Source organism: Pseudomonas tehranensis (genome assembly GCF_014268615.1).
GTDB lineage: Bacteria > Pseudomonadota > Gammaproteobacteria > Pseudomonadales > Pseudomonadaceae > Aquipseudomonas > Aquipseudomonas tehranensis.
The window spans coordinates 1-52,841 of record NZ_JABWQV010000013.1; the positions used below are offsets into that span (position 1 = coordinate 1).

47 protein-coding genes and 2 pseudogenes are annotated in these 52,841 nt (G+C 59.6%); 27 read left to right on the top strand and 22 right to left on the bottom strand.

All coding sequences use genetic code 11. The features are described from left to right. Positions 1-676, bottom strand: a pseudogene (locus HU811_RS04850) (hypothetical protein); the annotation flags it as partial. Between the two features lie 238 nt (positions 677-914). On the opposite strand from HU811_RS04850, the gene HU811_RS04855 reads away from it, so the two are divergent. From HU811_RS04855 to HU811_RS04910, 12 genes are all read left to right on the top strand, one after another. Further along, a complete protein-coding gene (locus tag HU811_RS04855; RefSeq protein WP_186654370.1) occupies positions 915-1,307 on the top strand; it encodes a DUF6152 family protein in 393 nt (130 codons plus the stop codon). A 65-nt stretch (positions 1,308-1,372) separates the two neighbouring features. Continuing rightward, positions 1,373-2,152 (top strand): hypothetical protein, encoded by a 780-nt coding sequence (locus HU811_RS04860; RefSeq protein ID WP_186654371.1) that lies wholly within the window; start codon positions 1,373-1,375, stop codon positions 2,150-2,152. A 34-nt stretch (positions 2,153-2,186) separates the two neighbouring features. After that, positions 2,187-3,695: an alpha/beta hydrolase domain-containing protein gene (locus tag HU811_RS04865; protein WP_186654372.1), complete on the top strand. Its 1,509-nt coding sequence runs from the start codon at positions 2,187-2,189 to the stop codon at positions 3,693-3,695. 21 nt (positions 3,696-3,716) lie between these two features. Then, on the top strand, positions 3,717-4,199 hold the full coding sequence (locus HU811_RS04870; protein ID WP_186654375.1) for a DUF6644 family protein: 483 nt from the start codon (positions 3,717-3,719) through the stop codon (positions 4,197-4,199). Positions 4,200-4,239: 40 nt separating this feature from the next. Then, on the top strand, positions 4,240-4,728 hold the full coding sequence (locus HU811_RS04875; protein ID WP_186654376.1) for a DUF6644 family protein: 489 nt from the start codon (positions 4,240-4,242) through the stop codon (positions 4,726-4,728). Next, positions 4,689-5,459, top strand: coding sequence for a DUF6162 family protein (locus HU811_RS04880; RefSeq protein ID WP_186654378.1), 771 nt, complete (start codon positions 4,689-4,691; stop codon positions 5,457-5,459). Before HU811_RS04875 ends, HU811_RS04880 begins: the two co-directional genes overlap by 40 nt. After that, positions 5,456-6,388 carry a metal ABC transporter solute-binding protein, Zn/Mn family gene (locus HU811_RS04885; RefSeq protein ID WP_186654380.1) on the top strand — a complete coding sequence of 311 codons (933 nt, stop codon included), beginning with the start codon at positions 5,456-5,458 and terminating at the stop codon, positions 6,386-6,388. The genes HU811_RS04880 and HU811_RS04885 overlap by 4 nt, the downstream gene beginning before the upstream one ends. A 14-nt stretch (positions 6,389-6,402) precedes the next feature. Continuing rightward, complete coding sequence (locus HU811_RS04890) at positions 6,403-7,083, top strand: metal ABC transporter ATP-binding protein (RefSeq protein ID WP_225248385.1); 681 nt, start codon at positions 6,403-6,405, stop codon at positions 7,081-7,083. Continuing rightward, a complete protein-coding gene (locus tag HU811_RS04895; protein WP_186654385.1) occupies positions 7,080-7,985 on the top strand; it encodes a metal ABC transporter permease in 906 nt (301 codons plus the stop codon). The genes HU811_RS04890 and HU811_RS04895 overlap by 4 nt, the downstream gene beginning before the upstream one ends. Continuing rightward, positions 7,982-8,974 carry a metal ABC transporter solute-binding protein, Zn/Mn family gene (locus HU811_RS04900; protein WP_225248386.1) on the top strand — a complete coding sequence of 331 codons (993 nt, stop codon included), beginning with the start codon at positions 7,982-7,984 and terminating at the stop codon, positions 8,972-8,974. The genes HU811_RS04895 and HU811_RS04900 overlap by 4 nt, the downstream gene beginning before the upstream one ends. A 12-nt stretch (positions 8,975-8,986) precedes the next feature. Continuing rightward, positions 8,987-9,328: a hypothetical protein gene (locus HU811_RS04905; protein WP_367616228.1), complete on the top strand. Its 342-nt coding sequence runs from the start codon at positions 8,987-8,989 to the stop codon at positions 9,326-9,328. An 8-nt stretch (positions 9,329-9,336) separates the two neighbouring features. Beyond that, a complete protein-coding gene (locus tag HU811_RS04910) occupies positions 9,337-10,161 on the top strand; it encodes a DUF4198 domain-containing protein (protein ID WP_186654386.1) in 825 nt (274 codons plus the stop codon). A gap of 129 nt (positions 10,162-10,290) precedes the next feature. On the opposite strand, the gene HU811_RS04915 is transcribed toward HU811_RS04910, so the two are convergent. Further along, positions 10,291-11,673, bottom strand: a complete 1,383-nt coding sequence (locus HU811_RS04915; protein ID WP_186654389.1) for an MFS transporter — start codon at positions 11,671-11,673, stop codon at positions 10,291-10,293. A gap of 114 nt (positions 11,674-11,787) precedes the next feature. Beyond that, positions 11,788-12,747, bottom strand: coding sequence for a LysR family transcriptional regulator (locus HU811_RS04920; protein WP_186654391.1), 960 nt, complete (start codon positions 12,745-12,747; stop codon positions 11,788-11,790). Between the two features lie 118 nt (positions 12,748-12,865). Here HU811_RS04920 and HU811_RS04925 point away from each other — a divergent pair, with 118 nt between their 5' ends. Together HU811_RS04925 and HU811_RS04930 are read left to right on the top strand one after the other, a co-directional pair. Further along, entirely contained in the window at positions 12,866-14,047 is a 1,182-nt protein-coding gene (locus tag HU811_RS04925; RefSeq protein WP_186654393.1) for a fumarylacetoacetate hydrolase family protein, read from the top strand. A 47-nt stretch (positions 14,048-14,094) separates the two neighbouring features. Further along, entirely contained in the window at positions 14,095-15,879 is a 1,785-nt protein-coding gene (locus HU811_RS04930; RefSeq protein ID WP_186654395.1) for an IlvD/Edd family dehydratase, read from the top strand. A gap of 44 nt (positions 15,880-15,923) precedes the next feature. Here the strand turns inward: HU811_RS04930 and HU811_RS04935 are convergent, their stop codons facing one another. The 5 genes from HU811_RS04935 to HU811_RS04955 form a co-directional block, all read right to left on the bottom strand. Beyond that, a complete protein-coding gene (locus HU811_RS04935; RefSeq protein WP_186654397.1) occupies positions 15,924-17,270 on the bottom strand; it encodes an MmgE/PrpD family protein in 1,347 nt (448 codons plus the stop codon). 17 nt (positions 17,271-17,287) lie between these two features. Beyond that, positions 17,288-18,481, bottom strand: coding sequence for a CaiB/BaiF CoA transferase family protein (locus tag HU811_RS04940; protein WP_186654399.1), 1,194 nt, complete (start codon positions 18,479-18,481; stop codon positions 17,288-17,290). Positions 18,482-18,532: 51 nt separating this feature from the next. Continuing rightward, a complete protein-coding gene (locus HU811_RS04945; RefSeq protein ID WP_092454761.1) occupies positions 18,533-19,531 on the bottom strand; it encodes a tripartite tricarboxylate transporter substrate binding protein in 999 nt (332 codons plus the stop codon). 210 nt (positions 19,532-19,741) lie between these two features. After that, positions 19,742-20,629 carry a LysR substrate-binding domain-containing protein gene (locus HU811_RS04950; RefSeq protein WP_186654401.1) on the bottom strand — a complete coding sequence of 296 codons (888 nt, stop codon included), beginning with the start codon at positions 20,627-20,629 and terminating at the stop codon, positions 19,742-19,744. Positions 20,630-20,782: 153 nt separating this feature from the next. Then, on the bottom strand, positions 20,783-22,033 hold the full coding sequence (locus tag HU811_RS04955) for an OprD family porin (RefSeq protein ID WP_186654403.1): 1,251 nt from the start codon (positions 22,031-22,033) through the stop codon (positions 20,783-20,785). Positions 22,034-22,792: 759 nt separating this feature from the next. Here HU811_RS04955 and HU811_RS04960 point away from each other — a divergent pair. Beyond that, positions 22,793-23,635 carry an IclR family transcriptional regulator gene (locus HU811_RS04960; protein WP_367616229.1) on the top strand — a complete coding sequence of 281 codons (843 nt, stop codon included), beginning with the start codon at positions 22,793-22,795 and terminating at the stop codon, positions 23,633-23,635. Positions 23,636-23,678: 43 nt separating this feature from the next. Here the strand turns inward: HU811_RS04960 and HU811_RS04965 are convergent, their stop codons facing one another. From HU811_RS04965 to HU811_RS04975, 3 genes are all read right to left on the bottom strand, one after another. After that, positions 23,679-24,845, bottom strand: a complete 1,167-nt coding sequence (locus tag HU811_RS04965) for an AbrB family transcriptional regulator (RefSeq protein ID WP_367616230.1) — start codon at positions 24,843-24,845, stop codon at positions 23,679-23,681. Between the two features lie 168 nt (positions 24,846-25,013). After that, positions 25,014-26,507: a tripartite tricarboxylate transporter permease gene (locus HU811_RS04970; protein ID WP_092454767.1), complete on the bottom strand. Its 1,494-nt coding sequence runs from the start codon at positions 26,505-26,507 to the stop codon at positions 25,014-25,016. A 9-nt stretch (positions 26,508-26,516) separates the two neighbouring features. Further along, positions 26,517-27,047 carry a tripartite tricarboxylate transporter TctB family protein gene (locus tag HU811_RS04975; protein ID WP_177193318.1) on the bottom strand — a complete coding sequence of 177 codons (531 nt, stop codon included), beginning with the start codon at positions 27,045-27,047 and terminating at the stop codon, positions 26,517-26,519. 557 nt (positions 27,048-27,604) lie between these two features. Between HU811_RS04975 and HU811_RS04980 the strand changes: the two genes are divergently transcribed. From HU811_RS04980 to HU811_RS04990, 3 genes are read left to right on the top strand one after another with little or no spacing between them, the layout of a single operon-like run. Further along, entirely contained in the window at positions 27,605-28,402 is a 798-nt protein-coding gene (locus tag HU811_RS04980) for an enoyl-CoA hydratase/isomerase family protein (protein WP_186654404.1), read from the top strand. Continuing rightward, entirely contained in the window at positions 28,399-30,528 is a 2,130-nt protein-coding gene (locus HU811_RS04985; protein WP_186654405.1) for an acetate--CoA ligase family protein, read from the top strand. Before HU811_RS04980 ends, HU811_RS04985 begins: the two co-directional genes overlap by 4 nt. Continuing rightward, complete coding sequence (locus HU811_RS04990) at positions 30,521-32,602, top strand: 3-hydroxyacyl-CoA dehydrogenase NAD-binding domain-containing protein (RefSeq protein WP_186654407.1); 2,082 nt, start codon at positions 30,521-30,523, stop codon at positions 32,600-32,602. Before HU811_RS04985 ends, HU811_RS04990 begins: the two co-directional genes overlap by 8 nt. 306 nt (positions 32,603-32,908) lie before the next feature. Here HU811_RS04990 and HU811_RS05000 read toward each other — a convergent pair whose 3' ends face one another. The 3 genes from HU811_RS05000 to HU811_RS05010 form a co-directional block, all read right to left on the bottom strand. After that, entirely contained in the window at positions 32,909-33,316 is a 408-nt protein-coding gene (locus tag HU811_RS05000; RefSeq protein ID WP_186654408.1) for a VOC family protein, read from the bottom strand. 23 nt (positions 33,317-33,339) lie between these two features. Then, positions 33,340-33,765, bottom strand: coding sequence for a YciI family protein (locus HU811_RS05005; protein WP_186654410.1), 426 nt, complete (start codon positions 33,763-33,765; stop codon positions 33,340-33,342). Between the two features lie 167 nt (positions 33,766-33,932). Then, entirely contained in the window at positions 33,933-34,802 is an 870-nt protein-coding gene (locus HU811_RS05010) for a helix-turn-helix domain-containing protein (protein WP_186654439.1), read from the bottom strand. Between the two features lie 341 nt (positions 34,803-35,143). On the opposite strand from HU811_RS05010, the gene HU811_RS05015 reads away from it, so the two are divergent. Further along, on the top strand, positions 35,144-35,908 hold the full coding sequence (locus tag HU811_RS05015; protein WP_186654413.1) for an SDR family NAD(P)-dependent oxidoreductase: 765 nt from the start codon (positions 35,144-35,146) through the stop codon (positions 35,906-35,908). Between the two features lie 326 nt (positions 35,909-36,234). Further along, positions 36,235-36,492: an Atu4866 domain-containing protein gene (locus HU811_RS05020; RefSeq protein ID WP_202883609.1), complete on the top strand. Its 258-nt coding sequence runs from the start codon at positions 36,235-36,237 to the stop codon at positions 36,490-36,492. A 117-nt stretch (positions 36,493-36,609) separates the two neighbouring features. Here the strand turns inward: HU811_RS05020 and HU811_RS05025 are convergent, their stop codons facing one another. After that, on the bottom strand, positions 36,610-38,601 hold the full coding sequence (locus tag HU811_RS05025) for a sigma-54 interaction domain-containing protein (RefSeq protein WP_186654417.1): 1,992 nt from the start codon (positions 38,599-38,601) through the stop codon (positions 36,610-36,612). 194 nt (positions 38,602-38,795) lie between these two features. Between HU811_RS05025 and HU811_RS05030 the strand changes: the two genes are divergently transcribed. From HU811_RS05030 to HU811_RS27730, 5 genes and pseudogenes are all read left to right on the top strand, one after another. Further along, positions 38,796-39,818 (top strand): Gfo/Idh/MocA family oxidoreductase, encoded by a 1,023-nt coding sequence (locus HU811_RS05030; protein WP_186654420.1) that lies wholly within the window; start codon positions 38,796-38,798, stop codon positions 39,816-39,818. Then, entirely contained in the window at positions 39,815-40,606 is a 792-nt protein-coding gene (locus HU811_RS05035) for a TIM barrel protein (RefSeq protein WP_186654422.1), read from the top strand. The genes HU811_RS05030 and HU811_RS05035 overlap by 4 nt, the downstream gene beginning before the upstream one ends. A gap of 84 nt (positions 40,607-40,690) precedes the next feature. Then, positions 40,691-41,617, top strand: coding sequence for a sugar ABC transporter substrate-binding protein (locus HU811_RS05040; RefSeq protein WP_186654424.1), 927 nt, complete (start codon positions 40,691-40,693; stop codon positions 41,615-41,617). Positions 41,618-42,037: 420 nt separating this feature from the next. After that, positions 42,038-43,192: pseudogene (locus tag HU811_RS27725) on the top strand (FIST signal transduction protein); the annotation flags it as partial. Between the two features lie 372 nt (positions 43,193-43,564). Next, on the top strand, positions 43,565-44,065 hold the full coding sequence (locus HU811_RS27730) for a methyl-accepting chemotaxis protein (protein ID WP_371264115.1): 501 nt from the start codon (positions 43,565-43,567) through the stop codon (positions 44,063-44,065). A 160-nt stretch (positions 44,066-44,225) separates the two neighbouring features. Here HU811_RS27730 and HU811_RS05050 read toward each other — a convergent pair whose 3' ends face one another. The 7 genes from HU811_RS05050 to nrdR form a co-directional block, all read right to left on the bottom strand. Further along, positions 44,226-45,953, bottom strand: coding sequence for an ABC transporter ATP-binding protein/permease (locus HU811_RS05050; protein WP_186654429.1), 1,728 nt, complete (start codon positions 45,951-45,953; stop codon positions 44,226-44,228). 91 nt (positions 45,954-46,044) lie between these two features. Continuing rightward, positions 46,045-46,605 carry a response regulator transcription factor gene (locus HU811_RS05055; RefSeq protein WP_047229017.1) on the bottom strand — a complete coding sequence of 187 codons (561 nt, stop codon included), beginning with the start codon at positions 46,603-46,605 and terminating at the stop codon, positions 46,045-46,047. Then, positions 46,598-47,860, bottom strand: a complete 1,263-nt coding sequence (locus HU811_RS05060; protein ID WP_047229018.1) for an ATP-binding protein — start codon at positions 47,858-47,860, stop codon at positions 46,598-46,600. Before HU811_RS05060 ends, HU811_RS05055 begins: the two co-directional genes overlap by 8 nt. 287 nt (positions 47,861-48,147) lie before the next feature. Next, positions 48,148-49,239, bottom strand: coding sequence for a bifunctional 3,4-dihydroxy-2-butanone-4-phosphate synthase/GTP cyclohydrolase II (gene ribBA / locus HU811_RS05065; protein WP_076383459.1), 1,092 nt, complete (start codon positions 49,237-49,239; stop codon positions 48,148-48,150). A gap of 16 nt (positions 49,240-49,255) precedes the next feature. Then, entirely contained in the window at positions 49,256-49,918 is a 663-nt protein-coding gene (locus tag HU811_RS05070; RefSeq protein ID WP_186654430.1) for a riboflavin synthase, read from the bottom strand. Between the two features lie 46 nt (positions 49,919-49,964). Continuing rightward, the gene (ribD, locus tag HU811_RS05075; RefSeq protein WP_186654431.1) at positions 49,965-51,098 is read right to left on the bottom strand and encodes a bifunctional diaminohydroxyphosphoribosylaminopyrimidine deaminase/5-amino-6-(5-phosphoribosylamino)uracil reductase RibD; all 1,134 of its coding nucleotides are present in this window, start codon (positions 51,096-51,098) and stop codon (positions 49,965-49,967) included. Further along, on the bottom strand, positions 51,095-51,559 hold the full coding sequence (gene nrdR / locus HU811_RS05080; RefSeq protein ID WP_013694316.1) for a transcriptional regulator NrdR: 465 nt from the start codon (positions 51,557-51,559) through the stop codon (positions 51,095-51,097). The genes ribD and nrdR overlap by 4 nt, the downstream gene beginning before the upstream one ends. A gap of 127 nt (positions 51,560-51,686) precedes the next feature. On the opposite strand from nrdR, the gene HU811_RS05085 reads away from it, so the two are divergent. Then, a complete protein-coding gene (locus HU811_RS05085) occupies positions 51,687-52,157 on the top strand; it encodes a YbaY family lipoprotein (RefSeq protein ID WP_186654432.1) in 471 nt (156 codons plus the stop codon). Continuing rightward, positions 52,154-52,813, top strand: coding sequence for a class I SAM-dependent methyltransferase (locus HU811_RS05090; RefSeq protein WP_186654433.1), 660 nt, complete (start codon positions 52,154-52,156; stop codon positions 52,811-52,813). Before HU811_RS05085 ends, HU811_RS05090 begins: the two co-directional genes overlap by 4 nt. The last annotated feature ends 28 nt before the right edge of the window (positions 52,814-52,841 follow it).

Here is a 52,841-nt window from a genome sequence, read left to right on the forward strand (position 1 = left end):
CCGCCACTTCGGTCTTGGATTGCCCGGGGTTATCCGACTTCAGCCATATCAGGCTACCGTGAAGACCTTCCGTGCCGCCCAGCTTCAAGACGGCCGTGTTCCCGAAGGCCAATCGCGGGCCAAGATAGAAGGCACCGCCACGGTTGAACCGCCCATCCGCTACGCCCTCGATTGGATTGAAGGCCTTTCCCGGAGCGAACCCATCATCGGTAATCAGGAAGCCGTCCACCGTCACGATCTGTCGGCCAAAAGAGAAATCAACGCCGTCGGTGCCCAATGCGGGAATCAGATCACCTGACTTCCAACCCAGGTAGGCATCCTCCACAGCGGTTTGTCTTTCATTGCCGGCGGTGAGCGCTCCCGCGTCGCCGTCGCCCCATGACCCTGTACTGATCAAGCTGAACCCGCCGTAGATCGAGCCGGCGGTGATCTTGTCTGTCGTGCCGCTCAAACCATACTTGGCGAACCCTTCTTGCCACCGCATGCTGCCGGGCTCCCGTTGCGGGTCGCCGAGGTAATTCTCGCTGCTGCCGAACCAGCCAAATCCCGCCCACAGCTCGGCGTTCAGGACGGTTGCACCTTCGTCTTCGTTGTAAAGCTCGTAGCCCTGCGCCTGCGGCTCAAACGTGCAGAGGGCCACCAGAGAAAGTAACGGGGCGTAATGGGGGGTGCGCATGACGTCTCTCCTGTTTTTATATTTATGAGGCGAGTCACAAGTGTTCAGGCTTGGATTGCCCAAGCGGTAACCCAAATCAGCACTTGCAAGGGGCTGTCCGTACATCCCCGTCACGCGATATCTCCCCCACCGCAAAATATCCTCAGCGCCTTGAACGGTTGCCGTTTTGGGCTACGGCCTCTGGATGCCTCCCACTTATGCTGGGCCCATAAGAACGTATAAGAACGAGGCACCTGTCATGACCCCTTTGCCACCCTCCCCGCTGTTACGTCAGGGGCTTTGCCTGCTGACACTCATCGCCTGCAGTGCCCTTCCGACTGTAGTCACGGCCCACCATTCGTTCGCGCTCTTCGACCAGACCAAGATGATCACGGTCAAGGGTGTGGTTGAGCGTTTTGCCTGGACCAACCCGCACATCACGATTTATCTCGATACGCCCGGCCCGCCGCCCCAGACATTCAAAATCGAGACGGGCAGTGTCAACGCGTTGAAGCGCGCAGGCTGGAGCGCTGACTCGATCAAGGCCGGCGAAAGCGCCGAGGTGTCCTTCAGGCCGCTGAAAAACGGTGAGCCGGGAGGGCTGCTGGTGGAAATCAAGATCGGTGACGTCGTGCTCTCGGGTGGCGGATAAGAGCCGTCCCTCCCCTGCTGCATGGGTACCGAACTGAACCGACCAACGGGATGGGAAACGCTTCAATGAAACCGACACGAACCTTAAGCACGACAATGATCTTCCTGGGGCTGGCCCTCGTGATTGTTGGCGGGATGTGCAACGCGGCCGCCTCAAACCCTCAAGGCGACAAACACAGCGTGGGCACACGTCCCGATATCAGCGGCACCTGGGAAAGAACCCCGGACGACTGGTTCGGTGAGGACCCGGACGATCCGGTGCACCCGGGCGGACCGATGGACCTGAAGGAACCCTATGCCAGCGAATATGCGGCGTTGAAGAAGAGACAGGCCGCAGCGAACGAAGCGGGGACGCCACTGGCCACGACGAGCGCCAAATGCCTGCCCGAGGGCATGCCCGTGTTGATGGCGGCGCTGTTCCCGATCCAGATCATTCACGACGACAAGCAAGTGGTCGTCCTCGGCGAGTATCTGCAGCAGGTACGCCGGATCATCCTGAACGAAGCGATGCCTGCCAAAGAGACGCTGGACCCTGCCTACCAGGGCCACTCGCGCGGTCACTGGGAGGGCGACACGCTCGTCGTGGAGACACAAGCCGTACGCCCGGACGTGCGCTTCTACGACGTTGCGCACGGCCAGGATATGAAGATCACTGAACGCATCAGGCTACGAGGGCCGGACCACCTGGAGAACCAGGTCGTGATCGAGGATCCAGAGGTGCTCAACAGCCCGTATCGCTTCACGTTCGAGTACAAGCGATCCGACTACCGCATTCAAGAGTATGTCTGCGAGAACAACCAGATCGTGATCGACAGCGAGGGCAAAGCGACCCTCAAGCTCGACTGAAGTCCCTCATCATTACCCACTTGGAGATGACCGGATGGAACGACTGATCACAATCAGCGCCCTGCGGCCAACGTTGCAAAGCGCTCTGCTGTCGCTGATCTTCACATCGAGCGCGTTTGCAGAGGTACCCCGCATGCCCACGGCGATACCTGTGCCGCCCTCCGACAAGCCCCCGCTGTCGTCGGCGAAACGCCCGGGTACCGAATACAGCGACTTGGACAAGTACGGCTACATCGAGGAAGAGTTTTACCTGCAAGGCGTCGCCCCGGCCATCACCGCCTCGGGCAAACAGCTCTTCGAGGCGCCTTACACCACGCGAATCCTGGTACGCAAACCAGCAGACCCCAGGCGGTTCAATGGCACGGTGGTGATCGAGCCGTTCAGTTGGTTCGGTGAGCGTGGCGCAGGCTGGATCCTGACCCGTGACTACTTGCTACGGCGTGGCTATGCGTACGTCGGCTACACGCTGAACATGAACCAGCCGGCCGTCGATCCCAAGTTCATCGCAGACACCCCGGCCGTCGAAGCCGAACAGATTGCCCAGTACGGACGAATCGTGAACTTCGAGTTCATGCGCCGCTTCGACTATGCACGCTATGCGCCGCTGGGCAGCTATTACGATCCACAGCGTTTCACCCGCGGTGAAGGTCCCGATCCGTTCGTGCCGCAGTCCCAGGGTATCGCGGCGCAGCTGGCGTTGCTGCTCAAGACCCCTGCGGCGCAGGGCCCGCTGGCAGGCCTCGATGTGCAGCGCGTCTACGTCAACAGCTGGGCGGTGACCGCGCAGGTCTGGATGGATTACCTCGACCAGGGCCGCCACCAACAATGGCGTATGCCCGACGCCAGGCCGCTCATCGATGCCTACATGACCGGCCGCATGGCCTATGGCGAGGTGGGCGGCGACGTCATCCGGCTACCGCGCCAGATGCCCGACGGCGTGCCGTTCGTGACCGTCTACAGCCAGTCCGAACTGATGCACGACGTGCTCGAAGGCATCGACCTGCCGCCGGACACCGACAGCCCGCAGCTGCGCTATTACGAAGTGACCGGCATACCGCACCTGCGCCTGGCCGACCTCGGCACCGAGCATACCGAACACTTCGCCGCCGATGTGGGCAAGGGCGATGACCCACGGTGCCAGACGCTGTACGACGAGCCGGTGGAACTGGTCGTCTCGGCGCTCCTCGATGGCATGGACCACTGGGTACGCGAGGGCAAACCCATGCCGAAGGCGCCGCGAGTCGTGCGCGAGGGCAAGGCCGTCGTGCGCGACCCCGACACCGGCAACCTGCAAGGAGGCGTGCGCCCACCGTGGATCCAGGTGCCCAGCGCAACCTATCTCACGGACCAGGAGACCGGCTGCGGCCAGATCTACGACACCAAGGTGCCCTACTCCAAGGACGTGCTTGGCCAGCGTTATGGAAACTTCAGCCACTACCAACAGGCATTCGAAGACGCCAAGGGCCTCTCGATCAAGCAACGCTATCTCCTTCCAGAAGATGCAATGGGCCTGCGTCCGATCGCGAAACCTCAAGACTTCTAACCCAACGCGGAAGCAAAGCAGATGTCATCAGAACTCATCGTTGCCTGGATCTACGCGTCACCGCTGAGCACCGCCATCAGGGACATGTTCTGGGTCGTGCCCACCGTACAGAGCGTTCATATCGTCGCCATCGCGGTGATCTTCGGCTCCGCCGTCATCTCCGATCTCAGGCTGGCCGGCGTGCTCGCCACCGATGAGCCCATGCGCGGCGTGATCCGCCGTTACTTCCCGTGGATGCGCGCCGCCCTCATCGTTCTGCTTCTCAGTGGGCTGGTCATGGTCATCGGCGAGCCAGATCGCGTGCTCGTCAACACCACGTTCTGGCTGAAGATGTTCCTGGTCGTCGCCGTGTTCATGCTGGCCTGGTCAATCCGTCGCCCATTGCTGCGCCCTGCCGCTCAGGCACAAGGCGATGACGATAAGCCTCCCATCAAGGCACTGGCCTGGCTGTCGATCGCCCTGTGGTGCGTCGTGATCTTCTGCGGTCGCTGGATTGCCTACTGATCCCAGCGCCTTCAATGAACGTTTTTCTCAGGTACTCACCATGGACATCCAATCGATACTGCAAGCCCTCGAGGACACCTCTGTCGCCATCCAGATCAGAGAGTCGGGCTCCGTCTTTCCAAACCTGGAGTCGGTGCATGTGATCGGCATCGCCCTCGTGTTCGGGACTATCGCTGTCGTCGACTTGCGCCTGCTCGGTATCGCCTCCCACCGTCGAAGCGCGCTACGGCTGATCCAGGAGCTGCTGCCATACACCTGGGTGGCCTTCGCAGCCTGCGTGATCACCGGCCTGCTCATGTTTGCCTCCAATGCCACCACCTACGCGCAGAACAGCGTGTTCTGGTGGAAGATGGGCGTGTTGCTGCTGGCGGGCCTCAACATGGCGATCTTCCACCTGGGCGCCTATCGCCGGATTGACGAATGGGACACGACCCTGCCACCGCCCGGCCAGGCCCGCGTCGCCGGACTCTGCTCGTTGGCGCTGTGGGCATGCGTGATAGGCCTTGGCCGCTGGATCGGGTTTGTCTGATGGCTCGCCTGTCGCGAACCTGGCCCGGCGATGACGCCAACGGCGCGATCAAACTCGTGCGCCCGGCGTCCGGCCGCTGGGAATCGCTGACCCTGTTGCTTGCGGCCCTGGCAATCATCGCCAGCGTGACAGGCTATGTACTGCTGCGCCCGCAGCACTCCGGCCCACCGACACCCTTGAGCTGGCAGGTGCGTTCCTTCGATGGTCTGGGCGCGGTCGACCAGGCCATCCACAGCGCCCTGCTGCCTGCCGGTGAAGAAATCATCTGGAACAACAACGACACCGGCGGTTGGATCACGCTGGAGCGTGCCCAGGAGATTTGGCTGCCGCCCTTCTACCGTGATGCCTTCTGGAAGACCAACGGCGAGGTGCATTGGCAGTTGATTCTGCCTGGCGGCCATCTGCCCCATGTCGGTTCCGTCGATGAGCACGAGGACGCCGCCGCCCCGCGCACCAGCGAAGTGTCGCAAGCCACCCAGGGCCAGGGCGCCACGGTCTACTACGGCTCCGCCGGCGGCGCGCCCGGCCAGAGCGCCTACCTGCTCGTCATTGGGCATGCCCATGCCGGCGTCATGTGGGCCAACCAGGCAACGATCTGGGTTCATCCCGACCCGAACGCGCCCTACCCCGGCATCGTCAAGCCCGAATCCCTGGTTGGCAAAGGCTGGCGCCAGGTCATTCCTTACGACGGAACCCGCGAAGTCGAACGCATAAAAGGAAACCAGCCATGAGCGTTTCTACGAAACACCGCACACTGTGGCGCCGTTGCCTTGCACTGCTGGTGCTGATACCCGCCATCGCACTTGCCGGCCCGACGGCCCCCTTGGGCAAGAAGCTCAAGATCGGCGTCACCCTGCACCCCTACTACAGCTTCGTGGCCAACATCGTCGGTGATCGGGCCGAGGTCGTTGCACTCATCCCGGCGCAAGCCAATCCGCATAACTATCAGCCGCAACCGGACGACATCACCCGTGCAATGACGCTCGATGCCCTGGTCGTCAACGGCATCGGCCACGATGAATGGGCCTTCCAGATCGTCAAGGCCGCCGGCCGTGGGGCGACGCTGCCGATCATCCAGGCCAATGCCTCGGTGGCGCTCATTCCCATCGGTGGTGACCAGGGCGGCGCCAAGGTGGTCAACCCGCACACCTTCGTATCCACCACCGCCGCGATACAGCAGGTCTTCGAAATCACTCGCCGACTGGGGGAGCTGGACCCGGCCAACGCTGCAGCGTATCGACAAAACGCCCTCGCCTATGCCGCACGCATCCGCGCATTGCGGGCCGGCTTCATGACCCGCTTCGCCACCCTGGATTTGTCTTCGTTCCGCTGTGCGACCACGCATGCCGGCTACGACTACATGATGCAGGAGTTCGGCCTGTTCGTGAGCGCGGTGATCGAACCTCGTCATGGCGTCGCGCCAACCGCGCGTCAGTTGGCCCACACCATCGACGCCATCAAGAAAGCCAACGTGCGAGTGCTGTTCGCCGAGAAAAATTTCTCCCTCGATCTGGCCAAGCCTATCGAGGCAGCCACCGGCGTGAAGGTCTTCGCGCTGTCCCACATCACCGGCACAGCCTACAGCGCGGACGAATTCGAGGTAGCCATGCGCGAGAACCTCGAGACCTTGGCCGAAGCCGTTGAGTTTACGCAGCGATGAAGGAGAAACAGCCGATGCGCGGTCCCGCCATAGTGTTCGAGAACGTCTCCCTGCAACTGGGAGGTACACAGGTGCTCGACGACGTCAGTTTTCGGGTGCAAGCCGGTGCCCTGCACTGCCTGGTTGGCCCGAACGGCGGCGGCAAGACTTCACTGGTGCGCGCGCTGCTGGGCCAGATGCCGCATTCGGGGACAATCCGCTTCGAGGGTGAAATCACGACCCCCTTGGGCTATGTCCCGCAATTGCCGGATTTGGACCGCAACCTGCCGATGACGGTCAAGGATCTCATGGCGCTTCTGGGTCAACGCCGGCCAGCGTTCCTGGGCTCGAGCCGATCCGCCAAAGCAGCCAATGCCGAGGCCCTGGCGCGTACCGGCGTGGCCGGAATGGGCGACAAACCCTTTGGCAGCCTGTCCGGTGGCCAGCGTCAGCGAGTGCTCCTGGCGCAGGCGATCAGCCCGACGCCCTGGCTGTTGATACTCGACGAACCAACCGCTGGCATCGACGAGCCGGGGGTGCGCTTGGTGGAGGCGCTGGTGGCCGAGTTGCACGGTCGTGGCGTCACCATCTTATGGATCAACCATGACCTGGAGCAGGTCCGGCGCATCGCCCAATCAGTGACCGTTATCAACCGGCGCGTGCTGTTCCATGGCGCCTCCGATCAGGTCGCCTATGCGCTGGAGAGTGCCCAATGAGCGCCTTGTACGACTTCATTCGCCACCACCTGCAGGCGCTCGCCGCCAGTGGCTTGCTGCCGCAACCGTTCGAGTACGAGTTCGTGATCAACGCGTTGCTCTGCGCAGTGCTCATCGGCCCGCTGCTGGGCGTGCTGGGCTCGATGGTGATGATCAAGCGCATGGCGTTCTTCAGTCAGTCCGTGGGTAATGCGGCGATGACCGGCGTCGCTATTGGCGTGCTGATCGGCGAATCGTATACGTCCCCCTACTTCTCGATGTTCGGCTTCTGCTTGCTGTTCGCCCTGACGCTGAAGTACACGCAGCACCGCACCACATTGGCCAACGACACGCTGATCGGCGTGTTCCTGTCCATCTCGCTGGCGGTCGGCGCCTCGCTGCTGCTGTTCGTTTCGGCGAAGATCAACACCCATGTGATGGAAAGCGTGCTGTTCGGCTCCATCCTGGCGGTGGACCACACCGACATGAACGTGCTGCTTGGCGTAACGGTGCTGTGTGCGCTGCTTGGGTTACCGCTGTACAACGGCATGTTGCTGGCCAGCCTCAATCCAAGCCTGGCCCATGCGCGCGGCGTGCGAGTGCGAAGCGTCGAATACGTGTTTGTTGTGCTGGTCACCCTAGTGACGGTCGCCTGCCTGAAAATCATCGGCGCCGTACTCGTCGAAGCCCTTCTGCTCATACCGGCCGCGGCAGCACGCAACATCAGCCATTCACTGCCGGGGCTGGTCGCGCGCGCCATCCTGATCGCGACCTTTTCCTGCGTGGTTGGCATCCTGGCGCCCATGCAATTCCACATCCCGGTACCCACGGGCGGCGCCATCGTGATAGTCGCCGCCCTGGTGTTCGTCGCAACCACCATCGTCCGCGCTACCGCATCCCGGTTCAGGGGGGCCAGCGTATGAATAAGAAAGGCTTCTACAAGTCCTGGCTGACGATGCTGGCGCTGCTGCTGGGCATCCCGCTTTCGGCCTCTGCCGATGCCGGCAAGCAGCAAGTGCTTGTCGCATTGCCTGCCGTGTATGCGCTCACCTCGGCACTCAGCGCCGGCACAACCCTTGAGATCATCCGAGTTCCGACGGAGGCGGCCATCCCCATGGAAAGCCAGGCCAACGCGTTGTCGCGCCTGGACGCCGCGGTGTTCCAGCAGGCCACTGCCGTGGTCACCCTCAGCAGCCTGTGGCGCGCGGATCCGCTGTATGCAACAGCACGCCGCCACAATCTGCGGATCGTCGAGATCGATGCCTCGCGCTCATGGGACCCCGTCAAGCCCGGCGTAGCCGTGACCCAAACGCCGTCGAACGACGTGCCCTGGGCCGCGGCGAGTGATGTCGATGAGGGCCCGTCGCCGTACGCCTGGCTTGGTCCCGTCAACGGCATGCGCATGTCGGCGCTGATCGCTGCCGACCTGGCACGCCTGTCCCCCGCCGATGCGCCGCGCATAGAGCGCAACCTCGCCACACTCGAAGGCAAATTGCGCCGGCTTAAGGCCGACTACGGTGTCCGGCTGACGGCGGTGCCGGATTTGCGGGTGCTGTCGCTGGCCAATGAGTTCATCTACCTGTTCGGCGAGTTCGGCATTTTTGTCGACGGCTGGTTTGTTCGTCAGGACATCGATTGGAGCAACGCCGACCGCGCTGCGCTGACCCAATATCTGCGCGAGCGGGATATCCACGTGGTGGTCCACAAATGGGCGCCAGACGCCAGGATCGTCAAGGCCATCCAGGACGGGGGCGCCCGGTTGTTGATATTGGATGTGGGCAACCCGGGAATGCTCGCCGACACGGCCAACGCATACGCCGCACTCTTGAGTTCGAACCTGGATGCCTTGCTGGCGGCCTTCCCGCCGGCTGGCAACGCTGCCAGCGGCGATGACCCTTCGCCTCGCCAATGATCAACCTCGACCGTGGAGACCAAAGACCTCATGAAGCCCCTAGGCTCAGCACAGCGATTACTGACGACAGGCGCCCTGTTGTTCTACCAGGCCGCGTTCGCCCATGGCCCCGTCTTCGACTGCTACATCGAACGCGATGACCAGGTGAAGTGCGAGGCGGGCTTCACCGACGGCAGCTCCGCCGCGGGCAGAAAAATCCATGTCCGAGACATGAGCAACAAAGTGTTGCTCGAAGGCGTCGTCGGCACGGACAACACCTTCACATTCCAGCCCCCGGCCGGCCAATACTCCGTGGTGTTCCTCGGCGGAGAAGGCCATGACACCACGATTCAATCTTCCGACATTTCAAGGTGAGATCGACCATGACGTTCAATCGAAAACTACTCCGAGCCCTTGCCGCGGCGACGTTCAGTTGCTTGACCGGCGCAGCACAAGCCCATTTCCAGATGCTCTACGTCGAGGAAACGGCGCTGCAACGCGCGGAGAACCTGGAGTTCGCCCTGGTGTTCACGCACCCCTTCTCCGGCGGCCCCACCCTGGTTATGGAGCAGCCCCGCGCCTTTAGCCACATCAGCTCGCACGGCGGGGAAAAAATCGATCTGCGCAAATACCTGCGTCCTGTCCAGTGGCAGAGCCGCGAGAACCGGGCGACGGCCTATCGCGCGTCGATTCCACGCGAGCTGGTGCGCTCGATGGGCGACCATATCTTCGTACTCGAACCCGAGCCTTACCTGGAAACCGAGGAAGACGTCTACATCCAACAGTTCACCAAGTTGATCGTGAACGTCGGCGGAGTGCCCGGCCACTGGGCAGAGCCGCAGGGGTTGCCGGTTGAAATCCAGCCACTCAACAAGCCTTATGCGAACTGGACGGGTGGCGTGTTCCGCGCCATCGTGCTGGCCGACGGCAAGCCCGTTCCGTTCGCTGAGGTCGAAATCGAATACCTCAACCACTCCGTCGATTTCGAGAACAACGCCTTTGGCCAGCAAGCCCATGTAACGGCCCCTCAGCCTGCATTCAACACCCTGAGCACGTATTCGGATGCCCAAGGCATCGTGACCATCGGCCTGCCTCGAGCCGGCTGGTGGGGCATTGCGGCGCTCGACATCGGCACGACGAAAATCCACAAGGGCAAGTCCCTGTCGCAAGACGCGGTGCTGTGGGTGCAGGCCAGAGACATGAAATAACAGGGGTTGCCGATTCCGGATAACGGGCCTCGACACACCCCAGAAACTCGCCGCCAGCCTCGCTGAGGATATGTACCCCGGCCACAGCGAAATCAGCAGTCTTTCCGCGTCCGGGCAAGTTCTCTCGGCTCATGCGGTCTCCAGGTTTGCCGGGGTGATCGCACTTTTGGGTGTCCTGCCGAGCATCGATGCGGGAATGGCCAGGATCAGCCCACCACTGACCAGCAGACACAAGGCCAGCACATAGGTGCCGTTGTTGATGTTGCCCGTGAGGGTTTCCGCCACGGCGGTGATCATCGACCCGGTGAACCCTGACAAGTTGCCGATGGCATTAATCATGCCGATACCGGCCGCCGCGGCGACCCCCGACAGCACCGTGCCAGGCAGGGTCCAGAAAATCGGCATCAGGCTGAGAATCCCCGAAGCGGAGACGCTCAGGAAGAGCACGGACAACACCAGGTTGTCAGCGAAGAAGGCGCTGAGGATCAGACCGACGCCACCGATGAAGGCCGGAATGGCCGCGTGCAGGCGCCGCTCCCCGGTGCGATTGGAGTGGCGGGCGTTGAGCAGCATCGCCACGATTGCCACCGAGTACGGGATGGCGGTCAGTAAACCGATGTGCAGGCTGTTGGTGATACCGGTGCTCTTGATGATCGAGGGCATCCAGAACGCCAGGCCGTAGAAGCCGGTATTGAAGGTCAGCAGAATCAGCACCAGCAACCACACCCGAGGGTTGAAAAACACTTCACTCAGCCGAGTGGCCTTGCCCTGGTTGTCGGTTTGCAGATTGGCCTTGAGCAGGGTTTTTTCCGCTGCGGACAGCCATTTGGCTTTGTCGATGTTATCGGCCAGACAGACGATCACCACAAACGCCATGATGATCGAAGGGATGCCTTCAATGAGCAGCATCCATTGCCAGCCGGACAGGCCTTGCACCCCTTGCATGCTGTTCATCAGCCAGCCGGAGAGGATGCCACCCAAGGTCAGACTGACCGGCAACGCCAGCAGGAACCCGGACATCACGCGGCTCTGCCGGTGGGTCGGAAACCAGTAATTAAGGTAGAGGATCACGCCTGGGAAAAAGCCCGCTTCGCAAATGCCCAACAGGAAACGCAGCACGTAGAACATCGTGCTCGATTCTATGTGAAAGAAACCCGCCAGCGGCACGGTGTAGGCCACAGCCATGGAGATCACCGCCCAACTGAGCATGATCCGTGCGATCCAGAACCGTGCGCCAAAGCGATGCAGCAACAGGTTGCTGGGGACTTCGAAGAGGAAATAGCCCCAGAAAAACATACTGGCGCCCAAGGCATACACGGTGTTGCTGAATTGCAGCTCGTTGAGCATGTCGAGCTTGGCAAAACCGATGTTCACCCGGTCAAGGTAGGCTGCCATGTAACACAAGAGCATAACAGGCAGGATGCGCCAGATAACCTTGCGGTAGGTCCGGTCCTCAAAATCAAGCTCACTGGCTTGCGATTGCGCGGGTAAATGCTCGGATACGGTTTGCATGAGGTCACCCCTGGGCATGTGGGCATGCCTGATTGTTTTTATTGAGTGGGTCACTCTACTGGCGCGATCTGATTCTTTCCCAATGGCATTTTTGGATTAACCGATAACTTCGGGTTATCGAATAGCTGGATTGGATGACTCATTGTGGCGGGCGTTTTCCTTGAGGATTTCCGCAAACTCCAAAGCCGGCCCCGCCAGTTGCTCATCCTTGCGCGTGAGGATGCCGTAGTCCTGCGGCACCAGGTGCAACGGGGTGTCGAGGGTTTTCAACTGGCCGCTTTCGAGCAGAGGATGAACCATGGCGTCGGGCAGCATCCCGATCATCGGCCCACGTTGCAGGACCTGGAGGAAAGTCTGCATGGAAATGGTATCGATGGTATTGCGCGGCATCCCAACCCCGGCCTCGGCGAAGGCCAGTTCCATGCGAGCCCGAATGGGCGTACCGACCGGATAGAGAATCCACGGCAAGTCCACCAGTTGCTGCAAGGAGGTGGGCCCCGCGTTTGCTAGCGGATGACGACTGTTGACCACAATGCAGAACGGTTCCGGCGCCAGGGGCTGGAAGTCATAGCGCTGCTGCTGGCTTTGATCGGTAAAACGGGCCACTGCCAGATCGAGCTTCTTCTCCTCAAGCATCTCCATCAGGTGATTACTGGTCTGCTCCACCACTTCAATCGACAGCAACGGCCAACGCTGTTTGATTTGCAGGATCGCCTCGGGCAAGGCCACCGCCGTCGCGGCAAAAATCCCACCGACCTTGAGGAAGCCGTGACCGCCCTCGCGCAGGCTGCTGATTTGCTCGACGAACGAACGCGCGTCATTCAAGGCGATTTGCGCATAACGCAACACATGCTCGCCCAACGCCGTGGGCGGCATGCTCCGCGGCAGCCGCTCGAACAACGTAAAGCCGAGCAGGCTTTCGATTTCCTTGAGCATCTTGCTGACGGCCGGTTGACTGAGGTTCATCTGCTGCGCCGCCAAATGCATATTGCGGGTGCGCCCCAAGGTATCGATCAGAAGCAGATGCCGGAATTTGAGCCAGCCGCAGAAGCTGGAAAACGACAGATCTGACATGGGCGTTCCTCTCTGATCAGCAATAACCTGGCGTTATCGAATACTGAATATATCTCATTGGAGTTTATCGACCGCCCACCCTAGCGTGAAAGCACTACAAAAATCAGGAAGCCTCTCCATGTCGCCATTGCTTACTCCCGAGAACACCCTGCCGGTCGATGGGGTGACCGGTACCCTGATTGGCCGCGCCTGGGTGCCTGGCCGGATCGCCGGGCCTTCGCCAATCGTGCTGCGCAGCGACGGCGTGTTCGACCTGTCGGATCGTTTTGCGACGTTGAGTGACTTACTGGAAACCGAATCGCCACTGGCCGCCGTGAGGCAGACACCCGGCATCTTCATTGCCAGTGTCGAAGCCCTGCTGGCCAACACAGGCCCTGACGCCGACCCGTCCAAACCGTCGTTGTTGCCGCCCGTGGATTTGCAAGTCATCAAGGCCGCCGGCGTGACCTTCGCCGCCAGCATGATCGAGCGGGTGATCGAGGAACAGGCTGGCGGCGACTCAGCGAAAGCCCAAGCCGTACGCGCCACCGTGCAAAGCGTTATCGGCGACAACTTGCGTTCGATCGTGCCGGGCTCTGAGCAGGCCATGCGCCTGAAAGCCTTGCTCATCGAACAGGGCATGTGGTCGCAGTATCTGGAAGTCGGCATCGGCCCGGATGCGGAGATCTTCACCAAGGCACCGGTTCTCGCCGCCGTCGGCAGCGGCAGCCGCATCGGCATTCATCCCGGCTCCCAGTGGAACAATCCGGAGCCGGAAGTGGTGCTGGCGGTGAACAGCCGCGGCCAGATCCACGGCGCCACTTTGGGCAACGATGTCAATCTGCGGGACTTCGAAGGCCGCAGCGCGCTGTTGCTGAGCAAGGCCAAGGACAACAATGCGTCCTGCGCCATTGGGCCGTTCATTCGCCTGTTCGACGAGCACTTCAGCCTGGATGATGTGCGGGCCTGCGTGGTCGATCTGCAGGTACAAGGCGAAGACGGTTACCGCATGCAGGGATCGAGCTCCATGAGCCAGATCAGCCGCGACCCGCAGGACCTGGCGGGCCAGACGCTCAACGCCAATCACCAATACCCGGACGGTTTTCTGCTGTTTCTCGGGACCCTGTTCGCCCCCACAGAAGACCGTGATCAGGCCGGCGGCGGGTTTACCCACAAACTGGGTGACCGGGTCAGTATCAGCAGCCCGTTGCTTGGCAGCCTGCATAACCAGGTGACCCACAGCTCTGACGCCACACCCTGGACCTTTGGCGTGAGCGCCCTGCTGCGCAATCTCGCCTCCCGGGGGTTGCTCGCCCGCTGACGCAGAACCGTTTGCCGATTCGCCTAATGACAAGAGAGAAATGAATCATGACTGACACGCCAAAACGCCGACTGCGCAGCGAACAATGGTTCAATGACCCTGCCCACGCCGACATGACCGCCCTGTATGTCGAACGCTACATGAACTACGGGATGACCCGCCAAGAGCTGCAATCGGGACGCCCGATCATCGGCATCGCCCAGACTGGCAGCGACCTGACGCCCTGCAACCGTCATCACCTGGAGCTGGCGCAACGGGTCAAAGCCGGTATCCGTGATGCCGGCGGCATCCCCATGGAGTTCCCGGTGCATCCGATCGCCGAACAGTCGCGCCGCCCCACCGCGGCGCTGGACCGGAACCTGGCCTACCTGGGGCTGGTGGAGATCCTCCATGGTTATCCATTGGACGGCGTGGTGCTCACCACCGGTTGCGACAAGACCACGCCCGCCTGCCTGATGGCCGCAGCAACCACCGACCTGCCGGCCATTGTCCTGTCCGGCGGCCCGATGCTCGACGGTCACCACAAAGGCGAGTTGATCGGCTCCGGCACCGTGCTCTGGCATGCGCGCAACCTGATGGCCGCCGGGGAGATCGATTATGAAGGTTTCATGGAAATGACCACCGCCGCATCGCCGTCGGTGGGTCACTGCAACACCATGGGCACTGCTCTGTCGATGAATGCCTTGGCCGAAGCCCTGGGTATGTCGCTGCCCGGTTGTGCGAGCATTCCGGCGCCCTATCGCGAGCGCGGGCAAATGGCCTATGCCACCGGCAAACGCATCTGCGAGCTGGTACTGCAGGACGTACGTCCCTCACAGATCATGACCCGAGAGGCCTTCGAGAACGCCATCGCTGTCGCCTCAGCACTGGGAGCTTCGAGCAACTGTCCGCCGCATCTCATCGCCATCGCGCGGCACATGGGCGTCGAACTGAGCCTGGATGATTGGCAACGGATCGGCGAGGACGTGCCATTGCTGGTCAATTGCATGCCGGCGGGCAAGTACCTGGGTGAAGGCTTCCACCGGGCCGGCGGCGTCCCAGCGGTCATGCATGAACTGCAAAAAGCCGGGCGTCTGCACGAAGACTGCGCCACGGTCAGCGGCAAGACCATCGGCGACATCGTGCGCAGCAGCCTGACCAGCAACGCCGATGTAATTTATCCCTTCGACACCCCACTCAAACACCGTGCCGGGTTCATCGTGCTCAGCGGCAATTTCTTCGACAGTGCGATCATGAAGATGTCGGTGGTGGGTGAAGCGTTCCGCAAGACCTACCTGTCCGAACCCGGTGCCGAGGATAGTTTCGAAGCCCGCGCCATTGTGTTTGAGGGACCGGAGGACTATCACGCCCGGATCGACGACCCGGCGCTGGACATCGACGAGCGCTGCATCCTGGTCATCCGCGGTGTGGGCACCGTGGGTTACCCCGGCAGTGCCGAAGTGGTGAACATGGCCCCGCCGGCCGCGCTGATCAAACAGGGCATCGACTCCCTGCCCTGCCTCGGCGACGGTCGCCAGAGCGGCACATCGGCGAGCCCGTCAATCCTCAACATGTCCCCTGAGGCAGCGGTGGGAGGCGGCCTGGCCTTGTTGAAAACCAACGACCGCCTGAAAGTGGATCTGAACACACGAACCGTGAACCTGCTGATCGACGAGGCCGAGATGGCCCAGCGTCGGCTTGAATGGACCCCCAACATTCCGCCGTCGCAAACGCCCTGGCAGGAGCTTTATCGGCAGTTGGTGGGCCAGCTATCCACGGGGGGTTGCCTGGAGCCTGCCACGTTGCATCTCAGAGTGATTGCCCGCAGCGGTGAGCCGCGCCACTCTCACTGACGAAGGCAAGCCGGTTCGTTGACCCACTACACGATTCCCGGCCATTAGGTGCCCAGCCTGATAGTGCCTGGTAGGACGTCCCCGTAGAGTATTGTCTGGCGTAAGGCACTGAGCTGCGCAGGTGAGAGAACGGATCCGGCCAGCTCATCGAACTTGGCAACCAGCTCCTCATCCGACAGCGGATCCTCTGGATCTCCTTTTCGGGTTTCCTGGAAGTGGTTGATTTGGCGCCCATCCTTTAGCCGCACGTGAAGCCGTGCCATGCGTTTTTTTGGATAAGCGGCTGCCAGTTCTGCATCCTCGGTGACGGCCACTTTCTGCATCAGTGAGTGAATGTCGGAACGCGCTAAAACGTCAGGCGAAAACGCAGCCAGACGGACACCGCCAAGCAATAACTGCGCAGCGATGCAGTACTGGATGCTGAAGCGCGCCTCTTGGGCTGATTGGGGATCCGCACGGTTGCACATCTGATAGGTGGCGGTGTACCCGTCTACACGGATTGAGTCGATATCGTCGGCATCAAAACCTTCTGTTCCCTGCAAGAGCTTCAGGCCATCGAGTGCTGGGAAGATATGCCCGCAACAACCATGATTCTTGACCGTCATGCGCGTAATAGGCGTCCACTCTCCCACTCCCTCGAGGGCCGTTAGCCAGTCTCCACTGGAGACGCTGGTCGCAGCCGCGAAGCCCTGGTCACCATGAAGGCTGTCCAGAGAAGCCGTCACGCCATTAGCGGCGGCGATACCCGCGAGGATACCGGCATCTGCTGCATGGCCGGGGTGTAGCGCCTTCGCCATACCGCCGTCCTGGAGATTCTGCTGGTGTCCACCGGCAAAGCTGCTCGAAAGGGCAATAGCATGCGCGATTCGATCCGCATCAGCCCCCAGGATCATGGCGGTCGCCACTGCGGCACCTATCGTGCCCACGGTCGAGGTGGTATGCCAGTAACGATAGTGGCTGGGTTGAATAGCCAGGGAGATCCGGCATCCGATCTCATAGCCAGCGATGATCGCGCGATGGAGTTGCGCAAGTGACACGCCTTTATCCTGAGCGACGGCCAGCGCGGCGGAAACGGTCGGACTGCCCGGGTGATACCCGCCATCCTTAAAGATGTCGTCAAATTCGACCGTGTGACTAGCAGTGGCATTGAGCAGCGCAGCATTTCGCGCAGAACCGAACTGACCGTTCACATAGCAGATGGCATTGCCCTGCCCGAGTTGGGGGGAAAGGGCGTCAGCCAACAGCGTTGCTGGTGGCAATACACAGCCAGGTAACGTTGTGGCAAACCAATCGAGGATGACGCGGCGTGTCGCCCACGTCACGTTTTCGGTCAGGTTGCAGCTTTGCCAACTCGCCGCCGCATTGGCCAGCACCTTAATTGGATTGGTCATCGAGGTCCCCTTGACTGTCAATTGACGACCCCCGCTTCTCGCAACGCTTCAATCTCCTCGTGCCCGTAGCCGAGTTCTGCAAGAATTTCGGCGCTCTGAGCACCTACGGGTTGCGGTGTAAGGGTGATCTGCGCAGGGCTGTCGGACAGACTGAATGCCGCCACTGGAACCGTCAGTCCATCGACTGCACCGGTCCCGATTGCGTGTCTATGCAGCACATGTCGACTGGCGACCTGGCTGTCCGAAAGAGCTTCCTCCAGGCGGCGAATGCGAGCAGCTGGGATGCGCCTTGCCTGTAAAAACTTCTCCCAATAATCCGCTGACATCGTACCGATGATTTTTTTCAGCACCTGTGCCTCTTCCGCATGCGCATCCAAACGTTGATTGTTATCGGTCTTGATCATGTCCTCACGACCGAGTGCCGTCCATAGACGACGCTGTTGGTTGAGGTTAGAGGCACCGATCATCAGCGGGGCATCGCTTGCCTGATAGCAGCCGATCGTTGCAAATGGGAAAGTATTGCCCTTCTGCTCCGGATGCTTACTATTCCAGAGGAATCCGGTGAGGTGAGAGCTGGTCAATATCAGTGCCACATCGAGCATGGAAACATCGATAAACTGGCCCTTCCCTCCATTTCGTTCCCGCTGAAAAAGAGCGGTCGCGATTGCATACGCAGCGGTCGTGCCCGTCGCATAGTCCACAACAGGCGCCCCTGATTTCAAGGGTCTGCCATCGCCGTGGCCGGTCATCGACATCATGCCGGAAAAAGCCTGGATCACATTGTCATAGGCTGTCTGCTCCCGGCGGGGTCCGGTCGAACCAAAAGCCGAGATAGAGCAATAGATCAGCTTAGGGTTAAGCGTTGACAACGCCTCGTAACCCAACCCCAGCTCATCAAAAGCACCCGGGCGATAATTTTCCACAAACACATCGGCAGTAGAAATGAGCCGTTTCATCGCCTCGCGTCCCTCAGCAGTTTTGAGGTCTAGGGCCAATGTCTTTTTGTTGGACGCCTGGGCCATGAAGGCAGTACCCATGCCCATATCGTTCAGCGCGCGATCAGAGCCCTGCATGCGCGCTTGGTCAGGGTCATTAGGTGACTCGACCTTGATCACTTCAGCACCCAAGACTGCCATCTGATAGCTGGCAAAGGGACCTGCAAGTACATGCGTCGTATCCACGACACGAATTCCATCAAATGCTTTAGCCATGAATCCTCACCCACTTATCACTCTCTGGCGACCCGTTAAAACCCTGCAACATCACTGAATATAACCGGCGGCTTTAAGCTGGGTTTGTGCGACATCCGTTACGCGTTTGACAAAATCCGTGTACTCCTTTGGGCCCATCCAAGAGTCCACGACACCGGCATTGCGGGCATAATTCTGGTACTCCTCTGAGCGCATCGCCTTGTGAATAGCATCAGCAATCTTCTGCTGTGTCTGCTTTGGAATATCCGCAGGTCCAAACACTCCACGAACCTGCAGCCAACTGGTATCGACTTGATATCCTTGCTCACCAAAGGTCGGCACATCAGGTAGCCCAGTGAGACGTTCTTCGCCCAGCACACCCAGGCCGACCAAGCGACTTGCATCAAAGAAGGAACTTACGGCGCCTAGATTGGAGACGCCGACATCAATGTGCCCCCCCAACAGCGCAGCAACAATATCCGGGGTAGAGTTAAATGCAATCCAATTAAACTTTACACCCGCGGCCTTCTCCAACATCGTGATGCCAATGCTCTGCATGGAGCCCGCTGGCCCAAAACCACCCACATTGACCTGCCCATTGTTGGCCTTGGCCAGCGCCACGAGGTCATTCAAGTTCTTCATGTCGGAACCCGACTTGACGAACAGTAAGATCGCGTCTTCCTGTGTCGAAGCTATCCAGGAAAAATCATCAATGGCGTATGTCCCCTTGAGATTCGTAAGCATGCTTGTAAAGTGCGACAACGTGTTGACACCGAGCGTCAAACCATCTGGCTTGGCGGAGAGAACTCGCGTCATCTGTGCTGCCCCCCCACCACCCGGTGCATTGATGACAATCACTTTCTGACCAATCTCCGGTTCTAAAGTCTTTGCCAGTGTTCTGATGAAGACATCTGCACTGCCACCCGCCGCCGTGTGCATGACCATGTTCACCGGGCCACTGGGCCAGTTGCTTTCGGCCCGTGCGACGTCAACGCCACAGAACATTGTCACGGCAGCAAGCGTGGTTGCACCCAGGCAGCGGCGAGCGCTCTTTACAGTTTTACTTAGCATCTTCTGACACTCCGACGATTTTATTTTTTTAGTACTCGATATGGGGCCGATCCCTGAACTAAGGCTCCCAAAAAACAACCAAAAACGGTACTGACGATTTGTCAGCCAAAGGCGGCGTTTATATTGGGCAGGCTTGCCAGCCACGAGAGAACATCAACGAATCGTCGCGGCACTACGAATCGGCGATCAGTCATTCCACAGCATTGATTATTAATCCGTCATCGCCAACAGCTCTCGCATCCACGAAAGGAACTTCAGCAATGGCTCAGATGGGCGCATTTTTCGCGGCCATGTCAGATAATAACTCTCCCCGGTTTTATAAGTATGTTCGAAAGGCGCGATAAAACTTCCATTTTTAATCTGACGCTCGACAAAGGCTTTGACGGCGATGGCCATCCCAATATTCATCGATGCCGCCTCGTAAGCCAGCGCCGAATTATCAAAGCGAATACCTGTATCGGCATCGACGCCCGCATCGATCGATGAAAGCCAACTTGCCCAATCATTTGGACGCGCCATGGAGTGAAGCAGACGTATGTGGGAAAGATCCTGCGGCGCTTCGAGCTTCGCGGACTCCATCAGCATCGGCGAGCAAATGGGGATCAGCTCAATATCGACGAGCTTTTCCGCGTGCAGGTCAGGCCAATCCCCATGGCCCGAACGAATCGAGGCATCAATGTTTTGCGTTTCGAAATCCACCGGAGCCAACGAAGATGAGAGCCTGACTTCAATCAATTCGTTGGCATCATGAAAGTTAGCCAGCCGGGGAATCAGCCATCGCTGCGAGAAGGTGGTATAGGACTGGATGGAAAGAATATTCCGTCTTCCTCTGCGTGAAACTTTACGCGCCGCGTTACTGATGTCCTGGAAAGCGTGAGTAATTCCCTCGTAAAGTTCCTTGCCTTCCCGCGTCAGCTCGATCCCCCTGTGCAAGCGTCGAAACAGGGCGACCCCAAAATACTCCTCAAGTACCCGCACCTGACGACTGACGGCCACCTGCGATACATTCATCTCTTCTGCAGCAGTTGTCAGGCTACACAGCCGGGCAGCGGCCTCAAAAGCTCTCAAAGGGTTCAGCGGGGGAAGTGGATATTTCATTCAATCACCAGAAAACGCTGTCAGTATTCCAAATAGGAAAAACTTCTTCATAGCCCTAAGAGCAACACTCATCGTTAAAGATATCAGCCGCGTTAAATCAACCACCTCTACAGCACTTAAATGCATCGAACCGGCCCCATGAGCAGGTCCGATTCAGAGGAGGTTGAGCGGGTAACTGACGATCACTCGAGCGTCGTTGGCGTCACGGGAGAAGTCAGACCGATAGGTAGCACTGCGCAAGCGCATGCCCAGCCCCTTTAGCGCCCCACTCTGGATCACGTACTGCAACTCGATATCGAGTTCGCGCTCACCACCTGAGTCGGCGCCCCGGACATCCGCACCACTGCCTCGCAGGTAACGAGTCATAAAGGTCAGGCCGGGAATACCGACGTTAGCGAGGTCAAAGTCGTAGCGTAGCTGCCAGGATTGCTCATCCTTTTCAGCGAAATCACCGATCTGAACAAAGTTGACCAGGAAGGGGTTGGAACCCGCCACATAGGGAAAAGCCGAGTCGCCCGACATCAACTGGTAACCAACACCCAGCGAATGTCCGCTCAATTTGTATGTACCCATTGCGCTGAATGCCCGGTTGTCGATGGCTCCCCCCTGTGCCAACCCTTCATCGTCACTCAGGAAAAGGCGGATATCACTGTTGAACGCCCCCCAATCTCCCTTGCGCCGGTCGGTAATACCAAAGAACTGTTGCCGATAGATATCCTCGAAGCGAGCGTATTGGTAACTGAGGTTAGTGGTCTTCAGAAACTGATAGGTGAGCCCCATCACATCGAAGTCCCCTCCATCCAGAGACCCGCTAAACCGACGGTTTTTGTTATTGAGCGTCAAGCCTTCGTCGCCAGTCTGATCGCGTTGAACGGTGCGCTGGATTTGCGCCCCCGTGAACTCAAGCCCTTTCAACTCTCGCACCTGGAGTTGCATCCCTTCGAAGATTTGCGGCAGCAGGCGACCATCGTTAGCCTGCAGCGTGGGCCACTTGGGCAACAGGGTCCCAACCTTGAACTCGCTATTGGAGGCACGCAGCTTGAAGGTACCACCAGCCTTTGAGTAGGTATCAGGCACCTCGCCGTCATCCTGCACCGGCAGAAGCCCAGTGCCAGCCCGACCGGGGCTCGAATCAAGCTTTACACCGAGCATCCCAATAGCGTCAAAGCCAACACCGATCACTCCAGGGGTATAGCCAGACTCGTACCGCAGAATAAAACCTTGGGCCCACTCTTCTCGCTGTGACTGACCGCTCCCCTCTCTGAAGTCACGATTCATGTAGAAATTTCGAAGTTCCAGCGAGGCTTTGCTGTCATTTAAAATGCCTTCTGCGAAGACCGATGGAACACTAGCAGCAAGTCCCGCTCCTACTACACACAAGGGCATATTTTTTATTAGCGTCATTGCAAGTACCTAAAAAGGACCGGACACCACAGCCAACCGCAGAACCGGTCAAGGATGGGCGGAGGAGAACTAAGGGAATTACTCAGCAAGCCGATACCCGACGCGCCCACTCGCACGCGCATGGTGGCTGGCTAGAAATTACCCATTTAGGATCAATTCAAATAGGCGACTGCGTTATTTGAAGTGATTATTAATTATTATGGAGCACAGGCTTATCCGGAGACAAAGAGCCCATTAAATTGATTATTGGATACTTGACATAACGCCAGATGATATTTATTACGACTCGATCATCACAGGCGAGCGCCAAGCAATATGTAATTGCCGAGGAGCGCCGCAACGGCGCCTTAAGATAGGGAACTTTCATAGAGACCTATTTGTTGTTATGAGTCTGAAATGAACGTTCATCGATTATGCAATCGAAATTCGAATGGTCAACCAAGCTGTTCCACTCCTTGGAACAGCAAGGCTGTGCGGGCATCAGCTCATTTGGGGATTCAGGCCCCACCCCGCCTGGGTGCAGCATAGGGTTTGATCCAGTCAGCCGGTGCCCGCGTTCCCACTTGGAGGCGCTGTTCAAGCGAGCTGCTCCTTGACGCAACTGAACGACCATGCGTTGATGCGGCGTTGCAAAAAAAGGGGGTAGAAACGAGTCACGGCCGCAATAAGCCAGCCCAAGGTTGCGCCGTGCCGGTGTCGATGATTTGCCGCCGTGCGCCTACCGGCAGTACCGCTCTCATCCGAAACCCAAAGAGCGCCATGACGATGACCACCAAACAACTTTACGCATTGGCAGAGGCCAGCAACGGAGCAACGCTCGCGGGAATTCCCGGTCAAGGCAAGTCAACGCCAAATCGGTCCCTGGAGCGCGGCCTGGATTTGTTAAGGGCTTTCCGTCCGGGTAGTGAATACCTGACCAACGGAGATCTAAGCGAAAGGACTGGCCTCTCCAAGTCGACCGTTAGCCGCCTGACACAAACGCTGGTTCGTGCAGGTTTCCTGGACTACGACCCGGTCAGTGGTGCCTACCGGCTAGCATCTTCCTTGCTAAGTCTGGCGCACACCCTGTATCACGGAAGCTCTCTGGTGCGGGTAGCGGAACCGCTGATGCGTCAAGTCGCCAGGCAACTGCAAGTGAACGTCGGATTAGCAGCCGCCGACGGCGACGAAATGGTTTATATAGAGTCGATCAGGTTAGGCGCGCGTAAGTCTCCGCGCACCGTGGGAACAGGGCAGCGTCTGCCCATAGACCTCACCGCACTGGGACGGGCTTACCTATCAGTCCAGGATGAGGTTCGACGCGGGGCGCTGCTGGAACATTTCAGAGCACGGCGATGCGCTTCCCGCTGGGCAGAGTTGAGCAGAGAAATCGACGATGCCATTCAAAGCGTTATGTGCCATGGCTATTGCGCAGCCTCCTGGCAGCCTCAAGTGGTATCAATAGCCGCCCCGCTTAATCTACCCACTTATCGCACCCATGCACTCAATATCAGCCTGTCAACCAACGAAAGTATCGACAAGGTGATCGCGCGCTATTCGGGGCCTCTACTTGAGTTGACCGAGACGATCAGGAGCCAGTTGAGCGACCAGAATGATGTATGAAGCTCAACAGCGTGCCACCTCTCTCCAGCGTTTTCGCCACTCGTCAGGACGAACGCCCTAACTCAAACCTTCGAGCCACTGCGATGAACCAATGAACGCCCGGCATGAATATGCAGATCCGCACAATCTGAAATGAAACAATTACAGCAACATTGTAGCCAAGGAACTGCGCAGTCAATGCCATTTCAGTAACCCCTCCAGGCGCAGCACTGAGCAACATGACCTCCCATGGAAAGCCCGACAGAACAGCAAACGCAACTGCCATCAAGCTTGTCAATAACAGGAAAAACAGCATGGAAATGACAATGGAGAGTGTCAGCCTGACTTCCAGAAATAGATCTTTGGTAAACACGGAGCCCAACCAAGTACCAAGAACAACTTGAGCTGCAGCCATGATCAACGACGGGTAAGGAGCGACATGAAGACCACTACTGGATACGGCGGCAGAAACCAGTAAAGCGCCGAAAAAATAAGGGTTTGGTAACCTGAGAAGTCGAAACAGCATAGCACCGGTCAAAGCAGAAATGGCTAACAACAGAACGCCACCCGGATCAAACTGACCCACCCCTCCACTACTTCGCTCAGCATTTCCTGGCCAACCATCCATCACATACAAAGCGATCGGGACTATTACCACAACGCTCGCTATTCTAATGGTTTGCGACAGTACCACCACTGCCTTATTCAACCCGAACCTTTCCGCGATCACAGCAGCCTCTACCGGACTGGTGGGAATCGTGCACAGCAATGCTGTTGAATAATCAAGGCGTGTAAAGCGTTTAAGCAATAGTGAAACAAGCAGAGCACTCAGACCTGTAAGGACAGCCAATCCAATAATAGCGAGCCCCATCTCAAAAATAACGGCCAACGCTTCACTGGTAAATGCCAACCCCACGGTAGAAGCAATTATCATTTGGCCACAGGGCCGGGTTTTAGCCGGAACAGCCGTTTTCATCAAACCGCTAATATAAAGAAACGCCGTTAGCATCAGTGGGCCAATCATGAACGGCAGAGGCATCCCAACCTCAAGAAACACCCGCCCCACACCAAAGCAGAGAACATACAGCAACAGCAACCGGGAAACACCAAAAATATTAACCCCCATCACAACACCCTCAACTTTAGCCCGCGTCATCACCCATCGACCCAGAATAAAACATGTACAAAAGCTCCCCAGAAAAATAATCGTGATGTATACAGCAACCGCCACCCGTCATCGGTAGAAATCGAAAGCAGCCTTCACGCGCAAAACAGCCCGACACAGCAAACCCTGATCGGTTTGAGGTATCGGGCCGTAAAGCCTCACTCTGTCCAAACTTCCATCAAAGTTTAAACTTCACGATCACCTGACAACGCTGTTATTTTTACTTAACATCCATTACACAAGGCGTCCGCGACTGAACTTATCACGCAGGAACCGTACGGCAGGCGTCGCAAAAGAAAGCACTGCAACCGCCAGCAAGACCAGGGTCAGCGGGCTACTATAGAAAACATCATACTCACCATTGGAAATAACCAGCGCTCGACGGAAATTGGTTTCGAGCATCTCCCCAAGTACCAGAGCTAGAATGATAGGAGCCAGCGGAATATCAAGCTTGCGCAGGACATAGCCGACGATACCGAAGGCCAGTGTGACGTAAACAGGGAACATTGAGTTTTCGGAAGCGTAGGCTCCCATCAGGCAGATCACCGAGACCGCAGCCGCAATTGCCGGACGAGGGATATCAGCCACTTTCGCCCAATACCTCGCCCCTGCCAAGCCGATGAAAATCATCACCGGCACACTCACCCAAAGCGCCGCTATAACGGTGTAGGGAATCTCTGGATTAGTCGTGAACAGCAAAGGACCCGGCTGAATACCGTGAATCATCAGGGCACCGATCATGATGGCGGTTGTCGGAGAGCCCGGAATTCCCAGCGCAAAGAGCGGCGCAAGCGCACCCGATACCGCGGAATTATTAGCAGACTCCGCTGCGGCGATCCCTTCTAGACTACCTTTACCGAACTCATTGGGCGTTTTTGATACTTTCTTGGCTACGGCGTACGAAACGAATGACGCAATAGAGGCTCCAGCGCCTGGCACAACGCCGATGACATAACCAATAATAGAGCTTCTCAGCAAGTTAAACTTCAGCTTCCCAAACGTTTTCAAAGGCACTGCAAGGATGCTGTTCACCGGATGACTCTTGGTCTTGGCAGAAGGCCCTGCCTCTACCATAAAGATAACTTCTGAAAGTGCAAAAAGACCTAACAACACCGGCACCAGTGGAAAGCCTTCGAAAAACTCAGGGTTTGGGCTGAAACGGGGAGTTCCCGTCTGCGAATCAAGACCAACCGTCGCAAGCGCCAGACCAATGGCCATCGCAATAGCGCCTTTGACAGGCGCACCATTCGACAGGGTAGATACAAGGCTCAACCCCACCAGGGCCAACGCAAAATAGGCTGTAGGCCCAAAGTTCAGCGCGAATTCCGAGAGTGGAACGGCTGTCAGGAACAACAGCACCGCACTGATGAATATGCCAATACCCGATGAAACTATTGATATCGTCAGCGCAACCCCAGCCTTGCCTTGTTGGGTTAGCGGAAAGCCATCCCAAGAGGTGGCGACTGCAGCCGCAGTCCCCGGCGAGTTGATCAGTATCGCAGAAATAGCTCCACCGTATTCAGCAGCAGCGTAGAGAGAAACCAGGGTTACGATGGATACAAGAGGATCAAGGCTATACGTAAATGGAATCAACAAAGCAACACCGAGACTCGGACCCAGCCCCGGGAGCGCACCAATCATATAACCCAGTAGTGCCCCCACAATTAAACCGACCAGCACCAGCGGGTCGGCAAAAGCCAAAAACCCGATCAATAGATTATCAAACATGGTGATACCTCAAGAAAAGCTGACACCAAGAGCCAGAACGAAGATCGCATACAACCCAAAACTCAAGCCCAATGAAACAGCAAGGATCTGGACGGGTCGACGTTCACCCACCACCAGCATGATGAGAGAAGAAAGTCCTGCGACGCCAATAATTGGCCCCAGGCTATCCAAGTAGGTACCGATACTGAGCAGCACCAAAACGGCGAGCACCACCGACACAGGTCGAAAAATCGCGACCTGTTCTTGATTGCTCCCGCGAAAACATTTGATCACGCCGAGACAGAGCATCAGAGCCACAGCAAGAAGAGCTGAAACGGCGATGATCAGAGGAAATTCACCCACGCCTATTCCATTCGGGTTTACCGGCCCAGGCAGCGTCAGGGCATCCCAGCAATACCCCCCAAACACGCACAAAAGGGCAACACCTGCAAAAACATCCAATACGCCACAGGGCGCTTTGACTACACGACCCGTACTGCACTGATCTCTTACCGATTCCTTCGGCCTATCCGGAGTCGTCGATGCACTCGATGTGTTCATTTGCATAACCTCTCACCGCGACAAAAGTCTCGGATTTTCCACGCCTGCCAGTGGCGCGATTGTTTTTATATTTATGGGCTGCCGACTTCCTGATGTCGCCAGGCAAACGTTCGCCCAGCGCCAGCTGTAGATTTAACAACCAGCAGAACTCAACCCGGCTTTTTTACCGCGCCCCCACTATGACTGAACGCACAGCAGCCCTGAACTGAGAATTTATTTGGTCTAGAGCAGCCGGTTGTTTGGCATCGGCCAACAGAACCTCAATGGGGCCGATGCTCAGTCGCCCAAAAACCGTGCACCTGACAGATCGGCGTCCTTAGTTTGGCGCTCTCAGTCCACTCGTTGCTGGAAAACCCGAACGACATCCCAACGTTTTGTTAGACCAGTCGGCATGTTTAGTCATTTGAACACCTGACTCGTTAACTCAAGAATGCTCAATAGGATGACTGAAGGACTGACTGTCCCAAGCGTCAGATAAGTTGGCACTCACACAGTCAGCCTGCCATTCCGCCAGGCATAACTCGAATCGGTTTAATTAAATTACAAGAGACCAAACAATGAGTCAGAACAATCTCATCACCTACCACCAAGAGAACGGGGTTGCCATCCTGACCCTGAACCGGCCAGAAAAACGTAATGCAATGAGTGATGCCATGCGCGCTGAGTTGGTAGAGCTGTTGGAGGGCTTGCGTGGCGACCGTAAAGTTCGCGCTCTGATCATTACAGGCGCCGGTAAAGGCTTTTGTGCTGGAGGAGATATCTCCGGAATGCAAGCACGCATGGAAGCGGATCCAGCGGTCGTTGGGTTCAACGGCTGGGAGCGCCAGCAAGGCGTTCACTATGCCGCCAGCCTGCTGCTCAACCTACCCATCCCGACTATCGCTGCCGTCAATGGAGCTGCCGCAGGTCTGGGCGCAGACCTCGCACTGTCTTGCGATTTTGTCGTCGCCGCGCGTCCAGCGACCTTCACCTGGGCTTATATCGCTCGTGGCCTCATCCCTGATGGCGGCGGCCTGTACTTTCTACCGCGGCGAGTCGGTCTTGCACGTGCCAAGGCTCTGATCTTTAGCGGCCGTCGTGTTGAAGCCGAGGAAGCGCTCCAACTGGGTATCGCAGACCGGATGTGTGAGGCAGACAACCTGCTGAGTACCGCTATCGCCATAGCCGATGAAATGAGCAGCGGTTCGCGCACTGCGATTGCACTGACCAAGTCCATCATCAACCACAGCTACGAGATGTCCGAACACCAGGTGTTCGCCGAAGGCAGCAAAGCCCAAGGTATTTGTTATACGTCCAGGGAGCACCGCGCTTCGGTGCAGGCCTTCCTCAATGCCGCCAAGGAGGCGGGCAAATGAAACAACAACTTCATGCACTGCTTAACCCGAAAAGCATCGCCGTCATTGGCGCCTCGGCAGATACCCATAAAACCTCTGGACGCCCGGTTTCCTACCTTCTGAAACACGGCTTTGGGGGCGATATTTACCCGGTCAATCCCAAAGCTACCGAAATCCAGGGCTTACCCTGCTACCCCAATATCGAGTCGTTACCGCAAGCCCCTGATGTGGGTCTAGTGCTGCTCAGCGCAAAACGCAGCATTGAGGCCGTCCGCTCTCTAGCCAAGCTTGGCTGCAAAGCTGCCGTCATCCTGGCCAGCGGTTTTGCCGAGGCGGGTGAAGACGGACATGATCTGCAGCAGGAGCTCAAAGCAGCCGCAGGCTCGATGCGCCTTCTGGGTCCGAATACCATCGGCCTGGTCAACCTGTCCGCACGCATCCCACTCTCGGCCAGCGGCGCCCTTGAGATCACCGACCTGCCGGCAGGTCATGTGGCGGTGGTCTCCCAGAGTGGTGGGATTCTCGGTGCCCTGCTCTCCCGCGCAGCAGGCCGCGGCATCGGCCTCTCTTCGCTCATCTCCACCAGCAACGAGGTGGATCTTGAGGTCAGCGACTTCATTGACTACTTGGTCGATGATGAGAATACCAAGGTAATCGCGCTCTATCTGGAGAGCATCCGCAACCCTCAGCGCTTCCGAGAAGTCGCGCTGCGTGCCCGGGAAGCGGGTAAACCGCTGGTAGTGTTCAAGATTGGTCGTTCCGAAGCCGGTGCCACCGCCGCCAGCTCACATACCGGCGCACTGGCCGGTGAGGACCGAGTCTACGATGCGTTCTTCCGGGAACTGGGCGTGATTCGTGCCAACACCTTTGACGAATTCCTCGACATTCCGGCGGTGCTGGTGACCGGTCGCCCGTTGGCTGGTCGCCGTGTAGCCATTCTGACCTCCACCGGAGGCGCAGGAACGCTGATCGCTGACAGCCTGGGGATGAACCATTTCGACACCCCCAAACCGGATGCCGACACCGCCGAGAAGCTGCGTGCACTGCAGGGTGATACCCCCACCGCTCTGGACCGCAACCCGATCGACGTGACGCTGGCCGGACTTCAACCTGACCTGCTGCGCCAAGCGATCCGCACGCTGTTGAAAAGCGACAGCTACGATGCGCTCGTGGTGATCATCGGATCATCAGGTCTGGCCATGCCCGATCTGGTCGTCTGCGCCATCCAAGATTGCCTGGACACCAACAATAAACCAGTGCTTGCGTATGTCAGCCCCTATGCACCGGATACGCTCAAGCGCCTCAACAGCGCCGGGATTCCGGGATTCTGCTCCCCGGAAAGCTGCAGTGCCGTGCTCGAAGCCTTGTACTTCAGGGCTCAACCTCTACCCTCCACACATGCGGCACCCACTGCCCAGCTTCCCGACATGACCGCGCTGGCCGAGGGCTCTATCGATGAAGCGGCCGCCAAGGCCTTGTTTAGCCAAGTGGGTATCAGCGTGCCGGAAAGCCGTGTGGTCACCAGCCGTGAACAAGCCGTCCATGCCGCTCGCGAACTGGGTCAACCGGTAGTCCTCAAGGTGTTGGACGCCAACCTGCTGCACAAGAGCGATATTGGTGGTGTAGCCCTGCATCAGACTGCCGACACCATCGGCGCGCGCTTCGACCAGATGATCACGGATGTGGGCAGTCACGTCGGTTATCGCCCAGATCGGTTCCTGATCGAAGCCATGGTAGCGGGCGGCCACGAACTCATTCTCGGTGCCAACCGCGATGCCCTTGGTACGGCGATCCTGCTAGGTGCCGGCGGTGTCACAGCCGAACTGTTCAAGGACACCACTCTGTGCATGTTGCCGGACCATGGGGGGCTGACGCTTGAGCAAGCGAGGGCGATGATGGAGAAACTGACCACCTGGCCGTTACTCAATGGCTATCGCGGCTCCGTGCGTCGGGATATCGAAGCACTTGCCCAGGCGATCGTTAACTTCTCAGCCCTGGTCGCCGCACTAGGCGAGCGTCTGGTGACATCCGAAATCAACCCACTCTTCATCCTGCCCGAAGGCCAGGGTGTTGTGGCGGCCGATGCCGTACTGGTCCTGAATCAGGCAAGCGCCCACGCAGTCACCGGAGAAAGGCGCTATGGCTGAAGCAAAAAATGGCAGCCGGGTTCACCTTGCCTATGAAGGTGACATCGCGGTCATAACCATCGATAACCCTCCCGTCAACAGCAGCATTGAAGCAGTAAGAAGAGGAATCCTGTCCGCGTTGGCGGACATCGATGTCGAGCAGACGCGGGCGGTCGTTCTGACCGGCGCCGGGCGCAATCTGATGGCCGGCGCCGATTTGCGCGAGCTTGAAGACGAACCCACGGAACCCACCTTGCCCCAGGTTACATCGGCCCTGGAAGCCTGCCCTCTGCCGGTGATTGCAGTCGTCAAGGGATACGCGCTCGGCGGTGGTTTGGAGCTGGCCCTGGCCTGTGATGTAAGGCTGGCCACGGCAAATGCCACCGTGGGCCTACCGGAAGTAACGGTGGGTATCATCCCTGGTGCCGGTGGCACGCAACGCTTACCTCGAGCGGTCGGTGTTTCAACAGCGCTCAACATGATCGTAACCGGAAAACCGGTCAACGCAGCCAAGGCCTTGGAGCTTGGTCTGGTAGATCATCTGTTGAGGGAAACCGATGCTCAAGCTCAGCACGCTGAAGTTCTGTCCTTTGCATGCGGCTATAAAGGGGGCAAAAGGCCATTGAGCTCGCGCGCTGTCCCCCGGGAGGAAAAGGCAGCACTGAAAGCGCTGGCCCACAAGCTGATAGCCAGTTGTCGTGGCCTCCCTGCGGCAGCCGTTGCGGCAGAGGTGGTCCTGGCAGCCGATGAGCTGAGCTTCGCAGATGCCATCGTCAGGGAGCGCTCACACTTTCTTGCCCTACGCGGCAGCGAATCGGCCAAGGCCCTGCGCTATCTGTTCTTTGCAGAGCGTACCGAGCCATATACTCCAGAGCAGCAAGTGGCCGGACGCACGCTCGAGCGAATAGCAGTCATGGGTGCCGGCACCATGGGCAGCGGCATCGCACTTTGCGCGTTGAATGCCGGATACACCGTCGACCTGATTGACCTGAACCCGGACGCTCTCGAAGCCGGTGTAAGCCGCATCAAGAGCGAACTGGAACGAGAAGTTGACCGGCAGCGTTTGAGTGCCCACAACCGCGATGCCACCCTTACCCGCCTTAGGGCAACTCAGGATATTCAAGTCGTTTCAAATGCCGACCTGGTGATCGAAGCCATCATCGAAGAGCTGGGGGCGAAACAGTCGCTGATCAACAAGCTGGCCGCACTGGTGCGCGAAGATACTCTGCTGGCGACCAACACTTCCTATCTCGATATCGACAAGATCGCTGTGGGCATCTCCCACCCGGAGCGCGTGCTGGGTCTGCACTTCTTCAGTCCTGCGCATCGCATGTCGCTACTGGAAGTCGTGCGCGGCAGCTCGACCCGCGATGAAACGCTTTGTACAGCGCTGAAGTTTGCCGACCGCCTGAAGAAAAAGGCAATCGTCGTCAACAACTCCTGGGGCTTTGTCGGTAACCGGCTATACGCCGCCTATCGTCGCCAGTGCGAGTTCATGCTCGAAGAAGGCGCAAGCCCCGAACAGATCGACGCTGCCCTCGAGAGTTACGGCTTCGCCATGGGACCGTTCAAGGTAGCCGACATGTCGGGGCTGGATATCGCCTGGAGGATGCGCCAGCAGACCGCCGATACGCGTCACCAGCGTCGCTACGTTGGTATTGCGGACCTCATCTGCGAAGCCGGTCGCCTGGGGCGCAAGACTGCCAAGGGCTACTACCTGTATAGCGATGACAACCAACCGCGAACCGACGCCGCCGTCGCCGAGATCATCGCCCATTACCGTCTTGAAAAAGGCATCGAGCCAAAACCATTCAGTCGTGAAGAAATACAGCAACGCGCCGTGCTGGCGTTGATCAACGAAGCCTTGCTGCTGCTCGGAGAAGGCGTCTGTCAGCGCCCGGAGGATATTGATATCGCCTTAGTCCACGGTTACGGATTTCCCCGCTGGCGGGGTGGGCCGATCTTCATCGCCCGCCAGATGGGATTGACCGAACTGAATGCCGCTCTGGACCGCTTCGTCGACGCTTCTGGCAAAGGTCAGGAACGTGGTGATGCGGTCCTGATAAAACTTGATGCCAATAGCGCGAAGGAGTGACAACAAGACCGCGCTGAATCAACTGGACCACCGGCAAGGTCGCTACGGGCTTTGCAGCATGTGCGTGGGTGTAGGCCAAGGCGTAGTCCTCATCATAGAGCGCCTCTGACCTGATACGCATGCCGTCAAATACACGCAGGCGCGCCGCAAGGACGCCCGCTTCAGCCCGGCTGACCAGAGTCTGCAGCCGGGTTCATCGACCCAGCTGTGTTGACCCCATACCTGATAAGCGCCGAGAAATAGGTTGATCCGGATATTCTCCTTCTACCCTGCTCCTACTGCGCCGACGATCAAGACCCATTCGGCTTATTTCCCTCCCTCACAATTGACCATCCAGGCGATCCCGAAACGGTCTTCGAACATGGCAAAGCGTTCCGCCCAAAAGGTCTTCGCCAAGGGCATCTGCACGTTGCCCCCCGCACTCAAGCCATTGAACAGCCGCTCGGCCTCCTCCACGCTATCGACGTTGAGGGAAACCGATACGCCTTGCGGCTTATGAAACGGCTGGCCTGGCGGGCAGTCGGAAGCCATCAGACTGAAACCGCCGACCGTCAGGCAGGCGTGCATGATCAGATCAGCGTCCTTGGGCATGCCGACATCCTCGGGCGCCTCGGCAAACGACATGGAAAACAGCTCGCCACCCAGTACGTCCTTGTACAACGCAAAGGCTTCCTTGCAGCGGCCGTTGAAGGTCAGGTAAGGGATGATTCTCATGCTCGGATCTCCTGTAGTCGGCATCACGATTGATTGGACAACTGCGCCCGCAAGCGCTCTTCCTGCTCGCGCAACTCGGGGGTCAGGGTTTCGCCAAAATCCTCGGCTTCGAAGATCTGGCGGATCTCGATTTCACTGTCGCTGACCATCGGGTTCGGGCAGCGCTTGACCCAGTCGATGGCTTCCTGCAGTGACTGGACCTGGAAAATCCAGAAGCCGGCAATCAATTCCTTGGTTTGCGCAAACGGCCCTGCGACGACGGTCCGGTTCTTGCCGGAAAACTGCACGCGCACGCCCCTGGCGCTCGGGTGCAGGCCCTCGCCGGCAAGCATCACCCCGGCCTTGAGCAGTTCTTCATTGTAGGCGCCCATGGCAGCCAGCAATTCTTCGCTGGGCATCTGTCCGGCTTCCGATTCCGGACTGGCTTTGACGATCACCATAAATCGCATGCGCTTATCTCCTGAGAGTGGATGGCTTGAGCCGCCCTTGTGGTAGCTCTACGGACTAATCGAATGGCAATGGTGGAAATCGACAGCCTGACGCAATTATTTTTTTCGACCGGTCGTGTGCGCGATCCGAACGAACATGGCAAACCGCAGAAACGCTCAAACAGCCGTCACGCCCGGCGATAGGCGCTGGGCGTGACACCCACTTCGCGGCGAAACACCTGGGAAAAATGGCTGGGGCTCGAGTAGCCGACCTCCAATCCGACATCGATGATACTTCGGTCCGTCTCCAACAGCAGATGCCGGGCGCGGCTCATGCGCAGGCGGATGAAATACTGCGAGGGTGACAGCCCGGTGGCGCGCTTGAACATGCGGCTGAAGTGGTACTCGCTCAGTTGCGCAACCCGCGCAAGATTGGCGAGGCTGAAATCGGCGGCAAGCCCCTCGGTCATTGCCTCGATGACACGGCGCAATTTGTAGGCCTGCAATGCGTTGCTGCGCCGGGCACTGCGGTTTGGGTCAAGGTAGCGCCGCACCAAATGCACGGCCAGCGCCTGAGCCAGGCTGTGGGCAAACAAAGGGCTCGGCTGGCGCTCGTCGATGAACTCCTGGCGCAGTTGCTCCAACAGGAAACTGATTCGTTCATCCCGGGCACCGGAAACATCGAGGAAGGTGACCGGGTCGGCATGCTCACCCAGTACCTCGCGCGCAGCTTGATCAATCAACGGCAGGCCAAGATACAGATGCATCACCTCGAAAGCGTCGCAGCCGTGCGTCTGCCAGCGCATCTCGTAGGGCTCGCCAGTGTTGGTGAGAAAAAAGTCGCCGGTCTTGACCTCGGACGCTACCCATTGCCCACCCAGGGCGCGCTCCTCAACCCGCGCCGCGCCCGCCAGCACCCACACCAGAAGAGGCTCGACCACGGCGGGCACCAGGATAGGCTCGACGATGCTCTGATGGCTGAATCGCAACATCACCACGTCCTGCATCTGCGGACGCGGCGGCAATGTCTGCGGCGTTCCCGGCAAATAGTGCAGCATTGATTCGCCCGTAATGCGTTGAGCATCGCTGGCTGCGAGGGTTTGCGGATCGGGTTGGCGCACAGGATGCTCCGTCGACAACGCTCTCTGACGAGGGCTGGTGTCAATAGGATAACGCCACGGCGACCATGAGCAAGGTCGCGGGACAGGTCGTGGCAGCTTCGGCCAGCCCCATACGATGCGCCGCCCCCCGTATGCTGGAGCAAAACCCCAACAGTCCAGGCAAACCTGCGAAAGCCCGAACAGGCACGTTGAGAGACAGTGAAGCCGTCGATAACGACAGCGCCTTACGGGCGCGGAGCCGGCGAATGTCTCCTCGGCTCGCAACGCAGGAGAGCATCATGACTGATATCACCTACAACATTGCCCACGAAGTCGCAGGCAAAGTCGCGCTGGTCACCGGCGCGGCCAGTGGCATCGGCAAAGCCATCGCACTGTTGCTGCACGCGCGTGGCGCCAAGGTCGTTGCGGAAGACCTGAACCCCGCCGTCGAAGCGCTCGCCCGTCCCGGGCTGGTGCCGTTGGTGGCGGACATCAGCGAAGACGGCGCCGCCGAACGCGCGGTCGGCCTGGCCGTCGAGCAATTCGGCCGGCTGGACATCCTGGTTAACAACGCCGGGATCATCATCAACAAGCTTGTCATCGACATGACCCGCGAAGACTGGGAGCGCATTCAGGCAGTCAACGCCACTGCGGCCTTCATGCATTGCCGCGAAGCGGTAAAGGCGATGATGCCCAACGGATCCGGGGCAATCGTCAACATCGCCTCCTACGCATCCTACTTCGCCTTTCCAACCATCGCTGCCTACACCGCGTCCAAGGGCGCGCTGGCCCAGTTGACCCGCACGCTGGCGCTCGAAGTGATCGGGCATGGCATCCGCGTCAATGCCATCGGCGTCGGCGATGTGGTGACCAACATCCTCAATGACGTGGTCGACGACGGCCCTGGCTTTCTAGCCAAGCACGGCGAAGCGGCCCCCATCGGCCGCGCTGCGCAGCCAGAGGAAATTGCCGAAATCGTCGCCTTCCTCGCCTCGGACCGTGCGAGCTTCATGGTCGGCTCGGTGGTTATGGCCGATGGCGGCATGACCGTCACCGCGGGCTAATGCGGCGTTGTCGCTGCACGCCCCGGGCAAGGATGCCCTCGGCCGGCGTCTGTTGACTTTGGTCTGGATCGATAAGCCGGTTCGGTGTCGGTTACGCCATACAGGATCAGGCAAACCCGCGACATTTTTGACATAACGGCCAAGCGGATCCACTCCCTACTCTGGACTCACGAAACAGATGACACCGGACGGCCCGGACAGGGCCATCCGAACTCGCTGTTCAAATGTGAGGGCAGAACATGAAAAGCATCAGCCGATTGTTGATCGGTACCGCTTTGAGCGCCGTTGTCGTCTCGGCTGATCTAACCGCAGAAGGAGAATGGAACATGCAACGTATTCAACCTACTACCGCCAGTCACCCCTACACCGGCATGTGGATCACCGCTGATGGGAATATTCGCCATGAGTTGCTGCCAAATGGGCGCTACGACGAGGCTCGCGGAAATCGCGAAAGTGCTTATCAGGGGCGTTACGAGGTGGAAGGCGATTACATCCGCTACTGGGACGACACGGGCTTCACTGCCGATGGAACGTTTCGCGACGGCGTCCTCTACCACGGTGGGATGGTGCTCTATCGCAAGTGACAGAGAAGCCCGGCTCTTTTTGGCCGGGCGTTTCTCGTCTCGCCAGCATAAGGATGCATAAAACCAGCATCGGGCGGCGATTGGTCGTCCGTTTCACCGTCAGCGTTGCGCCACCGGCTAAGCACGAAACGCATCAACCTTGAGTCCATACCGACTCATCTTGTTGTACAACCCACCACGCGACACATTCAGCCGTTGAGCAGCCAGGCGGATGTTTCCGCGCGTGTCTGTGAGGGCGGCGATGATTGCATTCATTTCATGGGTGCCAAGGTCCGGAGCCGTCCGCGGCTCAGGGGCGCTTCCCCACGTCGATGGTCGCCCTCGCTGCCTGATCTCCAGCGCAAGATCACCTGGCTGGATCAGTTCGCTCATCGCCAGGTTGGTCGCCCGCTCAATGACATTTTCCAGCTCGCGAACATTACCCGGCCAATCGTAGGCGCCAAGCATATCCAGCGCCCCGGCTGAAAGGTCCCGCGTCGACTTGCGGAGCGACCGGGCACAACGCGCGAGAAAGTGCCGTGCCAGTAACGGCACATCGTCGCGGCGCATCCGCAGCGGCGGCACTGTCAGGTTCAGGACGTTGAGCCGGTAATAAAGGTCCTCACGAAAGGCCCCCTCAGCCACCGCCTGGCTCAGGTTGCGGTGAGTGGCGGCGATGATACGTACGTTGACCCGCAGCGATTTTTTTGCCCCCACCCGCGTGACCTCGCCTTCCTGCAGGACGCGCAGCAAGCTGACCTGGGCGTCAAAGGACATGTCACCGATTTCGTCGAGGAAGATCGTCCCGCCATCGGCCAATTCGAACTTGCCTGCCGAGCCACCGCGCGCCGATCCGGTGAAAGCGCCTTCGACATGACCGAACAGTTCGCTCTGCACCAAGTCACGCGGAATGGCCCCGCAATTGACCGCCACAAAAGGACCGCCACAACGGTCGCTGGCATTATGGATCGCCTGGGCGAACAGTTCCTTGCCCGTGCCGCTCTCACCGAGGATCAGCGTGGTCGAATCACTGCGACTGGCAATCCGCGCCAGGTGCAGTGCATCCTCAATCGCCTGTGAACGGCCCAGGATGGTCTCGAAGGTGTAGCTGGCCTGGGTGCCAATGATCCGCCGGGTGATTTCCCGGATGCGGCGGTTTTCGCGCAACGAAACGATCCGCCCGCCTTGCTCCAGCGGGCAGACCGACACCAGGCAGGCCAGATGGCTGCGGTCGTGTAGTTCAAAGGTGCAATCCAGATCCCGTACTCCTTCCCCGCCCCCAAGCAAAACTGCATCGCTCAATTCGCTCTGCCCCAGGCTCTTGAACGGACTGCCGAGCAGGTCACGGCCCACGCGGAACAACTGCCGGGCGTAATGGTTGAGCGCCTTGATGCAGCCCTGCTCATCCAAGACCACCAAGCCTTCGTTGAGCACCTCGAGAACTGTTTGTTGTTCTTCCAGCAAGGCTTGCAGCGCCATCTGCCTCGAGACCGCCTCGGCCGCAGCCTGGACGGTGCCCAACGTATGGAAATGAAACCAGCCCGGTTCTGCCGTCAAGGTCAACATGCCCAGCGTCCGCCCCTGGGTATCCCTGATTGGCGCAGCGGCGCAATGCATGCGGCGCTGGCGCAGGCCAAGCCCGAAGTTCTCCTCGGCCAGCACATACACCAAACGGTCTTCGGTGATCGCCAGCCCGGTGCAATTGGTGCCCTGTACCGATTCCAGCAGTCGACTGCCTATGGGGGTGAGGTCCAGGCCACAAAAATACAAAGTCGTACCTTGGGTGTCGGTCAGATTGATATGGCCCTTGGGGTTGTAGGCGAGCAAACCGCGCATGACTTGCGCCGCAGCGGCGATCAGCACCCGGTTGGCTGCCAGTGTCGCGGCGAGGTCGTCGGGAGCGACAAAACGGTACTCACCGTCTTGCGGATCAAGACCGGCATTGACGCTGCGCAACCAGGACGCCCAAATCACCCGCCTGATCCCGGCAGGCCGTTCGATAGCTCCCTCCAAGCACGCTCGCCAGCCCTCCTCCAGCGCAGTGCCTGGCCCTTCGTTCAACGACGCGGGGCCAAGCGCGGTGAGGTAATCGCTATCTTCGGCGCTCAATGCTACAGGTTGCTGGTTCATTCTTCGGCCACATGTTCATATTCTCGACATGTCAGTATAGACATGTCACTTAAATGAACATCACCTTAAAACAAAATGAGTAAAAACCATCTAATATCAATGGCTTAATTATTGGCACAGCACTTGCTCCCTGCTTGAACAGACGAGGACATTCTTAGCGCCAAGTCGTAAAAACAATAAAGGGAGTCATGTTCATGAGCACATCCAAGACCCTCCGCCTTGGCCTCATCGGCGCTGGCCGCATGGGCAGTTTTCACGGCCTGACCGCCGCCCGGCACATCCCCGGCGCGTGCCTCGCCGCCATCGCCGACCCTACGCCCGGCCAGGCCGCGCGACTGGCGGCAGAACTGGACGTGCAGAAGGTCTACACCGACCCACAGCAATTGCTGGATGACCCGGACATCGACGCGGTGCTGATTGCCGCCCCGGCACGCAGCCATGCCGAACTGGTGATCAATGCGGCCCGGGCCGGCAAAGGTGTGTTCTGTGAAAAACCGATGGCGATCACCCTGGACGAAGCGGACCGCGCCATCGCTGCCGCTGCCGATGCACGGGTGACGCTGCAAGTGGGCTTCAATCGCCGCTTTGCCAGAAGTTTCCGCACCGCTCATCTGGACGTGGTTGCCGGTCGGATCGGTACGCCACAACTGCTGCGCTCGCTGACCCGCGACCCGGCGCTGAATAATCCAGCGGCTTCGCCGCAATGGGTGATTTTCCTCGAAACCCTGATTCATGACTTCGACACCCTGCGCTACCTGAATCCGGGCGCCGAGGCCGTTGAAGTTTTTGTGATGGCCGATGCCCTGATCGCACCGGCCTACAAGGACAAAGGATTTCTCGACACAGCAGTCGTCACGATCCGCTTCGACAACGGCGCCATCGCCACGGCCGAGGCCAATTTCCAAGCCGTGTATGGCTACGATGTCCGGGGCGAAGTGTTCGGCAGCGCGGGCATGCTGACCATGGGCAACGTCAACGACTCCGACCTGCTGCGATACCTGGCCAATGGGGTCCAGGCCGACACCCAGCGCATGGACACCGACTTGCTGCGTGATGCCTATGTGGCTGAGCTCAACCACTTTGTCAGTTGCGTACGCAGCGGCGAAAAACCTCTGGCCAGCGGTGAAGACGCCCGGGCGGCACTGGCCATTGCTCGCGCTTGTATCGAGTCCTTCCAACTGGGCAAACCGGTGCGCGTACAAGGAGCTCATTCATGAGTTTCATACCGTTCAAACTGGCGATCAGCGCCGAGATGGTCTTTCTCGACCTGCCCTTTGCCGAGCGGGTCAAACGCATCCACGCGCTGGGCTTCAGCGTCGAGATATGGAACTGGACGAGCAAAGACATCCAGGCCCTTGTCGCGACCGGCGCGGATTTCACCTCCATGACCGGCTACATCTCGGGCAATCTGACCGACCCCGAGGATATCCGGCAACTGCTCGACAGCGCCCAGGAGTCTTTAACCGTCGCAACCCAATTGGGTTGCCCGAGCCTGAACCTGCACGGCACCGGCCTGGGTGATCAGGGCTTGCCGGTCAAACCCGTTGCCCATACCACCGGCCGCATGTGGTTGAGCGCCTGCAAGACGTTGGAAAAAATAGCGCGCCTGGGCGAAGACGCGGGCCGGGTATTCCTGCTGGAAAACCTCAACACTGAAGTCGACCACCCGGGCACGCCGTTCGCCCGCGCTGACGATACCCTGGCACTGATCGAGGCCGTGGGCAGCCCGCACCTGAAGATGAACCTGGACCTCTATCACGCACAGATCGGCGAAGGAAACCTGATCGAACTGATCCAGCGCGCCGGCAGCGCCATCGGCGAAATTCAGGTCGCCGACGTTCCGGGCCGCATGGAGCCCGGCACCGGTGAGATCCATTACCCCGCCATCGCCAGGGCCCTGTTCGGTATGGGATACAGCGGTGTCGTCGGCCTCGAAGGCTGGGCCAGCGGTGACAGCGAAGTCGCGCTTGAGCGTTTCAGGCAGGCCTTCACGCTTGATGGATGAGGCCGGCACTGGATTCATTAGAACCAGCGGCAAATTTTCATTTCTTGATGACGTTCAACTCATAACAACAAAAGGAAAACCATCATGCGTCGTTGCACACTGCTTTTCGCCACACTGCTATTGCTCTTGAGCCAATGGGCCGTCGCCGACTATCGCATCGGCGTCAGCATCGCCAGGGTCGACGACAACTTCATGACCTACGTGCGTAACGGCCTGGATGAGGCCGCGAAAAAGGAAAACGTGCAGATTCAATTCGAGGATGCTCAAGGCGATGTAGTGCGCCAACTCAACCAGGTACAGGGTTTTATCAACCAGAAAGTGGATGCGGTCATTGTCCTGCCGGTGGACACCTCCGCCACCGCCAACATCACGCGCGCGGCGGTCGAAGCGAAGACACCGCTGGTCTACGTCAACCGTCACCCGGACGAACGTACCCTGCCCAAAGGCGTCGTCACCGTGGCGTCCAATGACATTGAGGCCGGACAACTACAGATGCGCTATCTGGCCGAAAAGCTCGGCGGCAAGGGCAACCTCGCGATCATCATGGGGGACCTGGCGCAAAACGCTACCCGCGACCGCACCGAAGGCGTCAAGCAGGTGCTCAAGGATTATCCCGGGATCAAGATTGTCGAGCAGCAAAGTGCCGAGTGGCAGCGCAGCAAAGGCATGGACCTGACCAGCAACTGGCTGCTGGCCGGCACGAGTTTTGATGCCATCGTCGCCAACAACGACGAAATGGCCATCGGTGCGGCCATGGCGTTGCAGCAGGCCGGCAAAGCCCAGGGCGAGATCGCGATTGTCGGCATCGACGGCTTGCCTGACGGCCTGGCGGCCATCAAGCGCGGGATGCTGGTCGCCTCGGTATTCCAGGACCCCAAGGCCCAGGCAACCAGCGCGGTACAAGCAGCACTCAAAATGATCAAGGGAGAAGCGGTAGAACAAGACGTCTGGGTGCCCTTTCAGTTGATCAGGCCTGAGCAACTGGCGGTGTTTGAACAACATTACAAGTAGCGGAAAGGCTCAACGATTCGCCGCGATTCCGGCCAGGGATCAGCGGCGACTCGCACATCCAAAACAGGTGGTCGGAGTGACCTATTTCCGTTGAGATGATCAACACCTTCGAGATTACGCGAGCCAACCCCCGTCACCCACCAGGCCATGCACCGGATCTCCCGGACATATACAAAAGTCGCTGGCCAACAGGCGTAGAAAACCCAACCCAAAAGCCCCTGTGGACTCAGGCCGGAAATAGCTACGTTGTAGCTGGGTTCTACGCAGAGGGTCTTAGACTGCTTTCCTGTACTACCTGAACGCCGCCACACCCTCCTGCGTAGTAAATCCTCCCCAGCACAGCCAACCGTGACCAATACAGCGGAAGGACTCTGCACGCATACCTCGTACGCGTCACGTCGCACTCAACCGAGTCCAGCCATGAACCTACTGAATCTCTTCAACAAGGCCCGCGCCCATACTCAAGGTACGGTCAGCGTGGTCTGCACCTTTGCCGAACTCGACCAGGCGTTGGCCGGCGTGCGTGTCACCCCGGTGTTGATCACCGGGTTCGTCTCCCCGCACCTGGACATCGACCAGGTCGCCGCCAAGGTCAAGAAGCGCTTCGCCAACAGCGCCATCAGTCTGTGCACGACGTCGGGCGAGCTGTGCAACGGTGCGAACACGCTGTACTGCCAGACCGGCGAAACCTGGGACCGGGTGGTGCTGCAATTGTTTGACGCCAGTGTGATTATGTCGGCCGAGGTGGTCATGGTGCCGCTGGAGTGCGAGGACATCCGCGGTGGCGGCAAGCGCTTGACCATGCGTGAGCGAATCGCCAGATTGGTGAATAACATCAAGCAGGCGCAAGTGAACACGCCCATTGATCATCGCGATACCTTGGCCTACGTGGTGTTCGATGGACTTTCGGCTTCCGAGTCGTTCTTTATGGAAGCGCTCTATGAGTCTGGGCGCTTCCCCTGTCTGTTCGTCGGCGGCTCAGCCGGTGGCAAGACGGATTTCAAAAAGACCCTGATCAGTAACGGCCAACGCAGTTATCAGAACCACGCGCAGATTGTCTTCCTGAAAACTGCAGCGGATGTGCGCTTCGGGGTGTTCAAGAGCCAGAACTTCCAACCTGCCGGGCTGACGTTCAACGTGCTGACCGCGTCGGTCGAAGACCGCACCATCGACCAGGTCATCGACAGCCGCGGCAATATCAAGAGCATGGTCCAGGCGCTGTGCGACGCATTCGAGTGCAGTGCCCAGGCGCTGGAAAAGAAGCTGGCCGATTATTCATTCGCCATCCGCGTGGGGGATGAGCTGTTCGTACGCTCCATTGCCCGCATCGATTATCAGCAGCAAATCATCCAGCTGTTCTGCGACGTGGCACCCGGCGAAGAGCTGGTGATGGTCAAGCGCACGCCCCTGCGCGAGGCGACCCGACTCGACTACGAGAAATTCCTCAAGGGCAAAGGCGGCCGTCCGGTGGCCGCCATTCTCAACGACTGCATCCTGCGCCGGCTCAACAACAGCAGCGACCTGGGCAGCATGGCCGGTATTTTCGGGGATGTGCCTCTGGCTGGCTTCTCGACGTTTGGTGAAATCCTCGGCCTGAATCTTAACCAGACACTTACGGCGATTTTCTTCTTCAGAGTCACCAAGGGCGCCAGTTTTGTCGATGAGTACGTCGACAACTTCATCGCCCACTATGGCGAGTTCAAAGCTTTTTTCCTGCGCCGGCAGATCAAAAAGCTGGCGGGCCTGAACCATGTCGTGGTCAAGCAGATCATGGCGTTCAAAATGAATGACTTCAGCAGCGCCTTGGACACTCGCGGTCTGGACAACACCATCTTGCCGGTGTTCGACGGCCTGACCGATCTGGGCCAGGTATTGGCCCAGGCCAGCCAGCAGCAAGCGCAGATGGCAACGCAAATCAAGCACTACTCGGGTGAGCTTCACCTGTCGATGGATGACCTGGCGGGTACGATCGACCGGCAAAACAGCGTCGCCGAGCAGGCCGGTACGACCGTCGAACAGCTTGCCACCCAAGCAAGTGAAGCAGTTGTCGGCGCCCGTGCGCTCGCCAGTTCCAGCTTGCGTATCCAGTCGATCGTACAGGTCATCCAGCAAATCGCCGGACAGACCAACCTGTTGGCCCTCAATGCGGCCATCGAAGCAGCGCGCGCCGGTGAAATGGGCAGAGGGTTTGCGGTGGTGGCTGATGAGGTCCGCAAGCTAGCGGAGATCACTCGCAAAAATGCCGCGGAAATTGGCGTGGACATTGATCTGCTCTCGACGGAGATCCAAGGCGTCGCCCAACAGATCGAAGACCAGTCCGTCGCCGTGAGCGCCCTGCGCGAGATGCTCGATGCCTTGGAAGACTCGAGCCGTACCACCGAAGGCACCGCGCAACGCACGAAAGCCATCGCCGACACCTTGACCGGGTTGACTCATGCCAATGCTTGAGTAACTGCCACAGGGTTTGGTGTCGAGTTCGGATGTTGTATGCCCCCCGCAATCCCTTGTGGGAGCGCGCCTGCTCGCGATAGCGGTGGGTCTGCTTGTGGTGATGCTGGATGTGCCGGCGCCTTCGCGAGCAAGCCCGCTCCCACAGGTTTTGCAGTGCTCAGGCGGTTACGGTGCGCTCCACCAGTTGGCCATTTTCGATACGCACATGTCGTGGATGGAACCGTTTCAAGCTGCTGCGATGGCCAACGCTGACAATGCTCAGCCCCGGCAACTGGTCAATCAGCGCCTGGTACAGCGTCGCTTCATCTTCTTCGTCCATCGCCGACGTGGCTTCGTCCATATACAACCATTGTGGTGCATAGAGCAATGCGCGGGCGAACGCCAGGCGTTGCTGCTCGCCGGGCGAGAGCATGCGTTGCCAGTGGTTGGCTTCGTCCAGTCGCGCCACCAGATGCGGCAGGCGACAGGTTTCCAGCACTTGGGCATAACGCTCTGGCGGGTATGTGTCGCCCGGCTGTGGATAACTCAGCGCCTCGCGCAACGTGCCAATGGGTAGATAGGGTTTTTGCGGCAGGAACAGATAACGCGCCGCGGGCAGCCGGATTGCGCCGTGCCCTTCGGGCCATAAATGCCCCATTGCCCGGAACAGGGTGGATTTACCGCTGCCCGAACGCCCGCTGAGCATCACCCGCTCGCCCGGCTCGACAGTCATATGGGCATTGCTGAGCAGATGACGGCCATCGCCCAGGTCCAACCCCAGATCCTGCACCTCCAATGCGTCGCCTTGGTTCTGCACGTCGATGGCCGGCACGCGGTCTTCGTTGTCGCTCATGGCCTGGCGGAAGCTCAGCAGACGATCACACGTGGCGCGCCACGCGGCGAGGTCGGTGTACGCGCTGATGAACCAACTGAAGTTCTCCTGCACGTTGCCGAACGCCGAGTTGATCTGCATGAGTTCGCCCAACTGGATCTTGCCGGCGAAGTAGCGCGGCGCGGCGACGATGAACGGGAAAATGATCGCGATCTGGCCGTAGCCGGAGGTGAAGAAGGTCAGGCGCTTGGACACCCGCATGATGTCCCAGAAGTTGTGCCAGACCAGCCCGAAGCGGCCACTGAGCCGCCGGTTCTCGTTGGGTTCGCCGTTGTACAAGGCAATGCTCTCGGCGTTCTCGCGCACCCGCACCATGGAAAAACGCAGGTCGGCTTCAAAGCGTTGCTGGTTGTTGTTCAGGCCGATCAAGCGCCGACCGATCAGGTGCGTCAGCCAACTGCCCACCGCCGCATACACCAGCGCACACCAGAACATGTAGCCAGGGATGGTGTAGCCAAACACCTGGATGCTGCCCGACACGCCCCACAAAATGATCGAGAACGACACCAGGCTGACCACGGTGCGCAACAGTCCCAGCCCCAGTCCCAGGGTGTTGCTGGTAAAACTGTTGAGGTCTTCGGAGATCCGCTGGTCCGGGTTGTCGGTGTAGCCGCCCTGCTCCAGCCGGTAGTAATTCTTGTCATTGAGCCAGCGGGCGAAGTGTTTCTCCGTGAGCCAGGCCCGCCAGCGGATGGTAAGCATCTGCGTGAGGTACAAGCGATACACCGCGCCCAGGATCGCCACGGCGGCGATGCCGCAGAAATACAGGATCAACCGCCAGAACGCGACGCTGTCCTTCTCCTGCAAAGCGTTATAGAAATCCTTGTACCAACTGTTGATCCATACCGAAATCGCCACGCTGAACAGCGACAGCACGATAACAGCGATTAACAGCGTCCAGGCCTTGCCCTTCTCCTCACTGCGCCAGTACGGCGTGGTCATTTGCCAGACACGGCGGAAAAACTGCCCGCGCACCGCATCATTGACCGCGGAATATTCAGCGTTCTGATTCATGGTTAAGGCTCAATAAAGAAAAAACCCGGGCCGATCATAGAGCAACGGCCCGATTTGCTGCGAGGGTGGACACCATCCGTTCAGCGCAGGTTCAGCGACGCACGGGGCGCTTCTGCAACTTGCGCTGCAAGGTGCGCCGGTGCATGCCCAAGGCGCGGGCAGTGGCGGAGATGTTGCCTTCGTGTTCGGTCAGCACCCGCTGGATGTGCTCCCATTGCAGGCGGTCCACCGACATGGGGTTTTCCGGCACCAGGGTGTCCAGGTCAGCGTGTTCGGACAACAGGGCCGCCAGCACGTCATCGGCATCGGCCGGTTTGCACAGGTAATTGCAGGCGCCGCGCTTGATGGCCTCGACCGCGGTGGCGATGCTCGAATAGCCGGTGAGGATCACCACGCGCATTTCCGGGTCCAGCTCCAGCAGCTTGGGCAACAGCACCAGGCCCGAGTCGCCGTCCATTTTCAAATCCAGCGCGGCGTAGTCCGGCAGGTCGGCCTGGGCGATGCTCAAGCCCTCCTCGGCGGATCCGGCGGTGCTCACGCGAAAGCCCCGACGGGACATGGCCCGGGCCATGACGCGGGTGAAGGTGGCGTCGTCGTCTACCAGCAACAGATGCGGCAGTTCTTCGCCGTCGACTTGGATCTCGTCACTCATGTTCGTCTCCTCGGTCGGCATGGGGCAGGCGCAGCTCGGTGAGCGTGCCGCCTTCCTCATGGGGGTAGAGTTTCACCGAGCCGCCGGCGCGTGTCACGCTGGCCTTGCTCAAAAACAGGCCCAGGCCGAAACCTTTGCCCTTAGTGGTGTAGAACGGCTTGCCGATTTGCTCGGCAATCGCCAGCGGTACACCGGCGCCGTGGTCGCGGATGCTGATGGTCAGCTCGTAGGCATTCCAGTCCAGCGCCACTTCCAGGCCTTCGGGGCAGGCGTCGGCGGCGTTGTTCAACAGGTTGAGCAGCGCCTGAGTCAGGTCCGGCGGCGGCGCCATGCGCGGCACCGGGCCCTGACCCAGGCGCTGGAAGCGATAGCTGGCCTCCGGGCGCATCAGGTGCCAGCGATTCAGGGCTTCGTCGAGCCAATCGGTGACGTCCTGCATGTCGATGGCCAGGCGGCGGTTGGCCTCGGCGGCACGCACCAGATACTGCAGGGTCTCCTTGCAAAGCTGGACCTGATCCTGCAACACGCCGAGGTCTTCCTGCAGCGCCGGGTCGTGGTGATCCTGGCGCATCTCTTTGAGCAGCACGCTCATGGTGGCCAACGGCGTGCCCAACTCATGGGCGGCACCCGCAGCCTGGGTCGCCACGGCCAGCAATTGCTCGTCCCGCAGGCCCTCTTCACGGCGAATGGCCCGCAGCTCCTCTTGACGACGCAATTCTTCGGCCATGCGCGCGGCAAAAAACGTAATGACCGCCGCCGCCAGGGCGAAACTCAGCCACATGCCGTAGATCTGCAGGTTTTCCCGAGCGATGGGGAAGGTTTCCAGCGGATAGAACCGCGCCAGCAACAAGGTGTACAGCGCCAGGGCGATGCCGGACAGGATCAGCGAATACCGCCACGGCAACGTCACTGCGGCGATGGTCAGCGGCACCAGGTAATAAGACACGAAAGGGTTGGTGGAGCCGCCGGAGAAATACAGCAATGCGCTGTGGATAAACAGGTCGCAGGCCAGTTGCACGGCGTATTCCAGCTCAGTCACCGGCCACGAGGTGCGCAGACGAATGGCGGTCAGCGCGCACAGTATCGAAGAACAGGCCAGGGTGATCGCCAATTGCAGCCAAGGCAGCGGCAGCAGCTCGAACCAATACGCGAGCCCCACAGACCCGGCCTGGGCGGCCAGGACCAGAATTCGGATAAACGTCAGACGCCAGAGGTTCTGGCGAGAGGCAGAAGTCATTTGCAAAGGGGCGAGCATGAGCTCTCCTGATGAGCGCTCCAGGCGGATCGCACGGAGTATAACCAAGGCGCGGGTGGCAGAGGCAGCTATGCGGCAAAGCGCCACAGCCCCGAAATGACACACTAACCATTGTGGCGAGGGGATTTATCCCCGCTGGGGCGCGAAGCGGCCCCCAAAATAAGGTCGGGCACCACGCTGAGCTAGATCATGACAATTCTGGGACTGCTGCGCAGTCCAGCGGGGATAAATCCCCTCGCCACAAATGAATCCCTCAAGTGAACAACAATGCTGAAATCTCCGGGCCATTATTCGGAGGGCACGTATTCTACAACTTCCAGGTCGAAACCGGATATCGCATTAAATTTCATCGGTGCGCTCATCAGGCGCATTTTTCGTACACCCAGGTCCCGCAGGATCTGCGAACCGGCGCCGACGATGCTGTAGGTGGTCGGTTTTTTCACGATGGTGTTATCGCCGGTTTCACGGATGTGCGCCAGCAACACGTCGCCATCGAGCGGGTGCCCGAGCAGCAGGACCACGCCGCTGCCGGCCTCGGCCACCGCGGCCATGGCGGCCCGCAGGCTCCAGCGGCCGGGCTGCTTGACCATCAGCAGGTCGCGCAGCGGGTCCATGTTATGCACGCGCACCAGGGTCGGTTCTTCGGCACACACGGTGCCCAGGGTCAGCGCCATGTGCACGTCGCCCTCCACCGAGTCACGGTAGGTCACCAGGTTGAACTGGCCCAGTTCGCTGTCCAGCGGCTGCTCGGCAATCCGCTGAACGGTACGTTCGTGGATCATCCGGTAGTGGATCAGGTCGGCGATGGTGCCGATCTTGATGTTGTGTTCGGCGGCAAAAGCTTCGAGTTCCGCGCGACGGGACATGGTGCCGTCGTCGTTCATCACTTCGCAGATCACGCCGCTGGCCTCGAAACCGGCCATGCGCGCCAGGTCGCACGCCGCTTCGGTGTGGCCGGCACGGGCCAGGGTGCCGCCGGCCTGGGCCATCAGCGGGAAGATGTGCCCGGGGCTGACAATGTCTTCGGCCTTGGCGTCTTTCGCGGCGGCAGCCTGCACAGTGCGGGCACGGTCAGCGGCGGAGATACCGGTGGTCACGCCCTCGGCGGCTTCGATGGACACGGTGAACTTGGTACCGAAGCCGGAACCGTTGCGCGGCGCCATCAATGGCAGCTTCAAGAGCTCGCAGCGTTCGCGGGTCATGGGCATGCAGATCAGGCCACGGGCGTGCTTGGCCATGAAGTTGATGTGCTCGGCCTTGCAGCACTCGGCGGCCATGATCAGGTCGCCTTCGTTCTCGCGGTCTTCGTCATCCATGAGGATGACCATCTTGCCTTGGCGGATGTCTTCAACCAGTTCTTCGATGCTATTGAGCGCCACGCGGCACCCCCTTGGGTCAGGATTTGAGGTAGCCGTTGGCGGCCAGAAAGCTTTCAGTGATGTTACCGGCTGCCGGTGTTGCGGCCTTGTCGCCCAACAGCAGGCGCTCCAGGTAACGGGCCAGCAAGTCAACTTCCAGGTTGACCCGGCGACCGGGCCGATACGAAGCCATGATGGTTTCGCTCAATGTATGGGGAATGATGGTCAGCAGGAATTCGGCGCCATCCACCGCATTGACCGTCAGGCTGGTGCCGTCGACGGTGATCGAGCCTTTATGGGCAATGTACTTGGCCAGCTCTTTCGGGGCGCGGATGCGAAACTCCACGGCCCGGGCGTTATCGCTGCGCGACACCACTTCACCCACGCCGTCGACATGGCCGCTGACCAGATGCCCGCCCAACCGGGTGGTGGGGGTCAGGGCTTTTTCCAGGTTGACCGGGCTGCCGCTCTTGAGATCGTTCATGGCGGTGCGGTCGAGGGTTTCGCGGCTGACGTCCGCCAGGAAACCATTGCCCGGCAGTTCGACGGCGGTCAGGCACACGCCGTTGACCGCGATGCTGTCGCCCAGTTTGACGTCACTCAGATCGAGCTTGCCGGTTTCGACATGGACCCGCACGTCGCCACCCTTGGGGGTCAGTGCACGGATGCTGCCGATGGATTCGATGATGCCGGTGAACATGGAGTCCTCCTCGAGAACGGGCCGCCGCTTGAGCGAAAGCCAGGAATTATACGCTCGCCTGCGCGACGGGAACGGCGGTGACTCGCCAGTCATCGCCCACGGCACGGATTTCGGTGATTTTCAGTTCTGGAGCGTCTTTCATCTGCGCCAGCGGCCAGTCCAGCAGCGGTCGCGCCGAAGAACCAAGGAACTTGCCGGCGATGAAAATCTGGAATTCGTCCACCAGGCCTTGCCGGGCGAAAGCCCCTGCCAAGCGCGGACCGGCCTCCACCAGCACTTCATTGACATCCCGGGCCGCCAACGCCACCAGCAACCGACGCAGATCGACCTGACCGTCATCGCCCGCCACGATCATGCATTCAGGACCGTTGGCGTACTGTTCTTCCACCGCCATGCAAGTAGCGACCAGCGCCGGGCCAGCCTTGAAGAACGGCGCATCCAGCGGCACCCGCAGGCGACCGTCTACCAGCACCCGCAGCGGCGGACGACTCATGACCAGCGCGGTCTGCTCGGCATCCAGCCCGAGTTCATCGGCGCGCACGGTCAGCCGGGCGTTGTCGGCCAGCACCGTATCGGCGCCGGTCAGCACCACACTGGCCTGGGCCCGCAAGCGCTGCACCGCCGAACGTGCGGCGGGGCCGGTGATCCACTGGCTTTCGCCACTCTCCATGGCGGTGCGGCCATCGAGGCTCATGGCGAGCTTGACCCGCACGAACGGCAAGCCGTGCTCCATGCGTTTGAGGAAACCCTGGTTGAGCAGGCGCGCTTCGCCCTCCAGCACGCCGCTTTCAGTAGCGATACCAGCCTGGGCCAAGCGTTGCAGACCGCGACCGGCAACATCCGGGTTCGGGTCCTGCATCGCCGCCACCACCCGCGCCACGCCGGCATTGACCAACGCATCGGCACAGGGCGGTGTGCGCCCGTGATGACTGCAGGGTTCGAGGGTTACGTACGCCGTGGCGCCCCGGGCCTGCTCACCGGCGGCGCGCAGGGCATGGACTTCGGCATGGGGTTCGCCGGCGCGAATGTGCCAGCCCTCACCGACCACCTGCCCGTCACGCACGATCACACAACCTACCCGGGGATTGGGGTGCGTGGAGTAGTGACCCCGTCGCGCCAGTTCCAGGGCGCGTGCCATGTATTGGGCGTCGAGGATGGCCTGTTGCGCCGGGCTGGTCATTCTTTCACCGGTTCGCGGGCCAGGCGGTCGATTTCTTCGCGAAACTCGTTCAGGTCCTGGAAGCGCCGGTACACCGAGGCGAAACGGATGTAGGCGACTTCATCGAGCTTCTGCAGCTCGGCCATCACCAGTTCTCCGACCACCAGGGATTTAACCTCGCGTTCGCCAGTGGCCCGTAGCTTGTGCTTGATGTGCACCAGCGCCGCTTCCAGGCGCTCGACACTCACCGGGCGTTTTTCCAGGGCGCGCTGCATGCCCGCGCGCAGTTTTTCTTCATCGAACGGCTGGCGACTGCCGTCGGTTTTGATCAGGCGCGGCAACACCAGTTCAGCGGTCTCGAACGTCGTGAAACGTTCGCCGCAGGCCAGGCATTCGCGGCGGCGGCGGACTTGTTCGCCCTCGGCGACCAGTCGCGAGTCGATGACTTTGGTGTCGTTGGCACCGCAGAAGGGACAGTGCATGGTGGCAGGCAACAAAAAAAGGGAGGGCCATGGTAGCGCATCCCACTGGCAAGACAAGCCATAGGGTTTACGGTATACAGACGGGGTTACCGTCAGCCCCCTGGAATTTACCTTGCTGGAGCCACACATGCCGCTACGATCGCTCGTTTTGCTCAGTCTATTCAGCCTGCTGATGGCGTGCAGCAGCGACGCCCCCAAACCCGATGCCCCCGCCCCGGCCAAGACCCCTGCGCCGAAACAGGCCCAGGAAAAAGCCCGCCAGGCCGCCGAACTGGGACCGCTGCCGGCGCATCAGCGGGAGTTGAGCGGCACCCTGCAAGGGATACCGGCCGGGGCCGAGGTCGAACTGGCACTGCTGGTGATCGATGACAAGGACCGGCCGCAACAATTGCTCGCCAGCTCCAGCCTGATCGGCAATAACCAGGCCCTGCCCTTTCGCCTGCGCTTCAACCCCGAAGCCTTCCCGGTTGGCGCCCGCGTGGAACTGCGCGGCCGCGCCAGCCAGTCCGGCCAGTTGATCCTGCATCTGCCGGAGCAACGCATCAGCCAGCCGACCACTCAGGCGCTGGGCTCGCTGCAATTTGTCAAAGCGCCATGAATTCACCGCAAGACCTGCAACACGCATTGGGGCAGTTGCTTGGAGACGCGCACCTGGTGGCTTGCCCGCTGCCTGGCACTGACCTGAAACTGTGGCTGATCGACGGCGATAACATGGACCGCGCGTTCAGCCCGGAAGAAACCCGGCGCATTCTCCACGAGCCCCCTTACTGGAGCTTCTGCTGGGCCAGCGGTCTGGCCATGGCACGCTATCTGGTCGAACAGCCGCATTGGGTCGAAGGCAAGCGGGTGCTGGACTTCGGCGCCGGCTCCGGCGTCGCGGGTATCGCGGCGCTCAAGGCCGGGGCGCTGGAAGTGGTGGCCTGTGATCTGGATCCGCTGGCGCTTGCTGCGTGCCAGGCCAACGCGTGGCTCAATGACGTAAAGCTTGGGTATTCGGAGGATTTTTTCGCTGAGGATGATCGCTTCGACCTGATCCTGGTCGCGGATGTGCTTTACGACCGCGCCAACCTGCCGTTACTCGACCAGTTCCTCAGCCGTGGCCGCGAGGCTCTGGTGGCCGACTCCCGGGTGCGGGACTTCCAGCATCCGCTGTACCGGCGCATCGAAATGCTCGAAGCCATGACCCTGCCGGATCTGGCCGAGCCCGAGGAGTTTCGGCATGTGAGCCTGTACCACGCGCGGCGTCAGCCTTAAAAGCATCGCGAGCAGGCTCGCTCCCACA

What these genes read in the sequence shown, in the direction of transcription:
- HU811_RS04950 (WP_186654401.1), bottom strand. Translation starts at nt 20,629, where the DNA reads ATGAAATATCCACTTCCCCCGCTGAACCCTTTGAGAGCTTTTGAGGCC.
- HU811_RS27730 (WP_371264115.1), top strand. Translation starts at nt 43,565, where the DNA reads ATGGATGACCTGGCGGGTACGATCGACCGGCAAAACAGCGTCGCCGAG.
- HU811_RS05030 (WP_186654420.1), top strand. Translation starts at nt 38,796, where the DNA reads ATGAGCACATCCAAGACCCTCCGCCTTGGCCTCATCGGCGCTGGCCGC.
- HU811_RS04925 (WP_186654393.1), top strand. Translation starts at nt 12,866, where the DNA reads ATGTCGCCATTGCTTACTCCCGAGAACACCCTGCCGGTCGATGGGGTG.
- HU811_RS04875 (WP_186654376.1), top strand. Translation starts at nt 4,240, where the DNA reads ATGGACATCCAATCGATACTGCAAGCCCTCGAGGACACCTCTGTCGCC.
- HU811_RS05050 (WP_186654429.1), bottom strand. Translation starts at nt 45,953, where the DNA reads ATGAATCAGAACGCTGAATATTCCGCGGTCAATGATGCGGTGCGCGGG.
- HU811_RS05085 (WP_186654432.1), top strand. Translation starts at nt 51,687, where the DNA reads ATGCCGCTACGATCGCTCGTTTTGCTCAGTCTATTCAGCCTGCTGATG.
- HU811_RS04985 (WP_186654405.1), top strand. Translation starts at nt 28,399, where the DNA reads ATGAAACAACAACTTCATGCACTGCTTAACCCGAAAAGCATCGCCGTC.
- HU811_RS04970 (WP_092454767.1), bottom strand. Translation starts at nt 26,507, where the DNA reads ATGTTTGATAATCTATTGATCGGGTTTTTGGCTTTTGCCGACCCGCTG.
- HU811_RS05000 (WP_186654408.1), bottom strand. Translation starts at nt 33,316, where the DNA reads ATGAGAATCATCCCTTACCTGACCTTCAACGGCCGCTGCAAGGAAGCC.
- nrdR (WP_013694316.1), bottom strand. Translation starts at nt 51,559, where the DNA reads ATGCACTGTCCCTTCTGCGGTGCCAACGACACCAAAGTCATCGACTCG.
- HU811_RS04880 (WP_186654378.1), top strand. Translation starts at nt 4,689, where the DNA reads ATGCGTGATAGGCCTTGGCCGCTGGATCGGGTTTGTCTGATGGCTCGC.
- ribD (WP_186654431.1), bottom strand. Translation starts at nt 51,098, where the DNA reads ATGACCAGCCCGGCGCAACAGGCCATCCTCGACGCCCAATACATGGCA.
- HU811_RS04885 (WP_186654380.1), top strand. Translation starts at nt 5,456, where the DNA reads ATGAGCGTTTCTACGAAACACCGCACACTGTGGCGCCGTTGCCTTGCA.
- HU811_RS05090 (WP_186654433.1), top strand. Translation starts at nt 52,154, where the DNA reads ATGAATTCACCGCAAGACCTGCAACACGCATTGGGGCAGTTGCTTGGA.
- HU811_RS05020 (WP_202883609.1), top strand. Translation starts at nt 36,235, where the DNA reads ATGCAACGTATTCAACCTACTACCGCCAGTCACCCCTACACCGGCATG.
- HU811_RS05060 (WP_047229018.1), bottom strand. Translation starts at nt 47,860, where the DNA reads ATGCTCGCCCCTTTGCAAATGACTTCTGCCTCTCGCCAGAACCTCTGG.
- HU811_RS04890 (WP_225248385.1), top strand. Translation starts at nt 6,403, where the DNA reads ATGCGCGGTCCCGCCATAGTGTTCGAGAACGTCTCCCTGCAACTGGGA.
- HU811_RS05040 (WP_186654424.1), top strand. Translation starts at nt 40,691, where the DNA reads ATGCGTCGTTGCACACTGCTTTTCGCCACACTGCTATTGCTCTTGAGC.
- HU811_RS04980 (WP_186654404.1), top strand. Translation starts at nt 27,605, where the DNA reads ATGAGTCAGAACAATCTCATCACCTACCACCAAGAGAACGGGGTTGCC.
- HU811_RS04955 (WP_186654403.1), bottom strand. Translation starts at nt 22,033, where the DNA reads ATGACGCTAATAAAAAATATGCCCTTGTGTGTAGTAGGAGCGGGACTT.
- HU811_RS05015 (WP_186654413.1), top strand. Translation starts at nt 35,144, where the DNA reads ATGACTGATATCACCTACAACATTGCCCACGAAGTCGCAGGCAAAGTC.
- HU811_RS05055 (WP_047229017.1), bottom strand. Translation starts at nt 46,605, where the DNA reads ATGAGTGACGAGATCCAAGTCGACGGCGAAGAACTGCCGCATCTGTTG.
- HU811_RS05005 (WP_186654410.1), bottom strand. Translation starts at nt 33,765, where the DNA reads ATGCGATTTATGGTGATCGTCAAAGCCAGTCCGGAATCGGAAGCCGGA.
- HU811_RS04935 (WP_186654397.1), bottom strand. Translation starts at nt 17,270, where the DNA reads ATGACCAATCCAATTAAGGTGCTGGCCAATGCGGCGGCGAGTTGGCAA.
- HU811_RS05010 (WP_186654439.1), bottom strand. Translation starts at nt 34,802, where the DNA reads ATGCTGCACTATTTGCCGGGAACGCCGCAGACATTGCCGCCGCGTCCG.
- HU811_RS04975 (WP_177193318.1), bottom strand. Translation starts at nt 27,047, where the DNA reads ATGAACACATCGAGTGCATCGACGACTCCGGATAGGCCGAAGGAATCG.
- HU811_RS04915 (WP_186654389.1), bottom strand. Translation starts at nt 11,673, where the DNA reads ATGCAAACCGTATCCGAGCATTTACCCGCGCAATCGCAAGCCAGTGAG.
- HU811_RS05070 (WP_186654430.1), bottom strand. Translation starts at nt 49,918, where the DNA reads ATGTTCACCGGCATCATCGAATCCATCGGCAGCATCCGTGCACTGACC.
- HU811_RS04910 (WP_186654386.1), top strand. Translation starts at nt 9,337, where the DNA reads ATGACGTTCAATCGAAAACTACTCCGAGCCCTTGCCGCGGCGACGTTC.
- HU811_RS04855 (WP_186654370.1), top strand. Translation starts at nt 915, where the DNA reads ATGACCCCTTTGCCACCCTCCCCGCTGTTACGTCAGGGGCTTTGCCTG.
- HU811_RS04860 (WP_186654371.1), top strand. Translation starts at nt 1,373, where the DNA reads ATGAAACCGACACGAACCTTAAGCACGACAATGATCTTCCTGGGGCTG.
- HU811_RS05025 (WP_186654417.1), bottom strand. Translation starts at nt 38,601, where the DNA reads ATGAACCAGCAACCTGTAGCATTGAGCGCCGAAGATAGCGATTACCTC.
- HU811_RS04870 (WP_186654375.1), top strand. Translation starts at nt 3,717, where the DNA reads ATGTCATCAGAACTCATCGTTGCCTGGATCTACGCGTCACCGCTGAGC.
- HU811_RS04900 (WP_225248386.1), top strand. Translation starts at nt 7,982, where the DNA reads ATGAATAAGAAAGGCTTCTACAAGTCCTGGCTGACGATGCTGGCGCTG.
- HU811_RS04940 (WP_186654399.1), bottom strand. Translation starts at nt 18,481, where the DNA reads ATGGCTAAAGCATTTGATGGAATTCGTGTCGTGGATACGACGCATGTA.
- HU811_RS04920 (WP_186654391.1), bottom strand. Translation starts at nt 12,747, where the DNA reads ATGTCAGATCTGTCGTTTTCCAGCTTCTGCGGCTGGCTCAAATTCCGG.
- HU811_RS04945 (WP_092454761.1), bottom strand. Translation starts at nt 19,531, where the DNA reads ATGCTAAGTAAAACTGTAAAGAGCGCTCGCCGCTGCCTGGGTGCAACC.
- HU811_RS05035 (WP_186654422.1), top strand. Translation starts at nt 39,815, where the DNA reads ATGAGTTTCATACCGTTCAAACTGGCGATCAGCGCCGAGATGGTCTTT.
- HU811_RS04960 (WP_367616229.1), top strand. Translation starts at nt 22,793, where the DNA reads ATGACGATGACCACCAAACAACTTTACGCATTGGCAGAGGCCAGCAAC.
- HU811_RS04990 (WP_186654407.1), top strand. Translation starts at nt 30,521, where the DNA reads ATGGCTGAAGCAAAAAATGGCAGCCGGGTTCACCTTGCCTATGAAGGT.
- HU811_RS04895 (WP_186654385.1), top strand. Translation starts at nt 7,080, where the DNA reads ATGAGCGCCTTGTACGACTTCATTCGCCACCACCTGCAGGCGCTCGCC.
- HU811_RS04930 (WP_186654395.1), top strand. Translation starts at nt 14,095, where the DNA reads ATGACTGACACGCCAAAACGCCGACTGCGCAGCGAACAATGGTTCAAT.
- HU811_RS04865 (WP_186654372.1), top strand. Translation starts at nt 2,187, where the DNA reads ATGGAACGACTGATCACAATCAGCGCCCTGCGGCCAACGTTGCAAAGC.